At 39.2% G+C, this 57,671-nt stretch carries 56 protein-coding genes and 1 tRNA gene (1 of these 57 running past the window's edge); 38 read left to right on the forward strand and 19 right to left on the reverse strand.

The window, feature by feature from the left end:
• Positions 1 to 16: 16 nt before the first annotated feature.
• The gene (locus tag P20429_RS04655; RefSeq protein WP_007585469.1) at positions 17 to 1,882 is read right to left on the reverse strand and encodes a DEAD/DEAH box helicase; all 1,866 of its coding nucleotides are present in this window, start codon (positions 1,880 to 1,882) and stop codon (positions 17 to 19) included.
• Between the two features lie 160 nt (positions 1,883 to 2,042).
• Positions 2,043 to 2,306, reverse strand: coding sequence for a GrxA family glutaredoxin (locus tag P20429_RS04650; protein WP_007585470.1), 264 nt, complete (start codon positions 2,304 to 2,306; stop codon positions 2,043 to 2,045).
• 257 nt (positions 2,307 to 2,563) lie between these two features.
• On the opposite strand from P20429_RS04650, the gene P20429_RS04645 reads away from it, so the two are divergent.
• From P20429_RS04645 to P20429_RS04605, 9 genes are all read left to right on the forward strand, one after another.
• A complete protein-coding gene (locus P20429_RS04645; RefSeq protein ID WP_010554674.1) occupies positions 2,564 to 3,601 on the forward strand; it encodes a response regulator in 1,038 nt (345 codons plus the stop codon).
• Positions 3,602 to 3,623: 22 nt separating this feature from the next.
• The gene (locus P20429_RS04640; RefSeq protein ID WP_007585472.1) at positions 3,624 to 4,232 is read left to right on the forward strand and encodes a cysteine hydrolase family protein; all 609 of its coding nucleotides are present in this window, start codon (positions 3,624 to 3,626) and stop codon (positions 4,230 to 4,232) included.
• Positions 4,225 to 7,035, forward strand: coding sequence for a PAS domain-containing hybrid sensor histidine kinase/response regulator (locus P20429_RS04635; protein WP_007585473.1), 2,811 nt, complete (start codon positions 4,225 to 4,227; stop codon positions 7,033 to 7,035). Before P20429_RS04640 ends, P20429_RS04635 begins: the two co-directional genes overlap by 8 nt.
• 602 nt (positions 7,036 to 7,637) lie before the next feature.
• The gene (locus tag P20429_RS04630) at positions 7,638 to 7,928 is read left to right on the forward strand and encodes a hypothetical protein (RefSeq protein WP_007585474.1); all 291 of its coding nucleotides are present in this window, start codon (positions 7,638 to 7,640) and stop codon (positions 7,926 to 7,928) included.
• Between the two features lie 426 nt (positions 7,929 to 8,354).
• Positions 8,355 to 9,167: a bifunctional diguanylate cyclase/phosphodiesterase gene (locus P20429_RS04625; RefSeq protein ID WP_139016253.1), complete on the forward strand. Its 813-nt coding sequence runs from the start codon at positions 8,355 to 8,357 to the stop codon at positions 9,165 to 9,167.
• Positions 9,168 to 9,275: 108 nt separating this feature from the next.
• Entirely contained in the window at positions 9,276 to 9,650 is a 375-nt protein-coding gene (locus P20429_RS04620) for an Hpt domain-containing protein (RefSeq protein WP_007585490.1), read from the forward strand.
• Positions 9,651 to 9,659: 9 nt separating this feature from the next.
• Entirely contained in the window at positions 9,660 to 11,057 is a 1,398-nt protein-coding gene (locus tag P20429_RS04615) for a sigma-54 dependent transcriptional regulator (protein WP_007585492.1), read from the forward strand.
• A 112-nt stretch (positions 11,058 to 11,169) separates the two neighbouring features.
• On the forward strand, positions 11,170 to 11,700 hold the full coding sequence (locus P20429_RS04610) for a peroxiredoxin-like family protein (protein WP_007585494.1): 531 nt from the start codon (positions 11,170 to 11,172) through the stop codon (positions 11,698 to 11,700).
• A 229-nt stretch (positions 11,701 to 11,929) separates the two neighbouring features.
• On the forward strand, positions 11,930 to 12,376 hold the full coding sequence (locus P20429_RS04605; protein ID WP_007585496.1) for an Hsp20 family protein: 447 nt from the start codon (positions 11,930 to 11,932) through the stop codon (positions 12,374 to 12,376).
• 60 nt (positions 12,377 to 12,436) lie between these two features.
• Here the strand turns inward: P20429_RS04605 and P20429_RS04600 are convergent, their stop codons facing one another.
• Together P20429_RS04600 and P20429_RS04595 are read right to left on the reverse strand one after the other, a co-directional pair.
• Complete coding sequence (locus P20429_RS04600; RefSeq protein WP_007585497.1) at positions 12,437 to 13,993, reverse strand: cryptochrome/photolyase family protein; 1,557 nt, start codon at positions 13,991 to 13,993, stop codon at positions 12,437 to 12,439.
• A 191-nt stretch (positions 13,994 to 14,184) separates the two neighbouring features.
• The gene (locus tag P20429_RS04595) at positions 14,185 to 14,646 is read right to left on the reverse strand and encodes a globin domain-containing protein (protein WP_007585499.1); all 462 of its coding nucleotides are present in this window, start codon (positions 14,644 to 14,646) and stop codon (positions 14,185 to 14,187) included.
• Between the two features lie 430 nt (positions 14,647 to 15,076).
• Here P20429_RS04595 and P20429_RS04590 point away from each other — a divergent pair.
• The 25 genes from P20429_RS04590 to P20429_RS04470 all read left to right on the forward strand — a co-directional run bounded on the left by P20429_RS04590 (position 15,077) and on the right by P20429_RS04470 (position 39,959).
• Positions 15,077 to 15,153, forward strand: a tRNA-Met gene (locus tag P20429_RS04590).
• 281 nt (positions 15,154 to 15,434) lie between these two features.
• Positions 15,435 to 15,890 carry a ribosome maturation factor RimP gene (gene rimP, locus P20429_RS04585; protein WP_002958482.1) on the forward strand — a complete coding sequence of 152 codons (456 nt, stop codon included), beginning with the start codon at positions 15,435 to 15,437 and terminating at the stop codon, positions 15,888 to 15,890.
• Positions 15,891 to 15,929: 39 nt separating this feature from the next.
• Positions 15,930 to 17,429, forward strand: a complete 1,500-nt coding sequence (gene nusA / locus P20429_RS04580) for a transcription termination factor NusA (protein ID WP_007585502.1) — start codon at positions 15,930 to 15,932, stop codon at positions 17,427 to 17,429.
• Between the two features lie 25 nt (positions 17,430 to 17,454).
• Complete coding sequence (gene infB, locus P20429_RS04575; protein WP_007585504.1) at positions 17,455 to 20,115, forward strand: translation initiation factor IF-2; 2,661 nt, start codon at positions 17,455 to 17,457, stop codon at positions 20,113 to 20,115.
• 156 nt (positions 20,116 to 20,271) lie between these two features.
• A complete protein-coding gene (gene rbfA / locus P20429_RS04570; protein ID WP_007585506.1) occupies positions 20,272 to 20,757 on the forward strand; it encodes a 30S ribosome-binding factor RbfA in 486 nt (161 codons plus the stop codon).
• A complete protein-coding gene (gene truB / locus P20429_RS04565) occupies positions 20,741 to 21,700 on the forward strand; it encodes a tRNA pseudouridine(55) synthase TruB (RefSeq protein WP_007585508.1) in 960 nt (319 codons plus the stop codon). The genes rbfA and truB overlap by 17 nt, the downstream gene beginning before the upstream one ends.
• A gap of 153 nt (positions 21,701 to 21,853) precedes the next feature.
• Positions 21,854 to 22,123, forward strand: a complete 270-nt coding sequence (gene rpsO / locus P20429_RS04560; protein WP_007585509.1) for a 30S ribosomal protein S15 — start codon at positions 21,854 to 21,856, stop codon at positions 22,121 to 22,123.
• A 354-nt stretch (positions 22,124 to 22,477) separates the two neighbouring features.
• Positions 22,478 to 24,604 carry a polyribonucleotide nucleotidyltransferase gene (gene pnp, locus P20429_RS04555; RefSeq protein ID WP_007585511.1) on the forward strand — a complete coding sequence of 709 codons (2,127 nt, stop codon included), beginning with the start codon at positions 22,478 to 22,480 and terminating at the stop codon, positions 24,602 to 24,604.
• A gap of 141 nt (positions 24,605 to 24,745) precedes the next feature.
• The gene (gene nlpI, locus P20429_RS04550; RefSeq protein ID WP_007585513.1) at positions 24,746 to 25,624 is read left to right on the forward strand and encodes a lipoprotein NlpI; all 879 of its coding nucleotides are present in this window, start codon (positions 24,746 to 24,748) and stop codon (positions 25,622 to 25,624) included.
• A complete protein-coding gene (locus P20429_RS04545; RefSeq protein ID WP_007585515.1) occupies positions 25,611 to 26,786 on the forward strand; it encodes a hypothetical protein in 1,176 nt (391 codons plus the stop codon). Before nlpI ends, P20429_RS04545 begins: the two co-directional genes overlap by 14 nt.
• A 215-nt stretch (positions 26,787 to 27,001) precedes the next feature.
• On the forward strand, positions 27,002 to 29,794 hold the full coding sequence (locus tag P20429_RS04540; RefSeq protein WP_033027043.1) for a monovalent cation/H+ antiporter subunit A: 2,793 nt from the start codon (positions 27,002 to 27,004) through the stop codon (positions 29,792 to 29,794).
• Positions 29,794 to 30,147 (forward strand): Na+/H+ antiporter subunit C, encoded by a 354-nt coding sequence (locus P20429_RS04535; protein ID WP_010554685.1) that lies wholly within the window; start codon positions 29,794 to 29,796, stop codon positions 30,145 to 30,147. The genes P20429_RS04540 and P20429_RS04535 overlap by 1 nt, the downstream gene beginning before the upstream one ends.
• Positions 30,144 to 31,661, forward strand: a complete 1,518-nt coding sequence (locus tag P20429_RS04530; protein WP_007585521.1) for a monovalent cation/H+ antiporter subunit D — start codon at positions 30,144 to 30,146, stop codon at positions 31,659 to 31,661. Before P20429_RS04535 ends, P20429_RS04530 begins: the two co-directional genes overlap by 4 nt.
• Positions 31,661 to 32,197 (forward strand): Na+/H+ antiporter subunit E, encoded by a 537-nt coding sequence (locus tag P20429_RS04525; RefSeq protein ID WP_007585523.1) that lies wholly within the window; start codon positions 31,661 to 31,663, stop codon positions 32,195 to 32,197. The genes P20429_RS04530 and P20429_RS04525 overlap by 1 nt, the downstream gene beginning before the upstream one ends.
• Positions 32,191 to 32,460, forward strand: a complete 270-nt coding sequence (locus P20429_RS04520; RefSeq protein ID WP_007378493.1) for a K+/H+ antiporter subunit F — start codon at positions 32,191 to 32,193, stop codon at positions 32,458 to 32,460. The genes P20429_RS04525 and P20429_RS04520 overlap by 7 nt, the downstream gene beginning before the upstream one ends.
• 9 nt (positions 32,461 to 32,469) lie before the next feature.
• Positions 32,470 to 32,802: a Na+/H+ antiporter subunit G gene (locus P20429_RS04515; protein ID WP_007585525.1), complete on the forward strand. Its 333-nt coding sequence runs from the start codon at positions 32,470 to 32,472 to the stop codon at positions 32,800 to 32,802.
• A 130-nt stretch (positions 32,803 to 32,932) separates the two neighbouring features.
• On the forward strand, positions 32,933 to 33,430 hold the full coding sequence (locus P20429_RS04510) for a DUF2059 domain-containing protein (protein ID WP_007585526.1): 498 nt from the start codon (positions 32,933 to 32,935) through the stop codon (positions 33,428 to 33,430).
• 508 nt (positions 33,431 to 33,938) lie between these two features.
• Positions 33,939 to 34,382: a MerR family transcriptional regulator gene (locus tag P20429_RS04505; RefSeq protein ID WP_002958503.1), complete on the forward strand. Its 444-nt coding sequence runs from the start codon at positions 33,939 to 33,941 to the stop codon at positions 34,380 to 34,382.
• Complete coding sequence (locus P20429_RS04500) at positions 34,372 to 36,618, forward strand: heavy metal translocating P-type ATPase (protein ID WP_007585528.1); 2,247 nt, start codon at positions 34,372 to 34,374, stop codon at positions 36,616 to 36,618. Before P20429_RS04505 ends, P20429_RS04500 begins: the two co-directional genes overlap by 11 nt.
• 20 nt (positions 36,619 to 36,638) lie before the next feature.
• Positions 36,639 to 36,992 (forward strand): cupredoxin domain-containing protein, encoded by a 354-nt coding sequence (locus P20429_RS04495; RefSeq protein WP_007585530.1) that lies wholly within the window; start codon positions 36,639 to 36,641, stop codon positions 36,990 to 36,992.
• A gap of 70 nt (positions 36,993 to 37,062) precedes the next feature.
• Positions 37,063 to 37,278, forward strand: a complete 216-nt coding sequence (locus P20429_RS04490) for a TIGR02450 family Trp-rich protein (RefSeq protein ID WP_007585532.1) — start codon at positions 37,063 to 37,065, stop codon at positions 37,276 to 37,278.
• 615 nt (positions 37,279 to 37,893) lie between these two features.
• Positions 37,894 to 38,106 carry a calmodulin gene (locus P20429_RS04485; RefSeq protein WP_007585535.1) on the forward strand — a complete coding sequence of 71 codons (213 nt, stop codon included), beginning with the start codon at positions 37,894 to 37,896 and terminating at the stop codon, positions 38,104 to 38,106.
• Positions 38,107 to 38,275: 169 nt separating this feature from the next.
• Positions 38,276 to 38,482, forward strand: a complete 207-nt coding sequence (locus P20429_RS04480; RefSeq protein ID WP_007585537.1) for a hypothetical protein — start codon at positions 38,276 to 38,278, stop codon at positions 38,480 to 38,482.
• Between the two features lie 80 nt (positions 38,483 to 38,562).
• Entirely contained in the window at positions 38,563 to 38,778 is a 216-nt protein-coding gene (locus P20429_RS04475) for an EF-hand domain-containing protein (protein ID WP_007585539.1), read from the forward strand.
• Between the two features lie 233 nt (positions 38,779 to 39,011).
• Positions 39,012 to 39,959, forward strand: coding sequence for a PDC sensor domain-containing protein (locus tag P20429_RS04470; RefSeq protein WP_024591129.1), 948 nt, complete (start codon positions 39,012 to 39,014; stop codon positions 39,957 to 39,959).
• Positions 39,960 to 39,994: 35 nt separating this feature from the next.
• Here P20429_RS04470 and P20429_RS04465 read toward each other — a convergent pair whose 3' ends face one another.
• Positions 39,995 to 41,614 (reverse strand): M28 family metallopeptidase, encoded by a 1,620-nt coding sequence (locus tag P20429_RS04465; protein WP_007585543.1) that lies wholly within the window; start codon positions 41,612 to 41,614, stop codon positions 39,995 to 39,997.
• A 142-nt stretch (positions 41,615 to 41,756) separates the two neighbouring features.
• On the opposite strand from P20429_RS04465, the gene P20429_RS20730 reads away from it, so the two are divergent.
• Positions 41,757 to 41,906 carry a hypothetical protein gene (locus P20429_RS20730; RefSeq protein WP_007585545.1) on the forward strand — a complete coding sequence of 50 codons (150 nt, stop codon included), beginning with the start codon at positions 41,757 to 41,759 and terminating at the stop codon, positions 41,904 to 41,906.
• A 106-nt stretch (positions 41,907 to 42,012) separates the two neighbouring features.
• Here the strand turns inward: P20429_RS20730 and P20429_RS04460 are convergent, their stop codons facing one another.
• Positions 42,013 to 42,252: an RNA-binding protein gene (locus P20429_RS04460; protein ID WP_007585551.1), complete on the reverse strand. Its 240-nt coding sequence runs from the start codon at positions 42,250 to 42,252 to the stop codon at positions 42,013 to 42,015.
• A 256-nt stretch (positions 42,253 to 42,508) separates the two neighbouring features.
• Between P20429_RS04460 and P20429_RS04455 the strand changes: the two genes are divergently transcribed.
• Complete coding sequence (locus P20429_RS04455; RefSeq protein ID WP_007585553.1) at positions 42,509 to 43,795, forward strand: VCBS domain-containing protein; 1,287 nt, start codon at positions 42,509 to 42,511, stop codon at positions 43,793 to 43,795.
• A gap of 80 nt (positions 43,796 to 43,875) precedes the next feature.
• Here P20429_RS04455 and lipA read toward each other — a convergent pair whose 3' ends face one another.
• From lipA to leuS, 13 genes are all read right to left on the reverse strand, one after another.
• Complete coding sequence (gene lipA / locus P20429_RS04450; protein WP_002958515.1) at positions 43,876 to 44,841, reverse strand: lipoyl synthase; 966 nt, start codon at positions 44,839 to 44,841, stop codon at positions 43,876 to 43,878.
• Positions 44,838 to 45,491, reverse strand: coding sequence for a lipoyl(octanoyl) transferase LipB (gene lipB / locus P20429_RS04445; protein ID WP_010554695.1), 654 nt, complete (start codon positions 45,489 to 45,491; stop codon positions 44,838 to 44,840). Before lipB ends, lipA begins: the two co-directional genes overlap by 4 nt.
• Before the next feature lie 19 nt (positions 45,492 to 45,510).
• On the reverse strand, positions 45,511 to 45,789 hold the full coding sequence (gene ybeD, locus P20429_RS04440; protein ID WP_002958517.1) for a DUF493 family protein YbeD: 279 nt from the start codon (positions 45,787 to 45,789) through the stop codon (positions 45,511 to 45,513).
• A 174-nt stretch (positions 45,790 to 45,963) separates the two neighbouring features.
• A complete protein-coding gene (locus P20429_RS04435) occupies positions 45,964 to 47,127 on the reverse strand; it encodes a serine hydrolase (protein WP_002958518.1) in 1,164 nt (387 codons plus the stop codon).
• 99 nt (positions 47,128 to 47,226) lie between these two features.
• Positions 47,227 to 47,991: a septal ring lytic transglycosylase RlpA family protein gene (locus P20429_RS04430; protein WP_007585556.1), complete on the reverse strand. Its 765-nt coding sequence runs from the start codon at positions 47,989 to 47,991 to the stop codon at positions 47,227 to 47,229.
• Positions 47,991 to 49,097, reverse strand: coding sequence for a rod shape-determining protein RodA (rodA, locus tag P20429_RS04425; RefSeq protein WP_007585558.1), 1,107 nt, complete (start codon positions 49,095 to 49,097; stop codon positions 47,991 to 47,993). Before rodA ends, P20429_RS04430 begins: the two co-directional genes overlap by 1 nt.
• Positions 49,094 to 50,962 carry a penicillin-binding protein 2 gene (gene mrdA, locus P20429_RS04420; protein ID WP_033027044.1) on the reverse strand — a complete coding sequence of 623 codons (1,869 nt, stop codon included), beginning with the start codon at positions 50,960 to 50,962 and terminating at the stop codon, positions 49,094 to 49,096. The genes rodA and mrdA overlap by 4 nt, the downstream gene beginning before the upstream one ends.
• A gap of 9 nt (positions 50,963 to 50,971) precedes the next feature.
• Positions 50,972 to 51,442 carry a 23S rRNA (pseudouridine(1915)-N(3))-methyltransferase RlmH gene (gene rlmH, locus P20429_RS04415; RefSeq protein WP_007585562.1) on the reverse strand — a complete coding sequence of 157 codons (471 nt, stop codon included), beginning with the start codon at positions 51,440 to 51,442 and terminating at the stop codon, positions 50,972 to 50,974.
• Between the two features lie 37 nt (positions 51,443 to 51,479).
• Positions 51,480 to 51,797, reverse strand: coding sequence for a ribosome silencing factor (rsfS, locus tag P20429_RS04410; RefSeq protein WP_007585564.1), 318 nt, complete (start codon positions 51,795 to 51,797; stop codon positions 51,480 to 51,482).
• 55 nt (positions 51,798 to 51,852) lie between these two features.
• A complete protein-coding gene (nadD, locus tag P20429_RS04405) occupies positions 51,853 to 52,488 on the reverse strand; it encodes a nicotinate-nucleotide adenylyltransferase (RefSeq protein ID WP_007585565.1) in 636 nt (211 codons plus the stop codon).
• A 21-nt stretch (positions 52,489 to 52,509) separates the two neighbouring features.
• Complete coding sequence (gene holA / locus P20429_RS04400; RefSeq protein ID WP_007585569.1) at positions 52,510 to 53,547, reverse strand: DNA polymerase III subunit delta; 1,038 nt, start codon at positions 53,545 to 53,547, stop codon at positions 52,510 to 52,512.
• Positions 53,547 to 54,038: an LPS assembly lipoprotein LptE gene (gene lptE, locus P20429_RS04395; protein ID WP_007585571.1), complete on the reverse strand. Its 492-nt coding sequence runs from the start codon at positions 54,036 to 54,038 to the stop codon at positions 53,547 to 53,549. Before lptE ends, holA begins: the two co-directional genes overlap by 1 nt.
• 1 nt (position 54,039) lies before the next feature.
• Positions 54,040 to 56,628, reverse strand: coding sequence for a leucine--tRNA ligase (gene leuS / locus P20429_RS04390; protein WP_007585573.1), 2,589 nt, complete (start codon positions 56,626 to 56,628; stop codon positions 54,040 to 54,042).
• 196 nt (positions 56,629 to 56,824) lie between these two features.
• Here leuS and P20429_RS04385 point away from each other — a divergent pair, with 196 nt between their 5' ends.
• Complete coding sequence (locus P20429_RS04385) at positions 56,825 to 57,283, forward strand: zinc ribbon-containing protein (RefSeq protein WP_007585575.1); 459 nt, start codon at positions 56,825 to 56,827, stop codon at positions 57,281 to 57,283.
• A 77-nt stretch (positions 57,284 to 57,360) separates the two neighbouring features.
• A protein-coding gene (locus P20429_RS04380; RefSeq protein ID WP_024591122.1) for a Lon protease family protein crosses the window boundary here: on the forward strand, positions 57,361 to 57,671 show its 5' portion. The gene runs 2,110 nt beyond the window's last position; 311 of the gene's 2,421 nt are visible here — the first part of the coding sequence; the start codon lies at positions 57,361 to 57,363; its stop codon lies beyond the right edge, outside the window.

Here is a 57,671-nt window from a genome sequence, read left to right on the forward strand (position 1 = left end):
ATTAAAGAGTCGTTGCTTATTTAGCTGTGAAGCTTACTGGGCGACGTTCTTTACGAGGGCCAGTACGCTTATCACCGCGTTGGCTATCGTCTTTATCTTTACTAAAGGTGCGCTTTTTGTCACCAGCTGGACGCTCAGAGCGTTCTGCACGTGGCTCAGCAGGGCCTTGATCTTGTGTAATTGTTAAGCCCATAGGACGTTTACAAATAAACACTTTTTGGAAATGATCAAGTACATCTTTAGGCATGTTTTGCGGTAATTGAACCGTACTGTGATTGTCGTGTAAACGAATATCACCAATAAACTTGCTTGAGATGTCAGCTTCGTTAGCGATAGCACCAACAATGTTCTTAACCTGAACACCGTGTTCACGACCTACTTCGATACGGTAAGTATCCATAGGGCCTGCATCACGACTGTTACGTTCGCGAGGTTTACGCTCAGCGCGTTCACCACCACGTTCGCCGCCACGTTCGTTACGACGTCCACGGTCACCACCGCGATCATTGCGGTCGTTACTACGTGGGTTGCGATCGTTACGCTCGTTACGTTCACGAGGTTGAATCTTAACTTCTTCAACTTTAATTGGAGACTGTTGCTGTGCTAAACACAGTAACGCACCCGCTAAGCTTTCAAGAGGAAGTTCAAGTTTTTCAGCCATGTTAGTAGCTATCTCGTTAAAGAATGTAATATCTTTGTTTTCAAGCGCAATAGTTAATTTTGCTTGTAACGCTTCAATACGTTTTTCTTCAACGATTTTTGCAGTTGGTAATTCAACTTGTGCAATTTCAGACTTCGTATGACGAATGATATTTTTAAGTAAATAACGTTCGTTATGTTTTACGAATAAAATTGCTTTACCAGTACGACCAGCACGACCTGTACGGCCGATACGGTGAACGTAGGCTTCAGAATCTTGTGGTATATCGTAGTTGATAACTAAGCTTAAGCGGTCAACATCTAGACCACGGGCAGCAACGTCTGTTGCAATAACAACATTTAGCATGCCGCTTTTTAAGCGTTCTACAGTGCGTTCACGTGCTTGCTGGTTCATATCACCATTAAGTGGAGCAGCAGAGAAACCTTCGCGCTCTAATAACTCAGCAAGTTGTACTGTATCGTTACGCGTACGTACGAAAACAATAGCACCTTCATACTGTTCAGCTTCTAAGAAGCGAACAATAGCTTTATTTTTATGTACGCTTGCATTCCAAAACACTTGCTCAACAGATGATACTGTAGAGTTACGCGCAGAAATATGAACCTGTTCAGGATTGTTCATATACTTGCTGCTTATGTTTTGAATTTGCTTAGGCATAGTCGCAGAGAAAAGACATGTTTGCTTTTCGCGCGGTGTTTTTTCCATGATGCTTTCTACATCATCGATAAAGCCCATACGTAACATTTCATCGGCTTCATCAAGTACAAGTGCTTGTAGAGCATCAAACTTGATAGTGCCACGGTTAATGTGATCGATTAAACGACCTGGAGTTGCAACAATAACCTGAGCGCCACGACGAAGTGCGCTTAATTGGATACTGTAGCTTTGGCCACCATATAGTGCCAATACTTCAATACCACGAACATGTTTAGCATATTGTTCGAATGCCTCAGCAACTTGGATCGCAAGCTCACGTGTTGGTGTGAGTACAAGGATCTGTGGCTGTTTCACAGACGGGTCAATATTATTTAGTAATGGCAGTGCAAATGCTGCGGTTTTACCTGTACCCGTTTGAGCTAGTCCCAGTACGTCCTTTCTTTCTAGCAATAACGGTATACATTGAGCTTGGATTTCAGATGGTGTCTTGTAACCCAACTCTTCAACTGCCTTCAAAATTGCAGGAGAAAGATTTAGAGATTCAAACGTGACTGGTTCTGACATTAATACGCCTCAACGAATTTAAAGAGGCGCGCATTATATAGGATTCGCGAGGCAAATGCTTGTATAAATTGAAACTAATTTGTATGTGTTTGATGTTGGTCGAAATTTAACCAGTTCAATGTAGGGTTTATTAAACTGGTTAACATATTTAATACAAAGCTTATTTATACAAGCCTAGGTTTTCTTTTGCGTAAGCTTCAAATTCTGTAAATCCACCAATGTGATTTTGGTCTACAAAAATTTGTGGAACAGTAGGGCAAGGCTTACCCGCTGACTTTTCAAGGTCGGCTTTACTAATGCCTTCTTTAATTATGTCGATGTAACGAAATTTAAAGTCATCACGTTCATTTGATAATTGCTCAGCAACATCTTTCGCACGAACACAAAATGGACAGCCTTCACGGCCAAAAATTACGGTTAACATAGCTTTCTCCTCAATTTGGTTAATATCAGTTTAAATGAATGGAAAATTATTTAAAGAGAAAAAAATCGATTGCACCATTCTAATAAAAGCATAAATCATATTATGCATAGCAATATGATTTGCAAAATGCGAATGAAAAACCAGAGCCCTGTTTGTCTAATACTTAAGTCTATGAATGCAAGTGTGTTTACAAGAATTAATTTATGGCACATAACTTGATGATGTAGAGCTATACATTGGGTTAACGAGAATGCTTTATGAATATTAATAGTCACGTTTTAGAAATTATCCAAGGGGTAATAGGTAAATATTGTGAAACCCAAAGTCAAAAATTCTCTATTACCTTAATCAATAAGTTGCAATGTAACTACGTCTGTTTGCAAATTCCGCCAGAGCAAATGATTGCACAATGCGAGGCGTTTCTTACTCCGGCGCTAGCAGCAGTAAAGCAGTGCTTTTTACTTAACCTCGAAGCAAATATTCAGGGAGTTAGTATTCACTATCAGATTGATGATTCTGAACAAGTAAACACGTTGGATTTTCACGGGCTCTTAGCAACTAAAGAGTCTGTTAGTTTAGCGCTTGATGTTAGACAAAATGTAGACGTTTTAACTGATTGCGAAGCGTTACTCAAAAGCTGTTTGAAAATGTCAGCTAATACTCACGATCGTTTTGGTTTAAATTTTAAATTATTTAATAGCACGCTTAGAGAGTCTGCACAGCTAGAGGATTTACGCCATCTTAGTGGTAACGCATTAATTGATAAATTAAATAGTGACAGCTTAAATACACACATAAAGTTGTGCTCTATTAACGACATTTACGAGCTGAGCCAAGCTCATAAACTATCTAAAAAAATATTAGGCTGGCCATTTTTTGATACCGACTTAATTACTATTTTAACAACATTTCACACACAAACACGTTTATCGGTATTAGTAGCAGACGACAGCTTACCGAGCCAAATTGCTACAAAAGTAATGCTTGAAATGCTGGGCTGCTTAGTAACGTGTGCAGAAAATGGTGCCAGTGCATTAACACTTGCTCAAAATGAACCATTTGACTTGCTACTTTTAGATGAGCGTATGCCAGGAATGTTTGGTAGCGATGTGGCGCAGCAATTAGTTAGGCAAAATACACCTAATAACAATACTCCTAAAGTTATTTTAACGGGGTTAACAGGCGATGAGCAAATAGCTGAGTTGTTTGATAAAGGAATTACTCACTATTTACAGAAGCCAGTGACAAAAGCGGTACTTGAGAAATTTATTAAACCTTGGCAGTTAGCCTCTTAAATTGATTAATAAGGAGAGAGTTATGGATGATTTCTCTAAGACAGCATCTATTTTAATTAGTTTTCAAAATAATTACTTTTTGCCAAAAGGCATTTTGTATGACGAGGTTGAAGAGTCATCAAAAATTACTGGCGTGGGGGAAAATACACTCTATTTATTGACCTTCTGCGCAGAGCAATTTGCTTTAGTTATTAATACACCCATTCACTTTACGCAAAACTATAGCGAGCTTAAAAATCCGATTGGTATATTAAAAGTCATTGCGGTGGGGGCATTTAAAGCAGGTTCGTACGGTGCTCAAACCATTAAGCAGCTAGACCTTTTTAGTAATATTATAGAGGTGGTATTTGGGAAAAGAAGTTTAAATGCTTTTACACATATAGGTTTAGCCGAAAACATCAAAAAACATGCGACCACTAATATAATTTTAGCGGGTACTGTGTCTTCTATCTGTATTGATTCAACTGTGCGCACTGCTGTTGCACTTGGTTCTAATGCCACTATTTTAAGTGACTGCACACCGAGACGCACTCCTTTTGAACAAGCATTCTACTGTGAAAAGGTTTCCCTTCTTTATGCACGAGTTTGTCAGAGTAATACTTTTATAAAGTATTGGAGAGATCATGAATAATAATGATGAGCTACAAGTTCAAATCCAATATGCACTAGTTGAAAAACTTTCCAATAGTAATCGACGTCAAGCAAAGCTATTAGCTATTTTAGATGAGTGTATTTTTGAGTGTGATAAACATTTGAATTTTACTTATATTAATGAAGCTTGGGAGAAGAAGTTAGGTTACTCAACCGATTCATTAATTGGCTCCAATATTACTAAGTTAATGAATTGCGATGATATTATGCATTTTGTCGCATACAGCTGTTGTTTACTAGAAGGGAAGCAGGCTCCCAGTGTAGAAATACAAATTAAAAGCAGCATCGGGCTCATGAACTGGTTTGAGTTAAGGTTAGTTTATGATGAAAAAAGCGGCTTTATAGGCTCGTTCTATGACATTCAACGTCATAAAGATTCTCAATTTTTGCTAACGCAACAGCAAAAATATGTTAAACGCTTATCGCTTGTTGCGAGCCATACAAATAACTTAGTGATTATTACAGATAAGTTTGGTGTGATTGAGTGGGTTAACAATAGTTTTGAAGTACTTACAGGTTACACCTGTGATGAGGTTATAGGCACTAGCCCAGGTCAATTGCTACAAGGGCCAAAAACATGTGAAAAAAGTCGTAAGGTTATGTCTCACGCTGTAAAAAATGGGCTTCCTTTTCAAGTTGAAACCACAAATTATGATAAGAATGGTAACGTTTATTGGGTTGCTATTGATGCAAACCCAGTGCGAGATGATGAAGGTAAAGTAAAGCATTTTATCGCTATAGAAACTAATATTACGCAGCGAGTTAAAGCTGAACAAGCAATGGCAGAGATAGAATATAACTACCACTCTGTCGTCGATAATATTCCTGATATTGTTCTACGCCTTGATACATTTGGCAATTTATTATTTATAAATCAAGCATGGCAACGCGTCTTACACAGCAATGTAGATGAGAGTCTTGGCTTACCTATAATTAAGTTTATAGCAAAAGAAGATGTCGAAAAAATTAGTAGCACTTTGCTTGATTATAAACAAGGTAAGCGTGATATACGTCGCTTTGATATACGTTTGATTAATGCACAAGGCATAAATAATTGGGTTGAAATGACACTTACTCCCATTGTGGGTGGCTACGAAAGCGATTTGTTATCTATTGCCGCAACACTTGTTGATATACAAGAACGTATTGAAAGCGAGCAAATATTGCTTGAAGCTAAACATCAGGCAGAAACATTAGCTGAGTCTAAAAGCCGATTTATGGCAAATATTAGCCATGAAATTCGCACGCCATTAAATGCCGTTATTGGCTCTGCAGATATTTTGCATCATACCGGTTTAACTTCTGAGCAAATGCGTTACACACAAATGATTAAAACAAGCTCTGATGCATTACTGAGTGTATTGGACGATGTATTAACGTATTCGCGTTTTGAAGCACAAGCTATAACACTCGATAATCAGCCATTTAGTATTGATACGTGTATTGAAGAAGCAATAGATATTATTACCCAAAGTGCTTTGCAAAAAGGGCTTGAGGTTGTTTTTGATTTTTATCCTGATGTCCCCGCTCAAGTAATTGGTGATCATGCACGTATAAGGCAAATAGCCATTAATTTATTAGCCAATGCGATTAAGTTTACTCAGCAAGGCGTAATAACGGTGACCGTTAGATGTACTTACATTGGAGCCAATAATTTAAATCTTCATTTATCAGTAAAAGACACTGGAATGGGAATCGCAAAAAATAAAATAGAAAGTATGTTTATGCCTTTTATTCAATCAGATAATTCAATTACCCGAAAACATGGTGGTAGTGGCTTAGGCCTTGCGATATGTAAGCAAATTTGTGATGTAGTAGGGGGAGATATTTCGGTTAACTCTGAGCTCAATAAAGGGAGTGAGTTTATCGTTAATTACCCGTTAAAAATAGACACAACCGACTCAATATTGAGAGAAGGGTTTGCAGCACGAAGTAAAAAGCCAAGAGTATGGATTGTAGGACATAACCAAATTTTAAAAACCGCGTTGGAGCACACACTCACTCGGTTTTCTATCGCTTTTGAGCACTATGAAATATGCCCAGATATCCCTGAGTATGATAGTTTTCCTGATGCAATTGTATTAACTGATCCTCTAATGCTAGCCCAAACACGCGAGTGTATAAATACATATAACTCCCTTAATTCACCATGTTTACTTATCTTAGACTTACTAGGTGAAAGCTTATTACCGCAAAATCTTAACGACAGAGAGCTTAGGTTAAATGGCCCTTTTAAAGTATCGCATGTACCGCGAGCAATTAGTTTATTGGAAGAGCAGTTATTTCATTTAGATATTATATTTACTAATCGTGAACAAAAAGAAGCCTTAGAAAGCTCTTCAGGGTTAACTCAGTTGAATGGGACCAATGTATTGGTTGCTGAAGATAATACTAATAATCAAATAGTAATAAGACAGTTTTTAGAGCAAAAAGGTTGTCGGGTATATATTGCTAGCGATGGGCAAGAGGCAATAACCAAGGCTAAAAACAATAAAATTGATATTATTTTTATGGATATCCAAATGCCAATACTAGATGGGATCTCTGCAACCAAAGCAATCAGAAAGTTAGGTATAGCCACTCCTATAATAGCGCTCACAGCAAATGCAATTCATGGTGATAAAGAGCGATTTATTGAAGCGGGGATGAATGATTATTTAGCTAAACCAATTGTAAGTGAAACACTTTATTTATTGCTTGATAAATATGCACCAAAGCAGGCTATTGAATCTAAGCATTTAAAGCTTACTCGTTTAGTGCAAGTGTGGGAAAAGCTGGGTTGAGCAATGAAGGTCAGGGTCTGTTGAACTTTCAGGGTTAAATTTGCAGCAGTCTGTTTGGTATTTAGGCCAGGCAGAGCCTATGCAGTGTGGTTATTCCCCATAAATGGGCGATAACGTAGCATTAATGCCAAACAGGCGCTGCCCAAAGGGTTCTTCCTAGGGGCTATTTACTCTTTGTTGCTCGGTTTTTACTTAGCCCGCTAGGTTACAAACCTCGCGCCGCGATTAAACCGCCTCTAGTTTGAACAAATTTTAATCCGCAAAGATCAACAGACCCTAATATAAAAAGTGGGTTTGTGTTGCATAAAACTTGATAAACGAAGAAATTAACCTAGTATTTTAGGAGTAAGTTAAATTTATTTTTTAGTATTTAATGAGTGTTTTTATTATAGTTTTTCAATTTGATTCGCAAATTGCAATTCAAAATAAAAATACAACGTTACGAATTATTTTTGGATTCTAAATTACATTTTTAATTTTTTTAATACTTTGATTTTGTTGTTTATTTTATCTTTCGTTTGTTTTTGTTTAGTTGGCACGGCTTTCGCAACATATTAAATATCAAATCAAGACAATTTAGTTAAATTTTTAAGAGGTGCAATATGCAAACAAATACAAAAGCCAAACAACAACCTAAAAGTAATAATTGGGTACTTACACCTGAAATCATGGTTTTGTCTATTTTGCTTGTAGCTACCTTAGTAATAGGTATTACAGTTCTGCGCGGTAGCGATTCTGTAGAGCCGTTAACGGACATACAGCCGATTACTTTTACACAAGCTGATGTTGAAAATGCACAGTCGATGAGTAATACGTTTGACTCGCAAAATACTAACTATGCACAACATGTAACAGCCCCTAAAAACGAAAATAACGACACTCTTTCAAACTAGAGACTTTTGCGCAGGTAACTATTTATTGTTGCCTGCGTTTTTTTATGTTTCCTGCCACCGTTTTAACTTTTTCTCCCTAGCTTTAAAATTACGTGTACGCTTTTTAATTCAAGCTGTGCGTAACTAAATTAGTTTTATCCAGCCTTTCTTTATACTCATCTTCAATTACTAATCCTTACTTTTAGCCAACAATTACTAACTGGTTTCTCTGTGCTGTTTGGGCTTGAGTAAGCTCTTATTTATTAATTTAGGTGCATTGCAAATTGAATTGCAAAATGCAAATAAAATAGAAAAATTTAAATACTCAAATAACTAAACTTAACCTTTTGAATTTGCTGTTTTTATTTTTGTTTTATTCACTTTCTAAATGGTCTGTAACTTGCTCTTGATTACATAAGTCACTAAGAGTGAAAATCGGAGCAAAACATGAATGCATTTAAGTACCTAGAAGCAGAAAGCCCAGTCAATCTCGCAAGATGGCATGAGTTAGAGAGAATCATGTCGGATGCAATGCAAAATAATTATTTTAAAATGGTTTATCAACCGCTTGTATCATTAGGAACGGGAAAGTTGGTCGGCTTTGAATCGCTAGTAAGGTGCCAATCACCCCGCTTTGGTATTGTAGGCCCTGATGAGTTTATCCCTCATGTAGAGCAATCGGGAATGATTTTAGAATTAGGTGACTGGATTTTTGAGCAATGTTTGTCTGATTTAAAACAGATGCGACATTTTGGTATGACAGATATTGCTGTTTCTTTAAATATTTCACCGGTACAAATTTTAGATGGTGATGTGTTTTCAAAAGTAATGGCTTTGCTAGAAAAGCACCAAATACCACCACAAGCCATTAAAGTTGAATTAACGGAAACAGCGCTAATTCATAGTCCTGATAAAATAGCTAAGGCGTTTGAAAACTTCCATAAAGAAGGCGTAAAGGTGTGGATTGATGATTTTGGCACTGGGTACGCGTCTTTAGGTCTACTTCGTCAATTTGATATCGATGGTTTAAAAATTGATCGCAGTTTTGTAAGTGGTATTGCAACTAATAACGAAGACTTTACGTTATGTAGCGCAATTATTGCGATGGCTCAACGATTGGGCTTACAAACTGTAGCAGAAGGCATTGAAGAGAATGAGCAATTACAAATATTAGAACAACTTGGTTGTGATATTGCTCAGGGGTACTTGCTCGATAAGCCGCAAACATTAACAAAAAGTATTGATACCTGGGCTCTGTAATTGTTTATATTCATTTTGATTTGCAAAATGCAAAAAACAAATTACTCTTAAACTACAATTCTTACATTTTATTAGTGTACGAAGCTTTAACTTACACAAAGGTTATCTATGCCTATATCAGAGCAGTTTATCGATAAAAGTATTACGGAGCTAAATGTTTTAATTCAACTTGAAAAGGATGTTGGAATAAGCGTTTTAGCTCGATTAGTAAACTTATTTATCGATGAATTAGTTACTATGGCTAACCAATTAGATACGGCAATTAATAATGCAGATATTATAAAAATTAGAGAAATAATGCATGTTTTGAAAAACTCGGCTGCCTTATATGGAGCCGCTCCTTTAGCTGCATTGGCAACACAGTTACACGATTCACCACCACCAACCACAGAAGAAAATTTGCACGCAGCGCTTGTTATTAAGCATAACGTGGATAAAACCAGAGATGCATATCAAATAATGAGTAAGAGTATAGCTATCTAGGAGAAAGCCGTGTCAGATATAATGGGTAAAGGCCTTGTTTATATTGTTGAAGATAGCATCGCAAGTGGTGCTTTGTACGCCAGTCAGCTAGAGCAAGTAGGTTTTGAATGTAAGCATTTCGCAGATGGATATTCTGCTTTGGTCGGTATTAAAGAAAAAATGCCTGCGGTGATAGTACAAGATGTATGCTTGCCTGATATAAGTGGGCTTGAAGTTTTACAATTTGTAAATAAACAAAAAAATCCTGCTAATGTAGTCATGATCACCTCAAATAGTTCTATTGATATTGCAGTGGAAGCTATGCGTTTAGGTGGCTTCGATTTTTTAGAAAAACCCTTCACAAGTCAGCGACTTATTAGCTCAGTAGAAAGTGCGTTAACACCCAAAGAGCAAGCTAAAGTACAACCTTTGGTTCAAAGCAGTGATAAAAGCCAAGATTTTGTTGGTGAATCTCTCGCAATGAAAACCGTTTTTAGATTGCTAGATAGCGCAGCTAGAAGCAAAGCATGCGTATTTATTACAGGTGAAAGTGGAACCGGTAAAGAAGTATGCGCACAAACCCTTCATGATTCGAGCCCTCGCAGCCAAGGCCCTTTTATTGCTATAAACTGTGCTGCGATCCCTGCTGAGTTATTTGAATCAGAATTTTTTGGGCATGTTAAAGGGGCATTTAGTGGCGCTTTAAGCGATCGTAAGGGCGCAGTTGAAGTGGCAAACGGCGGTACGTTATTTCTAGATGAACTATGTGAAATGGAGCTTAACTTACAAGCTAAGTTATTGCGCTTTTTACAAACTGGCATATTTAGCAAGGTTGGTAGCAGCGAGGTATTACACAGCGATGTTCGCTTGGTATGTGCAACCAACAGAAATCCAATAATAGAGGTAGCAGAGGGGCGCTTTAGAGAAGATTTATATTATCGTTTAAATGTTATCCCCGTAAAGCTCCCGCCTTTAAGGGAGCGCGGAAACGATATTTTGCTGCTCGCTGAGTATATTTTAAAACAAAAAAGCGATAGCAACGCTAAACATTTTATTGGCTTTTCTGATGAAGTTAAGGCGCTTTTTTGTAATTACGATTGGCCAGGTAATATACGCGAACTGCAAAATGTAATTGAAAATACAGTCGTTATTAATGATGGCGATGTAATAGAAAGAGATATGCTACCAAATTCATTTGGTCTAGGCGCTGTAAAACACTCAAGCTCAACTAAGTCAATTCACAATACAAACGATCAGAGTGTTCAATTATCTCCTATGTCGGTTCACGATATAGAACCATTATGGCAAGTTGAAAAAAGGGCTATTGAAAACGCAATCAAAAGCTGCGAAGACAACATTCCTCTTGCTGCTGCTTATTTAGGGGTAAGTGCATCTACCATTTATAGAAAAATAAAGGGATGGTCTTAAAGCTTTAATAGATTTTAATTGCAATTTTAGGTTGAATTAATAAAAGTTACCCTAAACTCTATGTGTAAGAGCAAAATTAATTTTTAATCTGAAATAGTAAAAGGAGATCGCAATGAGTAACACTAGTTTAAAACCTGCGGATATTATGCCATCACTAGTAGTGAGTGATGTTGATGAGAAAAAGGTAGATTTAGTTGACAGAATAAGTGACTCTCCGTGGAAAATGATTGTTGTTTATCGAGGCCAGCACTGCCCTAAATGTACTGCGCAACTCAACGAGCTTGCTAAAGTTCATAAAGACTTTAAAGAGGCTGGAGTTGAAGTGGTTGCAGTAAGTGGTGATAGCCATGAGCAGCTTAATAAACATCTTGAAAAAATAGATATTAACTTCCCAATTTACTATGGTTTAACAATCGAACAAATGACTGATCTAGGGCTACATATTAGCGAGCCTCGCAGTGGTGCAGAAACAGATCATCCATTTGCTGAACCAGGAATTTATGTGCTTAATGAAAAAAATCAGCTTCAAATGGTAGATATATCAAACAGCCCGTTTGTTCGTCCTGATTTAGAGCAACTGCTAGGTGGGATTAAGTTTTCAAGAGAAAACGACTATCCAATCCGGGGCACATTTATTAAATAGTATTCATTTTAAATGGTTTCAAAAAAGGCACTCTTCAGTGCCTTTTTTATTTATTTTTAATAAATTTACTTGAAAACAATTTTACCGTCCATATATAGTTAAGTAGGACGCCTGATGGGTCCTAAATTAAACTTAAACAATTGAAATTTATATTATTAATTAAACTTTGCTTGAGCTTGTTCAATAGAAAAGCACATGCAAAATATCGCTTAAATATGAGGATATTATTATGCGTACAGTAGACTTATCACCACTTTATCGTTCATTTATCGGCTTCGAACATTTAGCATCACTTATGGATGCGGCAGCTAATACAGACAAGCAGCCGAGTTTTCCTCCTTACAATATAGAAGCACTCGATAAAGACAAATACAGAATCACTATGGCCGTTGCCGGTTTTAGTGATAGTGAATTAACCATTGAGTCAGAAAACAACACATTAAAAGTTGCAGGTATTAAAGCTAATAAAGATGAAAATAATGAACGTAAGTTTATTCATCAAGGTATAGCAGAGCGTAACTTTGAACGTAAATTTCAGCTTGGAGACCATGTAAAAGTACTTGGTGCCGATTTAGCTAACGGCTTATTGAGCATAGAGTTACAGCGTGAAATTCCTGAAGCACTTAAACCACGTAAAATAGAAATTGGTAATAGTAATCTAATAGAAGGTAAATAGTCTTCTAAAGTACATATTCCCCTGATTATTTAGCCGCCTCATTTGAGGCGGTTTTTTTACTTAAAGCGCTTCTAAATTATTAAGGTAGTAGGTTGCTTGTTGCAGCGTTTGTTCTTGAAGTGTTTTATCTTGTTTATCCCAGTTTTTATATACCATACCAATACGTGGGTTCTTCTCTAGCCTGTCTCTGTGTCTATTCATGAAATGCCAATACAAGCTATTTAGCGGGCAGGCCTTATCTCCTACTTTTTGTTTAACATCGTACTGACAGCTTTTGCAGTAATCGCTCATTTTATTAATGTAGTTACCGCTTGCAGCATAAGGCTTTGTTGCAATTATTCCATCATCGGCAAACTGGCTCATGCCTCGGGTGTTGGGCATTTCTACCCATTCTATGGCATCTATATAAACGCCTAAGTACCAGTTGTCTACGTCATCAGGGTTAATAGCTGTAAGCATGCAAAAGTTCCCAATAACCATTAGGCGCTGAATATGATGGGCATAAGCGGTTTCAAGGCTTTGTTTGAGTGAGTGGCTTAGACAATTCATTTTTGTAGAGCTGTTCCAAAAATAAGATGGCAGTTTATTTTTGGCTTGTAATTGATTTTTAACTGCGTAGTCGGGCATGTTAATCCAATAAATGGCACGTACATACTCTCTCCAGCCTAATATTTGTCTAGTAAAGCCCTCTACTTGCGAGAGGGATATTTCATTGGGTCTTTGTTCGTATTCGCTTATTACACGTTTGATTACATACAACGGGTGGAGTATTTTTGCGTTTAGGGCAAACGATAAACGGCTATGGTACAGGCTGGTATTGTTTTTACTTTGATCTGTCATCGCATCTTGAAAGTGACCAAAGCGACTAAGTAAGTGCTCACAAAAGTATTCAAGAGATTCAATCGCTTGTTTACGCGTTGTTGGCCACTCCAGTGAATGTTCATTTATTTCACCCAAATAAGCGACGTTGTGTTTATTTAAACGAGAAATAATGCTGCTAACATCAGTATTGAATAACTTAGGCTCTGGGATGTCGGCTAAGTCTTTTTTGGAAAATTTATTACGATTATTACTATCAAAATTCCATTTGCCACCAGTTGGCTTTGCATCATCAATTAATATATTAAATTGCTTACGCATAGCACGATAAAAGTGCTCCATTGTTACATGCTTGTTTTTTGTAAAGCGTGTTTTTATATCGGTGAACGGTAATAAAAAGTGTTCAGTATCTGTAGCAATTACATTTAATGAGCTATCACTTTTAAACTTAGCTAATTGAGATTTTAGCCTAAACTCGTCAGGGTATTGATATTCAATAGAGTCGCATTGGTATTTATCGGCAACTCGCTTGAGTAATTCAATCAAGTCCTTGTCGTCATCGGTATCATCAAGTGTTAAATGTAAAACATTAAAACCTGCCGTGTTTAATGCAGTTGCAAAGTTTTCCATAGCATTAAAAAAAGCACACAGTTTTTGAATGTGATGTTTAACGTAGTCAGTTTCTTGTTTTAGTTCTGCGATGAGGTAAAGCGTGTCGTCGTCTTTTTGCTTGTACCATGAATGAGATGGGTTTAGCTGATCGCCTAGTATTAGTCTGAGTGTTTTGTGATGGGTCATAGTAAAGCCAAATTTTTTTATACGGACGTATTTAATTAAAGGATCGTTTTACTATTTAACTACGAGTGAATAGGGCAAAAAGGCTTAACCGATTATCAGGGCAATAAAGGCGTGTTGGATCATGGTGTGCAAATGAGTTTAATTAATGGGGAGGTTAAGTAAGTTAAATTGCCACCCTAAAAATTGTATATTTAAATTTTATTACTTTGCTTTTGCTGCATTTTTTGTTGTAACGAAACCACATTAGATACATTAAATAGAATATTGCTGGCAAAGTTTTCAAAATATTTAAGGGCTTTTTTCCAAGCGAGCTGGCTCTCAGGAGTAAAGTGTTTACCAAGGTGCTCTTTAAGGGTTTCGTAAAACGCATCAGATAATAGTGCAATGTCACTTTGCGAAACACTGCTTTTTTTTAGGTACATTAAATGATGTGCTAAAAAAGGAGCTACCGATGCTGGCTTATCTAAATGTTTAACAATTCGTTCTAACACACAAAAAAGGGTAAAACTCTTTTCGTTAAATTGTAAGGCTGTTGGGTAATTCATTTCAATGCTAGATTCAGCCAATTTACTGTGAAATCGAGCCGTGAATGCATGAAAATTTGGCTTAATAATTGTTAAGTTATTTAACAATGCTGATTGTTGTTGGTTCATTTTTATCTCGCTGCAGTGAGTAATAACTATTATTATTAAGTGGCATAAAATTGATTATAGCGGGCAGATAAAATTCTGCACGTTTTTTTAGTGTTAAAGTATGGGTTTTAGTTATATCAATTTATTTTCTAGTAAATTGTAAGCATCTAGAAGGTACTAAGGTAGCTCAAATTTAGTTTGTTTGATTTTCACTCAAAAATAATAAGCTGTAATATTTAATAATTTAGAGACAGCATTTTATAAAATTGATTGATTACTTATGTTACTTATATATACATTAAATTAGCATCTTGACGAATTGGAAATTTTACAAACTAATTGCGTATTATAGTTGCTAATCATCCCGTACATCCTTATAATAGCGGCCATTGTTTAGCATGTTGTAAAACAGCTAACAGCGATATTAAATTTAAAGTTTGATATCTATTGGCGCGGGATGGAGCAGTCTGGTAGCTCGTCGGGCTCATAACCCGAAGGTCGTCGGTTCAAATCCGGCTCCCGCAACCAATTCTACTAGTAGGTATTACCTTACTAATTTATATCGCGCATTCTAAGTAATGCGCGTTTTGCGTTTTAGACTATGTAGTTTAATTAGGTCAGTTTACTGACTCGCAACCAAGCTTGGCCCTAGGCCACACAGTTTTATGCTTTATTGGTGTGACGCCCCGCTTGGTTCGGGGCGTTGTTGTATCTGCACCTTGCGATTTGTGGCAATTGTCATCAAATTAAAACTTAAACTCAGTATTTTAGGGCTATAAGCCCTTTTTTTGTTTGTATGGAGGATTTTCGTGACAAAACTTGAACAAGATTTAGTAACCATGTTAACGCCTGCGGTAGAAATGTTAGGCTTTGAATTGCATGGTCTTGAATTTGTGCAAGCGGGTCGCCATTCTACCTTAAGAGTATATATTGCTCATGAGGATGGGATCTCAGTTGATAACTGTGCGGATGCAAGTCGCCAAATTAGTGCGATTTTAGACGTCGAAGACCCAATTACAAATGAATATGATTTGGAAGTATCGTCTCCTGGTGTTGATCGTCTATTATTCAAACAAGATCACTACGAGCAGGCGCAAGGAGAGGAAGTACGCGTGCGTACTAAACTTCCACAGGATGGTCGTCGTAATTTTAAAGGCGACTTAGTAGCAGTTAGCAGCGATATGATCACACTATCTAGCGATGGTGCAGAGCATCTGATCATGCTTAGTAACATCGAACGTGCGAATTTAATCGCGAAGTTTTAAATTCGAGTGCGAAGGAATAGGGCAAGCGAGGCATTACCCATGGCAAAAGAGATATTATTGGTTGCTGAAGCCGTTTCCAATGAGAAAGCGGTTCCAAAAGAAAAGATTTTTGAAGCTCTAGAGTTCGCTTTAGCGACAGCTACAAAGAAAAAACACGATGGCGAAATTGAAGTACGCGTAGCAATTGACCGTAAAACCGGTGATTACGATACGTTCCGTCGTTGGCAGATTGCCGCTGTATTAGAAGATGGTTCTTTAGAGAACCCATACAGCGAAATCACTCTAGAAGCAGCACAGGTTGAAGAACCTGATTTGCAAATGGGTGATTATGTTGAAGAGCAAATCGACTCAATCAAATTTGACCGTATTACAACACAAATGGCTAAGCAAGTTATCGTACAAAAAGTACGTGAAGCTGAGCGCGCTTTAGTTGTTGAAGCATACAAAGATCAAGAAGGCGAGCTGGTAACGGGTGTTGTTAAAAAAGCAACTCGCGATGCAATCGTGCTTGATTTAGGTAACAACGCAGAAGCGGTAATTTACCGTGATGACATGTTACCACGTGAAAACTTCCGCCCGGGTGACCGTATCCGTGGTCTTTTATATGAAGTTAAGCCTGAAGCACGCGGTGCACAATTATTTGTAACGCGCTCTAAACCTGAAATGCTAATGGAATTATTCCGCATTGAGGTGCCAGAAATTGGCGAAGAGATGATTGAATTACGTGCAGCAGCACGTGATCCAGGTTCACGCGCTAAAATTGCTGTTAAATCTAACGACAAACGCATAGACCCAATTGGTGCATGTGTTGGTATGCGTGGGGCACGAGTTCAGGCTGTATCGTCAGAACTTGGCGGTGAGCGTGTTGATATCGTACTTTACGATGACAACCCGGCACAATTTGTTATCAATGCAATGGCGCCAGCAGAAGTTGCTTCAATCGTAATGGATGAAGACACTCACTCAATGGATATCGCTGTAGAAGCAGATAACCTAGCGCAAGCAATTGGTCGTAATGGTCAAAACGTTCGTTTAGCAAGTCAGTTAACTGGCTGGGAACTAAACGTAATGACTGTTGAAGACATGCGTACTAAAAATGAAGCTGAATCTGATAAGTTACTTAACTTATTCACTGAAAATTTAGAAATTGATGATGAGTTTGCATCATTACTTATCAACGAAGGTTTCTCGACACTTGAAGAAGTGGCGTATGTACCAGCGTCTGAATTTTTAGAAATTGATGGTCTTGATGAAGAGACTGTAGATTTACTGCGCTCACGCGCAAAAGATGCATTGACAACTAAAGCACTTAAAACGGAAGAAAGCTTAGATGGCGCAGAGCCAGCTGAAGACTTACTTGCGCTTGAAGGCTTAGAGCGTCACTTAGCATTTGTTATGGCAAGCAAGGGTGTTGTTACACTTGAAGACTTGGCAGAGCAAGGTATTGACGAATTAGTTGATATCACAGAACTTTCATCTGAAAAAGCGGGTGAACTGATTATGGCTGCACGAAACATTTGTTGGTTTGCAGACGAGTAATTTATTAACGGAGGTATTACACACTATGGCAGAAGTAAATGTTGAAAAACTAGCCGGCGATATAGGTACGACTGTTGATAAATTGCTACAGCAGTTTTCACAAGCAGGTATCACTAAGCAAGCAACTGATAACGTAACAGAAGCTGAAAAAGCAACGTTACTTGATCATTTAAGCAAGCATCATGGCGGTACAGGTTCAGATGGCCCAGCGCGTATGACTTTACAACGTAAGAGCAAAAGCACTTTAAGTGTTACGGGCTCTACTGGTAAAGCAAAAGATGTTCAAGTTGAAGTTCGCAAAACACGTACTTACGTGAAGAAAAGCGCAATGGAACAAGAGCAAGAGCAAGCTCGCTTAGCTGCTGAAGAAAAAGTGCGTCTTGAAGAGCAGCAAAAAGCTGACCAAGAAGCCGCAGAATTAAAAGCGAAACAAGAGGCAGAACGCAAAGCGAAAGAAGAAGCCGACCGTAAAGCCAAAGAAGAAGCTAAACGCAAAGCTGATGCAGAGCGTAAAGCGAAACAAAAGCAGATGACCCCAGAGCAAAGTGCTAAGTCTGAGAAAGATCGCATAGAAGCTGAGCGTCTGCAAAAAGAAGCAGAAGAGGCCGCATTGAAGAAAGCTGAAGAAGAAGCGAAACGTCAAGCAGAAGAAGCAAGAAAGCTAGCTGAAGAAAACTCGGCACGCTGGAAGAAAGAAGAAGAAGAACGTAAGAAACGCGAAGAAACAGCGGATCACCATCTTACGACTTCTACTTATGCACGTGAAGCAGAAGATGTTGCCGATGCTCGTGATGAGCAAGGTACACGCCGTGCTAAGAAAAAGAAAAAAGCGCCAGCAAAAGATAAATTTGCAGCGTCAAGAGGCCGTAACAAGTCTAAGTTAAAAGCACCTGCATCATTACAACATGGTTTCCAAAAACCAACTGTTGATGTTAAAAACGAAGTGCGTATTAGCGAAACAATTACAGTAGCTGAGCTTGCATCACGCATGGCCGTTAAAGGCGCTGAAGTTGTTAAAACAATGATGAAAATGGGTGACATGGTTACTATTAACCAAGTGATTGACCAAGAAGCTGCACAATTAGTTGCAGAAGAAATGGGTCACAAGGTTATCATTGTTAAAGAAAACGAATTAGAGCAAACAGTACTTAATGACCGCCACGAAGATGGTAAGTCAGAGCCACGTGCTCCAGTAGTAACTGTAATGGGTCACGTTGACCATGGTAAAACATCAACTCTTGATTACATTCGTTCTGCGAAGGTTGCTTCTGGCGAAGCCGGTGGTATTACACAGCATATTGGTGCATACCATGTTGATGTAAACGGTCACATGATCACCTTCTTAGATACACCAGGACATGCTGCATTTACTTCAATGCGTGCTCGTGGTGCTAAAGCGACTGATATCGTAATCCTAGTAGTTGCAGCAGATGATGGCGTTATGCCACAAACTAAAGAAGCGGTACAGCATGCTCGTGCAGCTGGCGTTCCTTTAATCATCGCAGTAAACAAAATGGATAAAGAAGGCGCAGATCCAGATCGTGTTAAAAACGAACTTGCTGTACTAGACGTTATTCCAGAAGAATGGGGCGGCGATACGCAGTACGTTCATATCTCAGCTAAAACTGGCTTAGGTATTGACGACCTTCTTGAAGCAGTATTGAACCAATCTGAACTTTTAGAGCTTTCTGCACCTACTGAAGGTATGGCGGCTGGTGTTGTTATTGAATCTCGTCTTGATAAAGGCCGTGGTCCAGTAGCATCAGTACTTGTTCAATCTGGTACGCTTAACCAAGGTGACATTGTATTATGTGGTCTTGAGTATGGCCGTGTTCGTGCAATGCGCGATGAAAACGGTAAAGACATTAAGTCAGCTGGTCCATCTATCCCAGTTGAGATTTTAGGTCTTTCTGGTATTCCTGCTGCAGGCGACGAAGCGACTGTAGTTAAAGATGAGCGTAAAGCGCGTGAAGTTGCTTTATACCGTCAAGGTAAGTTCCGCGATGTTAAACTAGCACGTCAGCAAAAAGCTAAGCTTGAAAACATGTTTACTAACATGACTGAAGGCGATGTTTCTGAAGTTAACGTGGTACTTAAAGCAGACGTTCAAGGTTCTATCGAAGCAATCTCTGATTCACTAACTAAACTTTCTACTGATGAAGTGAAAGTGAAGATTGTTGGTTCAGGTGTTGGTGGTATTACCGAAACTGATGCAACACTAGCTGCAGCGTCTAACGCAATTGTAGTTGGCTTTAACGTTCGTGCTGATGCTTCAGCTCGTAAAGTTATCGAGACTGAAAACTTAGACCTACGTTACTACAGCGTAATCTACAGCTTGATTGACGAAGTTAAACAAGCAATGTCAGGTATGCTAGCGCCAGAGTTTAAACAAGAAATCATTGGTCTTGCTCAAGTTCGTGACGTATTCAAGTCTCCAAAAATTGGCGCAATCGCTGGTTGTATGGTTACTGAAGGTGTTATTAAACGTAGCGCTCCAATCCGTGTACTACGTGAAAACGTTGTTATCTATGAAGGTGAACTTGAGTCACTTCGTCGCTTTAAAGACGATGTTGCTGATGTTCGTAACGGCATGGAATGTGGTATCGGCGTTAAGAACTACAATGACGTACGTGTTGGTGACCAAATCGAAGTATTTGAAACAGTTGAAGTACAACGTACTCTATAATTGTTACTAGGGAGTATCGAACGCTCAGGTTAACGCCGGACGTTCTACACACCCTACGCTAAGATTTTAAATGGGGGCTTAGCCCCCATTTGCATATCCATTATTTAGTTAACTTATTATTTAATTTCAATAAGTTATTATTTTAGGACAAGTATAATGAGAGAATTTTCTCGCACTGATCGTGTTGCACAGCAAATCCAAAAAGAGATTGCTGTAATTTTACAACGCGAAATTAAAGATCCACGCTTAGGTATGGTGACAGTGTCAGCGGTAGAAGTATCGCGCGATTTATCTTATGCCAAAATTTTCATTACTGTGTTTAACACACAAGATGAAGACGCAGCAAAGCAAAGCGCAAAAGTACTTAATGAAGCAACGGGCTATATTCGCTCGTTACTTGGTAAGCGTATCCGTGCACGTATAATGCCTGAGTTAAAGTTTGTAGTTGATAACTCATTAATGGAAGGTATGCGTATTTCTAACTTAGTGGATTCTATTATCCGCGAAGATAACGCAAAGCATGTAGATGAAGACGTAGAAAGTGTTGATGCTGCTGATGTTTCAGATAGCGAAGAAGGTACTGATCACGTAGACGATACAGATAGCGAAGAAGGCACTGATACAGATGGCAAAGCGCAGTAAAGGCCGTGCAGTTGACGGTATTTTGTTGTTAAACAAACCTGAAGGCATTTCATCAAATAAAGCATTACAGCAAGCAAAAAGTGTTTATTTTGCGCAAAAAGCTGGGCACACAGGTGCTTTAGATCCACTTGCCACAGGTATGCTGCCAATTTGTTTTGGTGAAGCGACTAAGTTTACGCAGTTTTTACTCGATACAGATAAAACCTATATCGTTCGTGCACAACTGGGTGAGCGTACAACAACATCAGATTCTGATGGCGAAATTGTTAGCACTAAAGATGTGAACGTTACACGTGAACAGCTAACAAAAGAAATAGCTGCTTTTGTTGGTGAGTCTGAACAATATCCGTCAATGTACTCAGCTCTTAAGTACCAAGGTAGACCGTTATATAAGTACGCGCGCGAAGGTATTGAAGTTCCTCGTAAATGCAGAAAAATAAACGTGTTTAGCTTATCGTTTGACGAATTTGATGAACAAAGCAACGTATTACAAATGACGGCCCATGTATCTAAAGGGACCTACATTCGTACAATCGTTGATGATTTAGGCGAAAACCTAGGCTGTGGCGCACACGTTATTATGCTCCACAGAACCGCTGTTGGTCAGTATCCGGCAGATAAAATGGTCTCGCTTGATGAGATTGAAGCGTTGCTTGCTAAAGCGAAAGAAGAAGAGCTTGCGCCTTCAACTTATTTAGACTCGCTATTGCTACCAATTGATACTGCTTTAACTGATTTACCCGTTGTTGAAATTACAAAAGAACAAGGGGGAATTTTTAGTCACGGGCAAGCTGTAGAATTATCAATCGCTTTACCTGATGGTGCAATTAAAGTTGTTGCGGATAATATATTTATTGGTACTGGTGAGCGTAACTCAAACGGTCATTTAAAGGTTAAACGTGGTCTTGCTAGTCAGCAAGACGATTACGTGAAGCCTGAATAAGCAACTAATGTGCCTAACGGTGGCTTATTAGTTGTAGTTGGGGATAATTAGCTTGTAGTTATTCCTACAGTTGGTAGAATACGCCCGCTTAATCGTTTTGGCTGAATTAGTGATCGGCTAAGACACCTTTTAAATTTAATTTTTGGAGTTACTATGTCACTAAGCAATCAAGAAAAAATCGATATCATTGCTAAATTTGCACGTGCAGAAGGCGATACAGGTTCATCAGAAGTACAAGTAGCATTACTTACTTTTGACATCAACAAGCTTCAAGGTCACTTTGCTGATCACAAGCATGACTTCCACTCACGTCGTGGTCTGCTTCGTAAAGTAAGCACTCGCCGTAAACTACTTGATTACCTTAAAGGTAAAGACATCACTAGTTATACTGCGTTAATCAAAGAACTTGGCCTACGTCGCTAAGAACTAGATTATAGAAAAAGGAGCTTTTTAGCTCCTTTTTTTGTGCCTAAAATTTGTGTTTGAAAATAAAACAAATATATAAACCTATTGAATTATATTGTAAAACTCCTATTTCATAGCCTACCAATAGCTGTTGTATTTACCCGCTAATTAGCCCAGTTTAAATCTAGTAGCTAGACTCGCATTTTGAAGCAGCTTTGGTATATACTATGCGCGTAGGTAAAAAGGTTTATCTACGCTTATTCACATCATTGCCAATTGTAGTACTTAATTGATTTCCAACTGAATACAATTATGTACTGTAATTGGTACTTTGATGACAACTTATTAGAATACATTTAAGGAATATTTTAAGTGCAAGCAATTATTAAAGAATTCAAACTAGGTCAACATACAGTGACTCTAGAAACTGGTGCAATCGCTCGTCAAGCAGACGGCGCTGTACTTGCAAGCATTGGCGACACTTCAGTTTTAGTAACTGTTGTTGGTAAGCGTGAAGCACAACCTGGCCAAGACTTTTTCCCACTAACAGTTAACTACCAAGAGCGTATGTACGCTGCTGGTCGTATCCCAGGTGGTTTCTTAAAGCGTGAAGGTCGTCCTAACGATGGCGAAACACTTATTGCACGTCTTATTGACCGTCCAATTCGTCCACTTTTCCCAAGCGGTTTTGTAAACGAAGTACAAGTTATTGCTACTGTTGTTTCTGTTAACCCTGAAATCCAACCTGATATGGTTGCGATGATTGGTACTTCAGCAGCACTTGCTATCTCTGGTATCCCGTTCAGTGGTCCAATTGGTGCATCTCGCGTTGGTTACATCAACGGCGAATATGTACTTAACCCTACATTAAAAGAGCTTGAAGAAAGCCAACTTGATTTAGTGGTAGCCGGTACTGATAAAGCGGTACTTATGGTTGAATCAGAAGCTAACGTACTTGCAGAAGACGTAATGCTTGGCGCTGTTGTATATGGTCATGAGCAATCTCAAGCGATCATCACTGCAATCGAAGAATTTAAAGCAGAAGCAGGCAAGCCTACTTGGGATTGGACTGCACCAGCTAAAAACGTTGCACTAGAAGATAAAGTTGCAGCAATTGCTGCTGATAAAGTAGGCGCAGCTTACTTAATCACTGATAAAGTAGCGCGTAAAGAAGCACTTGGCGTAGCTAAAGATGAAGTTGTTGCAGTGTTAACAGCTGAACTTGCTGAAGGCGAGTCTTTAGATAAGCAAGAAATTGGTAAAATCTTCGGTTCACTTGAGAAGAAAATCGTTCGTGGCCGTATCGCTTCTGGCGAAAAACGTATCGATGGTCGTGAACCAGATATGATTCGTGCACTAGATGTAATGACTGGCGTATTACCGCGTACTCACGGTTCTGCTATCTTTACTCGTGGCGAAACTCAAGCGTTAGTAACAGCTACACTTGGTACAGAACGTGATTCACAGTTAATCGACGATTTAACTGGTACTCATAAAAACCACTTTATGCTTAACTACAACTTCCCTCCATTCTGTGTAGGTGAAACTGGTTTTGTTGGTTCTCCTAAGCGTCGTGAAATCGGCCATGGTAACCTTGCTAAGCGTGGTATTGCTGCTGTAATGCCAACATTGACTGAATTTCCATATTCAATCCGTGTAGTATCTGAAATCACTGAATCAAACGGTTCATCTTCAATGGCTTCTGTATGTGGTACTTCACTTGCACTTATGAATGCCGGTGTACCAATTAAAGCGTCTGTTGCCGGTATTGCGATGGGTCTAGTTAAAGAAGACGATAAATTCGTTGTTCTTTCTGACATCTTAGGTGATGAAGATCACTTAGGTGACATGGACTTTAAAGTTGCTGGTACAGCTGCAGGTATCACTGCACTTCAAATGGATATCAAAATCGAAGGTATCACTCAAGAAATCATGCAAATTGCGCTTAAACAAGCAAAAGCTGCACGTTTACATATCTTAGAAGTGATGGACGAAGCAATTTCTGCTCCTTCTGAAGAGCTATCAATGTTTGCTCCTCGCATATACACAATGAAAATCCCACAGAAGAAAATCGCTGAAGTTATCGGTAAAGGTGGCGCAACTATTCGTCAGCTTACTGAAGAAACTGGTACAACGATTGAAATCGGTGACGACGGTACAATTAAAATTGCCGCTACTGATGGCGAAAGTGCAGCTAATGCAATTAGCCGTATTGAGCAATTAACAGCTGAACTTGAAGTAGGTACTATCTACGAAGGTAAAGTTGTACGTATTGTTGATTTCGGTGCGTTTGTAAACATTCTTCCTGGTAAAGATGGTCTAGTACATATTTCTCAAATTAGTACTGAGCGCGTTAATAACGTGGCTGATCACCTTTCTGAAGGTCAAGAAGTTAAAGTTAAAGTACTAGAAGTAGATCGCCAAGGCCGTGTACGTCTAAGTATTAAAGAAGCAATGGAATCAGCAGCACCTGCAGCTGACGCGCCAACTGACGCGTAATTGTTAACTTATTAATCTAGTTATATTAGCTAGATGATAAAAAAGGGGCTGTTTAGCCCCTTTTTTTATGCTTTAATGAAACCTTATTGGACAAGGTCTGTCTTATATTAATCGCGATATATCTTGGTATTAAGGATTTTAATGATACTCAAACATTTAGCTTTGGCATCTTTTGCTATTTTGTCTTTAAGCGCTTGCCAAACTACAACAGATTCAGAACCAACCCCGATTGTTAATGTGCCATTTACTGCACCTTTAGCCTCTGACTTTAGAAGTGAAATTGCTATTGCACGCTACTCAGAGTTATTGAATAGGGCTGACTTAAGCGAAGAGCAACAAGCTAAGCTTTATTACGACCGTGGTGTACTTTTCGATAGTCTAGGTATGACCACTCTTTCGCGTATTGATTTTAACCGCGCAGTAAAACTTAAGCCTGATTTAGCTGAAGTGTATAATTTTTTAGGTATTCAACATACGCTTATGCAGCAGTACGAAAAAGCCTATGAGTTTTTCGATTCAGCTCTAGAACTTGACGAAGAGCATGAATATGCCTATTTGAATCGAGGAATTGCACTGTATTACGGCGATAGAGCTGGCCTTGCTAAAAATGACTTTAACGAGTTTTTAGCCCGTTCTCCTAACGATCCGTACCGTGTTTTATGGGTTTATTTAGCCCAGGCACAAGAGGATAAAGTAATCGCACTTGATGCCCTTAAACAAAATGCGACTGCGCTTGATGAATCGCAATGGGCGTATCAGTTAATTTCTCTTTATACGGGCGATATGAGTGAACATGCATTTTTATCAGGCATTAGTGATGGTGTTAGAACTGAGCAAGAATATGCGCAGCGTTTATGTGAAGCTTATTTTTACTTAGCCAAAATGCATCAAGCAGCGGGTGAGCTGTATTTAGCATCAGACTATTTTAGGCTTGCGCTAGCAACTAATGTACATGAGTTTATTGAGTACAAATATGCGCGTTTAGAACTTGAGTTGATGGAAGGTGTTGACGCAAGTTAAGCGTTTTAAATTAATAGGTGTATTACTATGTTGTTTGTTAATTACAGGCTCGAGTAATCACCTTGGCGCTATTGGCTTTTGGCATGTTTTAAATACAAAAGCCAATGTTCTACAAAGTTATTGGAATTCACCAGCTTATTTTTCTGATCACCTAGAGCAGTTACCAAAGACCTCTTTAGCTATACTTGCTCGCAGTAAAATTTCCTCAGCACAATATATGTATTCTCTTAAGCTTATTAAAAGCAGTCAGAGTGATACTGCAAAACAATTTTGGCTCTCAGCTATAAATGACTTAACAATCCCAGAGCGTAAAATATTAGCAACAAAGTTACTTGAGCAATCACGTTGGAGCGATTTAGAGTTACTCGCTAGTAAAAACAAATTACCAGCAGGAGATGTACTAAATCATCTAAAACTTCAGTTAAAAATACCACAGAGTAAAATATCTACCGCGTTTATCCACGATCTCGGTTTTTCATCTTTAAGAAATATAAGCAAACCTAATAAGCAATGTATGTTTAACGTGCTGACTATGAGCGATCATCGCAGTGGCTTATATAAACTTACAGAGTTTATTAATGCTTATAATAAACAACCAGAGCCCCGTGAAAATATTTTTTGCTTTTCAAAACCCGTTTACGTTGCGGGTATGCTTGAGTGTAAAAGTAGTACTAGTCAAATAGCAAAGTGTGACTGGCAATCATCTAAACTTAATAGCCAGCTTCCTAACAATTTTGATTTTATAGTGATGATGCCTAAAGATGGAACGGCTAATGTCACGAAGGGAACAATGCTAATAAACTCAAAAGCAAAATACAGTATATTTTTGCATGAGCTGATGCATTTTAACGGTTTTGAAGATGAATACGCTTTGCCTAAAACTAAGCAAGCATGGTTGTGTGCAAAAACGGGTTTTGTTGCACCTAATTTATTTATTTCTCATGGTGAGTCGCCGCCAACAGGTTGGCATAAAGCAAAGAGTTGCCAGGTAGGGGGTATTGCTTATAAACCTAGTGAAAATTGGTCTATTATGCAATATCAGCAGTTAGGGCTCTCAGCGCAGTATAGACAACTTTGGTTGAAACATTTAGATATGACCAATGGTAACTTTCATCGTCACCCTGGCGCGCTTACATTTGCAAATAAGGCCATATTAAATTAACAATTATCAGTATTAATTAATTGTTTTTTTAGGCTTAATAAATTGTTAGTTCTTGTTTAAAAAACACCCATACAGAACCGCTTTTTATAGACAAAATCAGTGTTTTTCAGTATAACTATAGTCATTAATGTCGTTTAAAAACAGGCAGTAAAAGCATCACTTAGTATTAAAAAGAGATGCCCTGATAAACTTATGATAATAAAAGGCCCTACATTATGACTTTGCTCTGGATACCCTTGTTATCCTTAATTGGCAGTGTTATTTCTGCATGCACAGGTAAGTTATCCCGCAATTTAAGCACTAGTTTAACGGCTCTTGCGCCTTTGACGGCTTTGGGGATTACTCTATACCATGCACCTGCCGTTTTAGCGGGCGAAACCATTCGTTATTCTTTAGCTTGGATCCCGTCAATAGGACTCGATTTGTCTCTGCGGTTAGACGGCCTCAGTTTATTGTTTATGTTTATGATTTTAGGCATAGGCTTGCTCGTTATCCTCTACACCCGTTACTACCTAAGCGCTAATGACTCAATGGCTAAGCTATATAGTTACTTAATGCTATTTATGACTGCAATGCTTGGTATTGTTATGTCTAACAACGTCATTCAACTGTGGTTGTTTTGGGAATTAACGAGCATCAGCTCATTTTTATTAATTAGTTTTTGGTGGCATAAATCAGAAGCGCGAAAAGGCGCACGTATGGCGCTTGCTGTAACAGGCGCGGGCGGCTTAGCGTTACTTGCTGGATTGATGCTATTAGGTGATATTGTTGGTAGTTACGACCTAGATGTTATTCTAGCGAGTAAAGCAATAATTCAATCTCATGATTTATACGAAGTAGCATTGGTATTGGTGCTACTGGGTGCGTTTACTAAATCGGCACAATTTCCATTTCACTTTTGGCTTCCTCATGCAATGGCAGCGCCTACGCCAGTAAGCGCGTATTTACATTCTGCGACGATGGTAAAAGCCGGTATATTTTTGTTAGCACGTTTTCATCCTGCTTTGGCAGGCACCGATACTTGGTTCTTGCTCGTTGGGTTAACGGGTTTAGCTACGCTGTTGTTTGGCGCTTATATAGCACTATTCAAACACGACTTAAAAGGCTTGTTAGCCTATTCAACAATAAGCCATTTGGGTTTAATAACGCTATTACTCGGACTTGATACTGAGCTTGCGACTGTTGCTGCTATTTTTCACATAATTAACCATGCAACGTTTAAAGCGTCGTTATTTATGGCCGTTGGTATTATTGATCACGAAACGGGCACGCGCGATATGCGTAAATTAAATGGTATGTGGCGATACTTACCATACACTGCAACGCTTGCGATGGTCGCGGCGGCTGCAATGGCAGGAGTTCCTTTACTAAATGGCTTCTTGTCTAAAGAAATGTTTTTTGCAGAAACGCTACACCAGCAAGTGCTTGGTTCTATGTCGTGGTTAATTCCAGTACTGGCAACTGTTGCAGGTGCATTAGCTGTTGCGTACTCAGCACGCTTTATTCATGACGTGTTTTTTAATGGTGAACCAATTGATTTACCTCGTACGCCGCATGAGCCACCGCGCTATATGCGTGTACCAATAGAAATACTCGTTGTGATTTGTTTGTTAGTGGGTATGTTCCCGCACTTTACAATTGATGGCATTTTATCTGCGGCGTCTTTAGCTGTACTTGGAAAAGAAATGCCGGTGTACGAATTGGCTATCTGGCATGGGTTTAACTTGCCTCTACTAATGAGTGCGATGGCGATTGCTGGCGGCTTATTTATTTATATTAATCGTAAATATCTATTTCAATTTCAAGCATCGTTACCACCTCTAAACGCTAAAAAAACGTTTGAACGTGTGATATTAAGCGTTATTGCTTGGTGTCAGTCAAAGGTAAGCAGTACAGAAAATGGATCACTACAGCGCTACCTTGTAATTATGCTAGCAGTAGTATTACTGTGTGCGGGTTGGCCATTATTTGAAATGCAACAACTTGCCGGTAGCATGCCACTTACACCTGTTGATGTGCACAATGCAATTGGTGCAGGCTTATTGATTATTGGTGCTCTTGCTACCGTTATTTGGCATCGCTCTCGAATGGTATCGCTATTAATGCTCTCAATTGTAGGATTAATGGTGTCGGTTGTATTTACACGCTTTTCTGCTCCAGATTTAGCGCTTACGCAGCTAACTGTTGAGGTTGTTACTATTATTTTACTTATGCTGGCATTGTTTTTCTTGCCTCAGCATACGCCAAAAGAGTCAAGTTCATTACGCGTACTTCGAGACTTAGCAATAGCCTCTACGTTAGGTGTAGTGATAGCGAGTATTTGTTATGCATTACTTACACGTCCATTAGATTCAATCTCAGACTTCTTTATTGCTAACGCTAAAATTGGTGGCGGTGGTACTAACGTAGTTAACGTTATTCTAGTCGACTTTAGGGGCTTTGATACGCTTGGTGAAATTACCGTATTAGGCATTGCCGCATTAGGTATATTTAAAGTACTTTCTCGAATCCCATTATTTATGCCAGCGAGCGACAGCGAAGGGCGCCCATGGGCACGAGAGCGCCATCCAATATTACTGGCGAGTATTTCACAAAGTTTATTACCGCTTGCGTTATTGGTTTCTGCATATATTTTCTTACGCGGGCATAACTTACCTGGTGGTGGCTTTATTGCTGGGTTAGTAACATCAATCGCGTTTATTTTGCAATACATGGCGCATGGTACAGCATGGATAAACGAACGCTTTGATGTTAATTATCGCAAAATTATAGCCTCAGGCATTGGTATTTCTTTGTTTACAGGTGTGGGTAGTTGGTTCTTCGATAAGCCATTTTTAACAACTTGGTTTGACTACTTTGATATTCCGTTTGTCGGTAAAACAGAGCTTGCCAGCGCGATTGCATTTGACCTAGGTGTTTACTTAACTGTTGTAGGCGCTACGTTAATGATTTTAGCAAGCTTAGGTAATATGACAGCAGATACCCAGAAAAAAGAGGTAAATATTTAATGGAATTATTGTACGCATCTTGCGTTGGAGTATTGGTCAGTTGCGGTGTGTTTTTACTGCTAAGAGCTCGTACGTTCCCTGTAGTACTTGGGCTTACTATGATTTCATACGCTGTTAACTTATTTTTGTTTTCAGCAGGTCGCCTTACTATTAATAAAGCGGTAGTACTTGGTACTGGCACAGAATACGCCGATCCTCTACCTCAAGCATTAGTACTAACTGCAATAGTGATTGGTTTTGCGATGACCGCATTTGTGGTTATTTTGGCAATACGTGGGCGCGCCGATTTAGGTAGTGACCATGTTGATGGTTATGTGCCTAACACCTCTGCAGATAATAAGGAGCAAAAATGATCCAACATTTAGCTTCGCTACCTATTTTATTACCTATGTTGACGGCAGTTATTTTATTGCTGCCGCCATGTGGTAAAAGCGTCAAAATTCGCCGCTTAGTTTCAATTGTAATGGCAATAGCTACTTTTGCCATTAGTGTGCTTTTACTTGTACATATTAATAATACAGGTATTAATGTTTACGCTATTGGTAGTTGGTCTGCACCATTTGGGATAGTCTTAGTCGCTGACATGTTATCTACCTTATTGGTTACGTTAACTTCACTTTTAGGTTTGGGCGCTATTTTATATGGTAGTGCTGGCGATGATGAAAAGGGCAGCTTTTATCATCCACTTGTCCACTTTTTAATATTGGGTGTAAATGGCGCGTTTTTAACTGGCGATTTATTTAACCTATTTGTTTTTTTTGAAGTGTTACTGATTGCATCATATGCACTGTTAATGCACGCAGGTGATAAACAAAACACTCGTGCGGCACTGCAATATGTAATATTAAATTTAGTTGGCTCAAGCGTATTTTTAATCGGTTTGGGTATTTTGTACGGTGTACTTGGTACGCTTAATATTGCAGATATGGCGCAAAAAGTATCACAGCTTTCGGGCGATGATGTATACCTAGCAAAAGCAGGTGGTTTATTACTATTAATTGTATTTGCTTTAAAGGCCGCACTATTACCTCTGCATTTATGGCTTCCAAATACGTATTCAAGCGCTAAACCTGTAGTTGCAGCATTGTTTGCGATTATGACCAAAGTAGGCGTTTACGCCATGCTTCGTGTTTACACGGTGATATTTGGCGAACAAGCAGGAGCGCTTGAACATATGGCGCAGCCTTGGCTTTGGGGCTTAGCAATTGCCACCATTATAGTGGGTGCCATTGGCGTTATGGCAGCGCAAGACTTACGTAAACTCACCTCTAACTTAGTATTAGTATCGGTAGGTACGTTGGTTGCGCTAATTGCATTGCAAAATGTAAATGCCACTGCTGCACTTTTATATTATTTAGTGCATTCAACAGTTGTTAGTGCCGCACTGTTTTTACTAGCAGACCTTGTTTCTACGCAGCGCGGTAAAGTTGGTGATAGGCTAGTAGCGGGTCGCTCTGTTAAACAACCATTTTTATTAGGTGTGTGCTTTATTGTTGCAGCTTTAACTGTAGTTGGTATGCCGCCACTATCAGGCTTTGTAGGCAAAATTTGGATACTTAAAGCCACATTAAATAGTGAGCAAGCTTTACTATTTTGGCCTGTATATTTAGTAACAAGCTTTGCGTTGTTGGTAGCGCTTTCGCGTGCTGGCACGACCTTGTTTTGGGAGCATAAAAGTAAAAATAGCGAAAACGCAGATTGTGCAAATGCACACCCGTTGCAGGTAATTGTAATTATAGGTTTACTTGCGTGTTCGCCATTGCTCGTTATTTTTGGCGGACCAATAAGTGAATACATGCTAGGTGCTGCTACTCAGTTACATGATATAAGCGGCGGTATTAATGCTGTACTTAAAGGAGGCATGTGATGAGATTACAAGCCCGTTTTCGTTGGTTACCAACGCCATTTCGTAGCTTATTTTTGTTTATGGTTTGGCTATTGTTAAATAATAGCGTGTCGGTAGGGCACTTAGTATTAGCGACTATTTTTGCAATACTTATCCCGATATTAAGTTTTTCGCTTCGCGAGCCTCAGCCACTAATTTTAAAGCCGGGCTTGGCTCTTAAGCAGTTGCTTATTGTGCTGTACGATATTGTCGTAGCAAATTTACAAGTGGCTTTACTTATACTTGGGCCATCTAAAAATTTGCGTCCGGCATTTATAAAAGTACCGATAGATTTAACTCATGATATGCCAATTACCATATTGGCCAGTAGTGTATCGCTTACACCCGGTACAGTGAGTGCAGAGGTTTACCCAATTGCTGAATCGTTACCTGAGGGTGAAGAGCCAACACAACGCTACTTATTAATACATGTGCTTGACCTTAAAGATGAAGAAGCACTTATCAAACAAATAAAACAACGCTACGAAGCTCCACTAAAGGAGATATTTCAATGTTAGACACCGTATTACTCATTGTTTTTTCGATGATTGGCTTATCATTATTGCTTAATTTATGGCGATTGATCATTGGCCCATCAGTGCCTGATCGTGTTTTAGCGCTCGATACAATGTACATTAACGTCATTGCACTGATTATTTTATATAGCATTAGTATGGATACAGGGCTTTATTTTGAAGCTGCACTGCTTATTGCCATGCTAGGTTTCATAAGTACAGTTGCAGTGTGTAAGTATTTACTACGTGGCGATATAATTGAATAAGGTGAAAACATGATCAGCGAATGGGTTGTATCAATATTATTGTTATTTGGTGGTACGTTTATTTTAATTGGCTCAATAGGCTTAGTTAAACTACCTGACTTTTTTATGCGTTTGCATGGGCCAACTAAAGCAACAACGTTGGGCATGGCAAGTATGCTAATTGCAGCTATGGTTTATTTTGCAAATTCAGGGCATGGCCTAAGTGTTAAAGAAATACTCATTACTATATTTTTACTAATTACGGCACCGATTAGTGGTTACATGCTAATAAAGTCAGCTATTCATCATAAGCTAAAAGCCAAAGAAGGCACTAAAGGCCTAGATAATGTAGAAGACGATTAACATAAAAATATATTTATAAAAGGCCGAATAAATTCATTTTATTCGGCCTTTTTAGTGACTGCTTGTACCCTTTACAAGACTAATTAATAATGTAACTATAAAACGATTATTTATATGAAAGGATATTATTATGGGTAAGGTACTACTTTTATCATTACTGATTTTTTCTAGTAGTTTGTATGCTGAACAAAATACTAAGCAGCAAAAAATAGATGAACTTATTAGTGTAATGAATTTAGATTCAATGGTTGATTCTATGTACGGCCAGGTTGAAGGCATGATGAAAGGCATGTCAGACCAAATGGGCGTTAAGCCTTCTGAACAGGCAATTTTTGATAAATACTACAGCGACATGACGACGGTATTAAAAACCGAAATGAGCTGGGCCAAAATGCAGCCGATGATGATTAGCGTGTACGACAAACATTTTAGTGAGCAAGAAATTGCCAATATGTTAGCGTTTTATAAAACAGATACAGGGCAAAAAATACTTGAAAAAATGCCTGTTGTAATGCAAGAGTCTATGCAAATGTCACAAAGCTTAATGAAAGATGCTATGCCTAAAATACAAACTTTAGCGCAGCAACTAAGCGACGAATTAGAGCAAAGCCGTAGCGAATCAAACTAGGGCTGCGCATGTTTGGTATTTATGCTGCGTTATCGCCTATTTATGGGGAATAACCACACTACATAGGCTCTGCCTTGCCTAAAGACCAAACAGTCTGCTGTAAATTAAACCACCAATGATCAACACGCCCTTAGATTAATACGCGCCTTACTTAGGCGCTTCTCTCCTAAATTACCCCCCTCCAGATAATACACGGCCGATATCAGCTTAAGTTAATTATGTTTGTGTCACTATACCAATAACCAACAATACTTAATCAATTTGAGGGATTAAATTCGGCGTTAACTGCGTTAAACATTTTGATATACGACTGCATGGATGCAGAGGCAATTAGTGATAACAACTAAATAACGAAACCTTTGCCTTGTTATCAACACTATTTTCTTGTCTTAAATAGGTTACTTAATTAAGCGAATTGGTATTATTTTATTAGTTTTAAAATAGTCATTGACCTATGTGTTGCACCTAGGTTTATTATGAAGCTACTGAAACACGACGGAGCTAAATTATGTATGTTAAACAACTCGCCAAGTTAATGGGCGTGACTGCCGATACTGTTCGTCATTACACACGTATTGGGTTACTTAACCCAATACGCAGTGAAGAAAATGGCTATCAAGAGTATACAAAGCAAGACCAGCAGCGTTTAAAGTTTATTATTAGCTCTCGTCAACTTGGTTTTTCACTCAAAGATATTCAACACATTATAGGCGAGTCAGAGCAGGGGAATTGTCCTTGTCCGTTAACGCGTAAACTCATTACTAAACGCCTAGAAGAAACCGAAGCACTATTTCAAGAAACATTAAAATTACGAAACAGAATGCATGCAGCTCTGGCGCAATGGGATACATCAGCCGATGGTGCAAATGCCAGTGACGTGTGTAGTTTAATAGAATCATTTGTTGATCCTATAAACGATTCTGCAAATAAGGAGCAGCGTAATGACGACTAATACAAAAGACACCGCGCAAAACTTTATTATTGAAGGTGCTAATTGCGGCAGTTGTGTGGCTAAAATTGAAAAAGCCCTTAATAGCGTGCAAGGTGCGCAAAATGTAGAAATGAACTTTGCTGAGCGTACAGTACGTGTAGAAGGTAAAGCTTGCGAAAGCACGCTTATTAAAGCAGTCGAAAACATTGGTTATTCAGCTAAGCCAATGAGTAACGAGTCTGATCAAGATGCACTTGATGAAAAAGCAAAGTCGGACGAGGCACATTACAAAAAGCTAATGCGTAATATGATATTAGCGTTAGGGGTCGGTGCACCGTTAATGATATACGGGCTTATTTTTGACATGAGTGTGACCACCGACACACAACGAATAGCATGGTTTTTAGTGGGTATAGTCACGCTTGTGGTTATGGCTATATCAGGTAAACAATTTTACAACGGTGCATGGCAGGCATTCAAAAACCATGCTGCCAATATGGATACATTAATAGCGCTTGGTACAGGTACTGCGTGGTTGTATTCAATGTTTGTGGTAATAGCACCAAACTTATTACCACAAGTCGCAAGACACGTATATTTTGAAGCATCATCGATGATCATCGGTTTAATTAGTTTAGGGCTCGCTTTTGAAGTAAAAGCACGTGGGCGCACCTCACAAGCAATTAAACGCTTAATTGGCCTGCAACCAAAAACTGCACGCGTAATTCGCGATGGGCAAGAGCAAGACATCGACATTAGTGATGTGGTAAAAAATGATGAAGTACGCGTACGCCCGGGTGAAAAAATCCCTGTGGATGGCGATGTTATTGAAGGCAGCAGTACGGTTGATGAGTCAATGCTTACTGGTGAGCCAATGGCTGTAAGCAAAAAAACGGGCGACAAAGTCGTTGCCGGAAGTATTAATAAAAGTGGCACTTTATTATTTAAAGCCACGCACATTGGTAGCGAAACCACACTGGCTAATATTATCAATATGGTAAAACGTGCACAAAACTCTAAGCCATCAATAGGGCGCTTAGCTGATGTTATATCAGGAATATTTGTACCAACAGTCATGATTATTGCAGTACTTGCGGGTCTTGCATGGTTAAACTTTGGACCTGAGCCATCAATTGCTTATGCCGTTGTTGCAATAACCACTGTACTTATTATTGCGTGTCCTTGTGCGCTAGGACTCGCAACCCCTATGTCGGTTATGGTGGGTATTGGTAAAGCTGCAGAGTCAGGAATATTAATTCGAAATGGTGAGTCGCTGCAAACAACATCTAAAATCACCACCATGATTTTAGATAAAACAGGCACTATTACTCAAGGTACACCGCAAGTTACCGATGTAGTTACGTTTAATAACAGTGATGAAAATACAGTAATGCAACGTGTTGCAAGCCTTGAAAGTAGCTCAGAGCATCCACTGGCAGAAGCAATTACGGCACACGCTAAAAAGCAGGGCTTAGCTTTAAGTAAAGTAGCCGACTTTAACGCAATTACAGGTAAAGGTGTAACTGGCAGTGTTGACGGGCAAACATTGTTGTTTGGTAATAAAGCGCTAATGGATAAATACGATGTAGCCGTTGATGATGCAACCGAGCAAGCTCAAACACTTGCCAGTGATGCTAAAACGCCCATGTATTTTGCAAGTAATAATAAGCTCCAAGCTATTATTGCAGTAGCAGATCCTATTAAAAAGGATTCAGTTGAAGCTATTAAACGCCTGCAAGATAAAGGTATCCACCTAGTTATGCTAACAGGTGACAACAAAGCCACTGCACAAGCCGTTGCTAAGCAAGTTGGTATTGATGACTTTATTGCAGAAGTAATGCCCGATGACAAAGTAAGCGAAGTAACAAAGCGTCAAGCAAACGGTGAAATAGTGGGTATGACAGGTGATGGTATTAACGATGCCCCCGCACTTGCGCAAGCCGATGTAGGGTTTGCAATTGGCACAGGTACCGATGTTGCAATAGAAAGTGCAGACATTACCTTAATGCGTGGTTCGTTACATGGCCTTGCTGATGCAATTGCAGTGAGTAATGCAACTATTTCAAATATTAAACAGAACCTATTTGGTGCCTTTATTTATAACGTGGCGGGTATTCCGATTGCAGCCGGCGTGTTGTATCCATTTTTTGGAATACTACTTAACCCTGTTGTTGCAGGTGCAGCTATGGCACTTTCATCGCTTACAGTGGTAAGTAACGCTAATCGCTTACGTTTTTTCAAACCAAATAAATCGTAATTTAAGCTAAGGAGTACATTATGTTGATGATTAATATAGGTGGTGCACTGTTAATAGCCGCAATTATTTATTGGTTTTGGCTATACAAACCAGAGCAAACACAAAGTGATGACAACAAAGTAACGATAGTCGTTGATAACGGTGTTTATAAGCCAGGACACATTAAAGTGGCAGCCAACAAAGAGGTTGTACTTACCTTTGATAGAAAAGACAGCGCGCCGTGCGCCGAAACCGTGGTATTTCCACAGCTTGATATAAGTAAAACTCTGGCAATGGGTGATGGCAACACAGTTAAACTACCCGTGCTTGAAGCCGGTGAGTATGATTTTCATTGCCAAATGCAAATGTATAAGGGCAAGCTAGTTGCTCAGTAACCTGAACTAAGTAGGTGTTGGGGTCGTATAGTTGCCTTATAAAAGTTATGAGTAGGAGTGGTTACATTAAATGAATAAATTAAACCCTAAAAAATTATTGAATAGTAAATGGACCGCAACACCTTCTATAAATAAAGAAAAACACTTCATTATTGTTGAGGTGGAATTTGATGAAGATGGTAATGTAATTGAGTGTATTACCGAGGCTGTTATGTCAAAAAATCAATATCCAATTAGTTGGCGAGATTTAAAAGATAACCAAAAGTGGCTACAAGGGTGGAAGTAGTTTAAATCTACATAATTTACCTCACTCCAATAGCGGCACATTTGCAGATAGCTGGCACACGATGTAGGTTTGCTTAACTCAAGCGAACCTATATTTTACGGCGCATTAAGTTATGAACTCAATGCTATAACTTAGCTCATATATCACATTCTTTCTGAGTAATTCGCCATTTGGCAACAAAACAGTTAATTTCAAAATATCCTTCCAAAATTTTTATAATAAATCTCAAAAACAATGTAACTTACTGATTATGAATAAATTAATTATTTAATAGTCGCGAATAAATCCTATGTTACTTCCATGTTCATATTCAGTTTATTTTGAAGACTAACCCAAACGCCCCCCTTATTGGCTTTTTAACAAAAGTGTGTCTTTTTAATTAAACTTAACTAATTGATTTATATCGATTTATTGTTTTTAGTTAAATGACTGTTGCTAAATAGCAACAATAACACCTCCCCAAATTAAGCTTCTCTCGTTTTATATCGTTTAACTCATTGTTTTTAAATAATAAATAAAAAGTGGCACCGAAGTTGTAATACCTAGAGTGTATTAAGCAAAACGTGATGAAAGCCAAAGGCCTTAATCGCAACAACCCAATGAAGGAATACTATTATGAAAACATTTCAATCAACACTAGTACTAATGGCGCTAGCTTCTTCATCAGCGGCTTTTGCAGCAACAGATTTTGATACGCTAGACGTAGATGGTAATGGCGCAATCAGCCAAGCCGAAGCATCAGTGGATGCTGAGCTTTTAAGCAAATTTGAAGAACTCGATACAAACCAAGATGGTGAGCTATCTGAAGATGAGTTTTCTAAGGCCTAAAATTAAAGCTTTAAACAGTTAATGCTCTGTAATGTTATCTAAATTCTGAGTTGCCAAAGACAACCTAAGTAGGCAAGGGAGCCTACTAAAAAGAATAACCAGGAAGTGACTAGAGAACACTATAGAGCAAATTTATTTAGGACACCGTATACTTTTGAAGGATTAAATTATGAAAAAGCTACAATCAACATTTGTACTTATGGCTATTGTTTCTTCGTCAGTCGTATTTGCAAACACAGACTTTGAAACACGCGATGCAGACGACAACGCTTCAATTAGTCGCTCTGAAGAATCGGTGCAAGTGATAGAGCAATTTGACGAGCTGAATGTTCAAAGTAGCGGTGGTCCGACAGAAAATGATTTTTTTGAATATTAATTTATAAACACTTTACTCCTAAAGGATCTTTGAAAAGGACTTCTTACCCCTAATCAGGCTCAAAGCCTAAGGAAACGATTATGAAAACATTACACAAAACTCTAGCACTTGTAGCCCTTTCTTCTTCTTCAGCGGCGTTTGCTGCGGTAGATTTTGATTCTTTTGATACTGATGGCGACGGCGTAATTAGTAAAACAGAAGCCCAAGTAAACTCGCAACTAGTACAGCTTTTTGATCAATTAGATGCAGATGGAAATGGCGAATTATCTAAAGAAGAGTTTTCGAAGGTTCAGTAACAGGCTCTATATTTAAGTTAGTCGTAAAGCCTTACCAGTCATACTCACAAAGCAGCTAAGTAATTAATACTTAGCTGCTTTTTTGTGCATTTAACTTAATATATTACTGTTTAGTCACCAAAATAGTGCAAAACTCGAGTTTTAATTTAATTAAGTTGCTGATTGTTAAGTTATTTTATTATTGGTTTTAAACTTGCAAATCTATTTATAACTTAGGTTAATGAGTATTTAAAATGGCGCGAATGAGTTATATCAGTAGTGTTGAGCGCTACCATGAATATGAGCATGTGATACACAGTTTACTTGAATCTATTTTGATGAGTATTGAGGATGGGTTAACTAAGGAGCGTGATACCCGCTACCTGATTAAGCAGTACCCATTTTTAGAATTACAATATTGTTTAAATGCAGAAGGTTTGCAGCAGGGTAATAATGTCTGCTTTAAACGGGCATATAGCAAAAAACTAGGTGAAAGTGGTAATCAACAAGATTTAAGCGAGCGACCCTATTTTTTGAACGCTAAAACAAGTGATAGAGTGTGCTTTACTGATCCCTACATTTCTATAGCGACTAACCATTTATGTATATCGGCGATTAAAGAACTAAAAAAACCAATTAATAATCAACATTACTTGGTCGTTGATGTGAGCTTAACGCAGCTTATTGAGTTTGTAATGGGTGATACTGCGCGCGCTAATATGTCGCCTTACTTTAAAGCGGGTTACGGTATTATTGTTGCGTGCTTATTTTGCTTAGTATTATTTTTACTGAATATCGTTTTTAATGATATATACGCGCTATTAACCCATGTAGATACCTCATCAGACCCACTTGAACCCTTTAGTATCATTATTTATATCACCCTAGCATTAGCAGTATTCGATTTAGGTAAAACAATACTCGAAGAAGAAATCCTTATGCATAAGGATATTTTTAGGCACTCATCTACGCGGCGCACTATTACACGGTTTATATCTACCGTGTTAATTGCTATATCAATTGAGGCGTTGTTAACTATGTTTAAAGCGGCGTTGGGGCAATCGGAGTATTTAATGCCTGCAATAGCGATGATGCTTGCAGTAGTGGGGCTTTTAATTGCACTAGCTATTTATGTTTATTTAGGAGCAAAGGCCGAAACGCTATTAATGCGGGCTCGTTTAAAACAAAAATCCTCCAAGTAGGAGGATTTTTATATTACATAACTATTAATAGTTATTTATTGTTTATCTTGCGCGCGTTTGGCTTTAAAGTCAGACTCGCTCGTCCACTTTGGCCAATCGCCATTGTTTGCAAGTTGAGTGGCTATATCAACAATAAGATCTATATCTTGCTTAACACCACCTAACGACCAATCAGCAGAGTAGTCGTCTGCTTCTTTATGGTACTTATGCGTAATGTACTCAGGATCGGTATCGCCCAGGCTCATAAATAATAAACTAGGCACGCCTTGCTTAGAAAGTGAGAAATGATCAGATCTAAAAAATAAGCCATTTTGCGGACGAGGATCCATTTTAACAACACGGCCTTGTGATTTTGCAGCCTTTGCTAAATAGTTTTCCATTGTCGATAAATCTTTACCGTATTGTAAAATGTAGTCAGTACCATCAAGCACGTTCATGCCATCAATATTTAATAGACCGACCATTTTTTTTGTAGGTACAACCGCACCCGATGCAAATTCTTCAGAACCAATTAACCCCGTTTCTTCTGCTGTAAAGTTAGCAAAAATAATTGAGCGTTTAAATGGTTTTTGCTTATTCATTTTGCTCATGATGCGTGCTATTTCAAGCGTGGCTGCAGTGCCTGAAGCGTTATCTACTGCGCCGTTATAAATCTTAGGGCCAGTATCCGTTTGTTTAGTACCAAAGTGGTCCCAGTGAGCGCTAATAACAACGTATTCGTCAGGTGATTCGCTACCTGTAATTTGTGCAACTACGTTATGCGATTTTGCATGAGATACTTCGTTTTTAAAGGCAAGGTTTGCTTTTAAGTTAAGTGGCGTCGCTTTAAAGTCATCATTTAATGCTGCTTGTTTTAAATCTTGATAGTTAAGCTTTGCGGCGTTAAACATCTTCTCAGTCGCATCAAGTGTTAGCCAGCCCATAACCGGTAATTTAGACGCGTTTAAATTGTTATCCATTAACGTGTATTTAGTGCCGGTGTTTGAACTTTCAACTACGCCCCAAGGGTATGCCGCAGGTGCTGTTTCATGAACAATAAATACAGCCTTTGCACCTTGGCGAGCGGCTTCTTCATATTTATAAGTCCAGCGACCGTAGTAGGTCATTGCATTGCCAGTAAAAAGGGCATCGTTTTGAGTAGCAAAGCCTGGATCGTTAACGAGCACAACCACTGTTTTACCCGTTACATCAATATTTTTATAATCATTCCACTTATATTCTGGCGCATTAATACCATAGCCCGCAAATACAACGTCAGAGCTTCTTACATCAATTAATGGCTGAAGTTGCTCGGTACGTGCGGTAAAGTCTTTGCCTGATTCAAAGCTCAAATCACCTACCTTTAACTGCATGTCCTGATTAGCTGTCACCATTGCCATTTTTACAGGCTGTAAGTATTTACCTTTATAAGCACCGGTTAAACCCAGCGCTTTATATTGCTCGCTTAAGTAGCCTACTGTTTTCACTTCGCCATGAGTAAGCGGGCCTCGGCCTTGAAAGTCATCAGAGGCTAGCGTTTTAATATGCTGTTTAATATTGCTAAGGCTTACACCGGCTGTATTTTCTAATGGGGTTTGTTCGCTTGCAGGCTCTGAGCAGCCAAAGAGTGCAACTAGCAGGCTTAGGCTAGCGCTTTTTAAAAGAGTAGATGCCATAGTCTTCATATTGTTATTTAATTAGGCTTTCAATATAAAGGAAGCACCGCAGCGATGTCGAATTTTTATAGAGAACTTTTCATTCAATTGCAGATTGATTTTATAAGGTGTATAAATAACGAACAACCTAAAGGAGCACATAATGAGCCAATGTAAAAAAAGTGGGTATTTATTTATAGCGAGTGGCATTGCATTTTTTGCTGCTGCAATATTAGCTGAGCAGGAGACATTTTTTGTGCTGTCTGCTTCTTTTATAATATTGGGCACTATAAGTATAAAAAAAGCGGCTTAATAACCGCTTAGTTTTTTTAGCTAAATATAAAGCTTAAATACAATACTTGGTACTAAAAGCAAAAAACCAGCATTAGCTGGTTTTTTAGTATAAGTTGCAGTTAGCTTTATGCGTCTGCAAGCTTTACGCGGATCTTACTTTTATCAACAGTAGATTGGTTAAGTGCTTTAATGGCGCTTTTACTTTCTATGTCGTTTGGCATTTCTAAAAAGGCAAAGCCTTTAGATTGGCCAGTTTCTTTATCAAGTACCAAGTTGCAGGTAGTCACTTTACCGTGCTCTGCAAATAAAGTACGAAGCTCATGCTCAGTGGTAGCACGAGACAAGTTACGAACTAATAGTTTCATAATGAACCTAAATAATTATGTCAGTACTAATTATCTCAAGTAACTCAGCTTTAACCTAATTTTATTTTAAAACATATATAAATAAACGTTCTATAGGAATAATTGTTTGTATCACACTGAAAAAACATAGCTTTTATAATTTTAAATGGATTGCCATCAAATTGGTTATGTTAATTGGTAATTGAGTTGTGGTTATTTGCATAATTAATTGGTAAGTTTATGTTTTATTAACTTACTATTAACTATAAAGCTAACAATGCCAAAATATAATCTTAAACTGCGTAATGTAATTACAACCGCACTTCTATCTTGTTTAGTTGTTGGTTGTGGCAGCTCAGGCTCTGATTCTACGGTGCAAAATAATGAAGCGATTACTTTACAAACTCCTGCAATAATTGGTGGTAATAGCCGAGGCGAAGTTATTAGTAATAGTAATGATGCAATAACAGGCTCATTAACCATTACTGATCAACAATCCGGTGAGGCTGCTTTTATAGCACAAGAAAATAGCGCTACTAGCTATGGTTTTTTTAGCTTAAATGCTGGTGGAAATTGGTCATACACACTTGATGATTTAAACGCTTCAATAACATCTTTAAGTGAAGATGAAACACTGCAAGACACAATAACAGTAAACTCTTTAGATGGTACTGGCGCACAAATTATCATAACAATTGTTGGTGCACCAATAACTCAAGCTGATGGCTTTGAGAGCATCTTGCACGTGTTATTGCAATCAGATGGCGTAGATTCGGGACTTGACGCATACACACTTATTGAAAATGCATTCGGCGAAGGGTCAATTGAATCTCCAGATTTATACGCTGGCAATCATGAAAGTGTTGTCCATATTATCGAAGATACCGATACGATAATTGGTAGCCATTTTGTATTTTTAGCCCACCGGGATGATGACCAAGATAAAGACAAAGGTGCAAGTGACAGGCAACGCAACGAAATAAAAACCTACGATAAATCACCACAAGAAACACTGGCATTTGAGGGTGAGACATTTCAATATAGCTGGAAATTTAAAGTAAGCAGCGAGCTTGAGCTTACGAGTAAGTTTAGCCATTTTTTTCAAATAAAAGCCCGTAACGAAAGTAACGACAACACCAATGGTAATGACGATCAGCCTATTATCACTCTCTCAGGAGCGCAAAAAAACAGTACAGGCAATCAACTGCAAGTGCGGTATAGCGCAGGATTTGACGAAAACGGTAACAGCACGGGTCTTGATAAAAACTTAATTGAAACCGACTGGTCTTTAATTACAGATGAATGGGTCGAGGTATTTGTACAAGCTACATTTAGTGAAAGTGGTAAGCTTGATATGACATTAACGCGCTTAAGCGACAACGCAGAGATATTTAATATAAGCGAGCAAAACATAGATATGTGGCGCGGCTTTAATGATGATGATTTTGCTCGTCCTAAGTGGGGAATATACCGCTCAATTGTTGAAACCGACAGCCTTCGAGTTGATGAAGAACGTGTTAGGTTTGCTGATTTTTCTATCATAAGAGGTAAGTTAGCGCAGTAAGCTATTTTATCAATTAGCATGAAAAAGCCGTTAATAATTATGCATTATTAACGGCTTTTTTTATTCTTTGATAAAAGTGGTTATTTTACTTCTTTGCCCGCTGCTTGTTGATCAGCATGGTAGCTTGAGCGTACAAACGGACCTGAAGCCGCGTGAGTAAAGCCAATTTCGTCTGCATACGCTTTTAAGCCGTCAAACTCTACTGGTGGCACGTAGCGTTTAACCGGTAAGTGATGCTTAGAAGGTTGTAGATATTGGCCTACAGTTAGCATGTCAACGTTGTGTGCACGTAAATCGCGAAGTACTTCTTCAATTTCGCTAATTTCTTCACCTAAACCTACCATTAAGCCTGATTTAGTTTTAACTTCTGGGTGAGCTTCTTTAAAGCGACGAAGTAATTCTAATGACCATTTGTAGTCAGCACCTGGGCGAGCTAGTTTGTATAAACGTGGCGCAGTTTCAAGATTGTGGTTAAACACATCTGGTGGCGTCTCGATTAATATCTCTAATGCGCGGTCCATACGACCACGAAAATCAGGTACTAAAATTTCGATAGTAATAGTTGGATTATGTTTACGAATCTCACGAATACAATCGGCAAAATGCTGAGCACCGCCATCTCGTAAATCATCACGGTCAACTGAAGTGATTACAACGTAGCTTAGCTTCATATCTTTTATAGTAAGTGCTAGCTTTTCAGGTTCAGTGGCATCAGGTTTTAATGGACGACCGTGAGCAACATCACAAAATGGGCAACGACGAGTACAAATAGCACCTAAAATCATAAAGGTAGCTGTACCGTGGTTAAAGCATTCAGATAGGTTAGGGCACGAAGCCTCTTCACATACCGAGTGTAAGCCATGCTTACGTAGCGCTTTTTTAATGCCGTCAATGCGATCGGTTGATTTAGGTAAGCGAATTTTTAACCATTCTGGCTTACGCAACATTTCAGTTTTTTCTGTAGGTAAAACTTTTACTGGGATCAACGCCATTTTTTCTGCGTCGCGTAGTTTTACACCTGGTTCCATTTTGACTGGTTTATTCATTCGTTTTCAAACCCTTCAGTATGCTTAACCTGTGTTGCATTAAGCTTCTTGATCATGTGTTTCACCAATCCTTCACCTGCACTTTCTAGGTTTTGAGGACCATCTAATTCTTTAGTTTGCACCATATTCATGCCCGCATAACCACATGGGTTAATGCGTAAAAATGGACTTAGGTCCATGTTAACATTTAATGCTAAGCCATGAAACGAGCAACCACGACGAACCCTTAACCCAAGGGATGCAATTTTGCTGTCGTTAACGTAAACACCGGGTGCATCAGCTTTAGCATAAGCTTCAATACCATACTCGGCGAGTGATTCAATAATGCACTCTTCAAGCCATGTAACCAATTCACGTACACCAATCTTTAAACGACGTAGATTAAATAATACATACATCATTTGCTGGCCAGGGCCGTGATAAGTTACTTGTCCACCACGGTCAACTTTAATCACCTCAATGTCGCCAGGAGCTAGTAAGTGTTCGTCCTTACCAGCCTGACCTTGGGTGAATACACTCTCGTGCTCTACAAGCCAAATTTCATCTGGCGTATTTTCATCACGGGTGTCGGTAAAGTCCTGCATTTTTTGCCAAATTGGCATATAACGCTGACGACCCAGTTGGCGTACGATCAAAGTGTTTTCGTTCACAACAAATCTCAACTATGGCTTAAAGCATGTGGCGTACGTCATCAATATTGCTGATCACGTTGTAAATTTCTTCAATGTGTTTGCCACTAGTAACCGTTGCTACAAGGCTTACTGACTCGTAATTACCTTTGCTGCTTGGTTTTACTTTAGGGGCGTAATCGCCAGGTGCTATTGGTTGTAACTTAGCTAAAATTTGATCAGTTAAGTTTACATTAGCTAAACCCATTATTCTGAATGTAAATGGGCAAGGGTACTCTAGGTACTCATCAAATTTAGTATCTTTAACAGGTTGAACCACGACGGTGACTCCTCATACAAAAGTGTGGACTCTATGCAAGCTTGAAGCTTAATACAGATAGGCAATTAGCAGTCTTGCTTATATGGGGCGCATTCTAACATTTTTCAAGCAAAAAAAAACGCCTCACAGTGGAGACGTTTAAATTAGTTACCTAGTTAATAGGGGAGATATAAATTACTGCATGATCTGTAAGCGTAAGTAATCATAAATTTTGCTAAAGAAGCTGCCTTCTTCCACTTCTTCAAGTGTTACTAGTGGGTATTGAGCAATATCTTCGCCCTCTAGTTGTAAGAATAATGTACCTACTTTAGTACCTTTAGCAAGGGGTGCTTCAAGCGTGTTATCTAGCTCAAAGTTAGCTTTAAGGTTTTTATGCTGACCACGTGGGATAGTAATTGGTGTATCTTCTAAAATACCTAAAGATACGTTCTCTTTGTTACCCATCCAAATACGTTGTTCTGCAAAGCTATCGCCTGCTTTGTATGGAGTAATTGTTTCGTAAAAACGAAAACCGTAGTTAAGTAGCTTTTTACTTTCTACCTTACGAGCTCGTTCGCTTGAGGTACCCATAACAACAGCAATTAAACGCATATCGTTTTTAGTTGCTGAGGTAACTAGGCTGTAGCCAGCTTCTGATGTATGCCCCGTTTTAATGCCGTCAACATCTAAGCTTTCATCCCATAATAATGAGTTACGGTTATATTGCTTAATGCCGTTATAAGTAAACGATTTTTGCTTATAAAGTGCATATTCATCTGGCACATCACGAATAAGTGCAGCGCCTAGCGTTGCCATATCGCGTGGCGTTGTAAAGTGCTCGTCAGTATCAAGGCCGTGGCTGTTGATAAAGTGGCTGTTGCTCATACCTAATTTAGCAGCATGGGCATTCATTAAATCAGCAAATGCGCTTTCGCTTCCAGCAATATGCTCAGCCATTGCTACACATGCATCATTACCTGATTGGATAATAATACCGTGGTTAAGCTCATCAACACTAATTTGTTTACCTACTTCAATAAACATCTTTGAAGATTCTGGGAAGTTTTTAGCCCATGCTTTTTCGCTTACCGTTACCATATCGGTAGTGGCAATATTACCTGCTTTAATTTCAGTACCAATTACATAACTGGTCATCATTTTAGTTAAACTTGCAGGTGCTAGCTGTGTATCGGCTTCACCTTCAGCAATAACTTTACCTGTTGTAAAGTCGACTAAAAAATAACCTTTTGCATTAACTTGAGGTGGTGCCGGAATAATTTGGGCGCTGGCTGAAAATACGGCGGCTGTACAAACTAGGCCGCATACACCTTTGAGGATTTTATGTTTAATAGATTTCATCATACTCATTAATGGTTAAAGTTAAAGATTCGCGTTACGCCATTTTATACCCAAACCACCCCAAGATGCGAGCATCCTGGGGTAGTTTGGGTATTAGTCTTACTGAGTGTAAAGCAAGAACGCGTTTTGAAATTGATTTTGTTTTAATTTTTTTAATACTTCGTCTGCATGAGGAGTATCTTTTATTGGCCCTAAATGCAGTCTGTAAATGTCGTCTTTTTGAACGATATTTGTTGGTAATTTGTATTGCTCTCGCAATGTGCTGGCAAGCGCTTCAATATTAGCAAGTGTACTACCTGCAGCTACCTGAATATAGGTTTGACGCGCAGTTGCGCCCGCAAGCGTAACGGCTTCTAGCTTAACCTTTGCTGTACCATGGGTGTAATAGCCAAGCTTGTAAGCGGCTGCGTACGAAAGGTCAATTATTCTATCGTCATGAAACGGGCCCCGGTCGTTCACGCGTACGATTACCGATTTACCATTTGCAGTATTGGTTACTTTAACAAAGCTAGGTAGTGGCAGCGTTTTATGCGCTGCGGTCATGGCAAACATATCATACGTTTCACCATTTGAAGTGTGATAACCATGAAATTTACGACCATACCAAGAGGCAATACCTTCTTCACTAAAGCCTGTTTCATCAAGCATGGGTGAATAACTTTTACCAAGCACTGTATATGGGCGACTAGCGCTGGCACTTTTAGTTACTTCGGTAACTATAGCGTCTTGCATCTCAAGTGTAGTCGGGGCTCTAAGTGGTGCTGCATCGTGGCGCATGCTATAGCGACTACCAGAGCCACTGCTACAAGCACTTAAAAGTAAAATTAATAATGTAGTAAATATAAGCTGATTAGTGTGTCGCATTATTTTAAAAGCATCCTTTTATCTGTTGCGATTGACATAATAATGCCAAATCCTGCCATTAACGTTACCATCGATGTGCCACCATAACTAATCAGTGGTAAAGGTACGCCTACAACAGGTAATAAACCCGATACCATGCCTATGTTTACAAATACGTACACAAAAAAGGTGAGGGTGAGTGCGCCTGCGAGCAATTTACCAAATGCATCTTGTGCATTAACAGCAATGTATAAACCACGGCCAATAATAAATAAATAGAGACTAAGTAAAACACATACGCCAAATAAACCAAATTCTTCGCTTAAAACCGAAAATATAAAGTCGGTGTGGCGCTCTGGCAAAAATTCTAATTGCGATTGCGTACCAAGCAGCCAGCCTTTACCTTCTATACCGCCTGAGCCAATAGCAATTTTAGATTGAATAATATGATAACCCGAACCGAGCGGATCGCTCTCAGGGTCTAAAAAGGTGAGTACACGCTGCTTTTGATAATCATGCATACCGTAGTGCCAAAATGGCCATGCGGCAAGCGCTACTATAGAGCTTAAAAAGCCGATTAAACGCCAACTTAATCCAGACAAAAACAAAACAAATATACCTGAACTTGCAATAAGTATAGCGGTACCTAAATCGGGTTGTTCTTTAATTAATAATGTAGGGAGCATTACAATCATAAAGCCAATAATTAAGTGCATTGGCCGAGGAGGTAAGTGGTTACGCCCTATATACCAAGCTACCATCATCGGGACTGCCAACTTCATTAATTCTGCAGGTTGAAACCGTGTCACCCCTAAATCGAGCCATCGCTGTGCGCCTTTTGAGCTTACGCCAAATAAAAGTACACCCACTAGCATTAATAAACCAACGCAATAAAGTGGGATCACTAAACGCTTTAATGTGGCTGGCGAAAATTGGGCCAAAACAACCATAGCAACAACCGCACCGCCCATACGAGTCATGTGCCTAATCATCATTGAAGAGTCTTGGCCGCTTGCGCTGTAAACAACCATTATGCTACCAGCCATCATTATGAGTAATGCAATAAGCAGTGGTAGGTCTAGATGCATACGCATCCAAATAGAGCGTTTATCGTGCAAAGCGGTCATGGTGTATCGTTCCTTGCAAGATTAACTGGATTGGCTGCAAAGTAGTAATCCATAAGTTGGCGAGCAATTTGAATACCGCCGTGGTTGTTTTCTAATACAACAGAAACCACAATTTTAGGATCGTTGTAAGGTGCAAACCCTACGTAAATTGTGTTGTCACGCTGGCGCTCTTTAAGCGATTCTGCATCGTAGCGTTCACCTTGGGCAATACTAACTACCTGTGCAGTACCCGTTTTACCAGCCGAGTCGTAGTTAGTGCCTTTAAATGCTTTGTGCGCTGTGCCTGATATTTTTTGAACTGTATTATGCATTGCATCTAACGATACTTGCCAATGGCGTGGATCTTTTAAAATAACAGGGGGTTTTTCTTCGTTGTTAATTTGCGTTATGTCGCTATCTTTTTTTATTACTTGCACCAAATGAGGTGGATGATTAATACCACGATTAACTAATATGTTAGTCGCATTTGCAATTTGAATTGGTGTAGCAGTCCAGTAACCTTGACCAATACCTACCGAAATAGTATCACCACGCCACCAAGACTCTTTAAAGCGTCCTTCTTTCCATTCTTTTGAAGGTAGAATAGCAGTAGTTTCTTCATGAATATCAATACCTGACAAATCGCCGTAGCCAAAACGGGCCATAAAATCACTGATTTTAGTAATGCCTAACCGATAAGCCGCATCGTAAAAATAGGTATCGCACGACTCTTCAATCGCCTTGTATACATCCACATGACCATGGCCCCAACGTTTCCAATCTCGCCATTTGTGTTCAACATTTGGAATTTGAAAAAAACCAGGATCCCACATTGATGTTGATTCATTTACTATATTTTCTTCAAGTGCTAATACAGCCATTAAGGGTTTTACCGTAGAGGCAGGCGCATAACGACCCTGCGTAGTACGGTTTATTAACGGACGGTCTTGGTTAAGTAACGCTTTATAATTTTTGCTGCTAATGCCGTGTACAAATAAATTTGGGTCGTAACTTGGGTTTGAATAAAGTGCCAGCACGCCACCATCTTTTGCATCCATAACTACAACAGCGCCACGCATATCTTTAAGCCCATGCTGTGCAATTTGTTGCAAGCCAATGTCTAAGGTAAGTACTAAATCGCTACCAGGTTGTGGCTGGGTCATGCTTAGAGTGCGAATTACACGGCCACGGTTATTAACTTCTACCCGTTGTGAGCCCACTTTACCGTGCAATGTTTCTTCATAGTATTTTTCTAATCCGAGCTTGCCAATATCATATGTAGCACGGTAATTGGTTGCACGATCTTCTTGTTCTAATTGGTTTAGCTCTTTTCTATTAAGCTTGGCAACATATCCAAGCGCATGCGTTAGCGTGTCACCAAATGGGTAGTAGCGAGCCAGACGTGCCTCAATACTAAAACCAGGGAATTTATGTTGATTAACCGAAAATTTCGCCACTTCTGTTTCGTCTAAGCGGGCTTTTAATACTTGTGATTTAAAACGACGGGTGTGTTTTATATCTTTTAAAAAGTCTTGTTTGTTTTGCTCTGTAATCGCAATTATTTTACTTATTTGATCAAGCGATTCGTCAAGGTCATCTACCTCTTCGGGGATGACTTCAAGATTGTAAACAGGTTTGTTTTCAGCAAGTAGCACACCGTTACGGTCGTAAATTAAACCACGGTTGGGTGCAATAGGAATAACTTTAATGCGGTTATCGTTGGAGCGGGTTTGGTAGTCTTGGTGATCTTCTACCTGAATAGTATAAAGATTAGAAAGTAATACAGCGACTAATCCTAATACAAAAACAAAACCCACGAATGCTCGCCTAGCAAATAAGTTTGCTTCTGCGGAGTGGTCACGAATAGTGGGTCTATGTTTTAGCATGGCAAGGGGTTACTCGCGATGATAAGGATGGTTGTTATTTAAGCTCCAGCCTCGGTAAAGGCTCTCTGCAACAATTATACGCACCAAAGGGTGCGGCAATGTTAAATTAGATAACGACCATTTTTGCTCAGAAGCTGCAATGCACTCTGGAGCAAGTCCTTCAGGTCCGCCAATAAGTAAACTTACATCGCGGCCATCGAGTTGCCATTTTTCCATATTTTTAGCAAGTTGGTGAGTATCCAGCGCTTTCCCTGTTACCTCTAACGTTACAATACGATTGCCTTTTGGAATAGCCGCTAATGTTTTTTCACCTTCAATGTGTAAAATACGTTTTATATCTGCATTTTTACCACGTTTTCCGGCTTGAATTTCAATTAACTCTAGGGCCATATCTTTAGGGAAACGTCGCTGATATTCTGCAAATCCCGTTTCTACCCATGCTGGCATTTTAGTACCAACAGCAATCATTTGTATTTTCACGTATAACTTCCAAGCATTGTCTAAAATGAGTGAGCGTTTAGCCCCACAGTTTTTCTAGATCGTAATAGCTACGTGCTTCGTTTTGCATCACGTGTACAACCACATCACCTAAATCAACCAGTGCCCATTCGCCGTCGCCTTCACCTTCATAACCTAATGGCTCTGAATCTGCATGACGCGCTTCTTTTGCTAAGTGATCGGCAATTGACTGTACGTGGCGTTTAGAAGTACCAGAACAAATTACCATGTAATCTGTGATATCTGATGTTCCAGTAACGTCAATATGAACGATGTCACGCGCTTTCATATCGTCAATTTTGTCCATAGCAAAGGCGAGTAGTTGTTTTGAATCCAAGGTTTTGTCTCAATTTAAAAATTTAATGGCGCGCATTTTAACACGCTAGGAGTTTTTAAGCATCAATTTGATAGAGCTGATGCACTTCTATGTAATGACTCACTGCATCGGGCAATAGTTCATTCTTTTTATTACTTTTTTTCAGTTGTTCGCGAATGGTGCTTGAGGCCGCATCGAGCATTTCGCCCGGTAAAAAATAAAGTTTACCTGCAAGTGAGTGTTTAAGAGCCGCTACTTCGTCGGCATTTGCGCGTTGCATATAGCTTTTGAGCTCACCTGTTACAGTGCAATGTTGAGCAGGGCGCTGGTACACCACAATATGGCAAAGCTGCGTTATTGCCTTCCACTCAAACCACTTATCTAGGTTGTTAAATGAGTCCATACCAATTAAAAATAAAATAGGTGTAGTGGGGTGTTCTTTACGAAGTTCTTGTAAGCTCAGCAACGAATACGATGGACCGGTTCGATTAAGTTCTCTTAAATCGAGTTCAAAATGAGGATAAGGAGCAATAGCTGCGTTGAGCATATTAATTCGGTGCTCTGCACTAATACCCGGAGCTGCTTTATGTGCAGGTAATGCACAGGGCATAAAATAAAGCGTATCTAAATTAAACGCATTTACGCATTGCTGCGCCATATTTAGATGGCCTAAATGGACTGGGTCGAAAGTGCCACCAAAAATTGCGATCATTTAACACCCATTAGCTATTTATTAATTAACCGCGTGGCACGGCATAGGAATGTTGAGCGGCTGGCAAAATTTAATACAAATATGAGCAAGCGCTTGGTAAGGTGCAATTAAATTACCTTGCTTGTAACTGGCATCAAACAACGCAACATCACTGTTTATTTGTTCTAGTGTGTGCATGTTTAAACGGTTAATAGCATTTTGAACTGGACCTTGTTGGTTTTTCCAAATTGCTTTTTGTTTAAATAAATTAGCGATAGGTTCGCCATTTAATAAACCAAGTTGCACACTTATAAGTGTATTAAGCTCTTTGGTTATAGCCCACAAAATACTCACCACTTCGGTGTTATCGCTGGCAAGTTTGTTTAATACTTTTATAGCTTGTTTAGCGTGGCCATTTAATAGTGCATCGCTTAAATCAAAAATATCAAACTTGGCTTGGTTTAACAGACCTTGCATTACTAATTGCTGAGTAATTAATGCATTGCCGTGCAGTAGCGAGAGCTTTTCAAGCTCCTGAAAACAGGCTAACAAGTTGCCTTCGGTGGCATTTATTAAGCTTACTTTGGCGTCGCTTTGCATATTAAGTGATAAACGTTGGCATTGCTCATCAAGCCATCGTTTTACGTGAGAGCCCGTAAGCGGGTAGCAAGGTACAAATACGCCTTGCTTATCAAGGGCTTTAAACCATGCCCCACGTTGTACTTCTTGGCTGGCTTTAGCGCCTTTAACAATTAAAATAGTATCGGGATTAACCAGTTCAACTACTTTTTTAAAGGTGTTGCTGCCAATAACGCCTGGCTTTTGTTGGTTTAAATCAAGCTCAATAATAGTGCGGGCGCTAAACAGCGACATACTTTGGTACTGGGCTATAATTTCTTGCCAATCGAATCCTTGCATTAAAGTAAACTTAATTACTTCATCAAAACCTTGTTGCTTAGCACTGTCGCGAATTTGTTGTACGCACTGCGCTTCTTGAAAAGGCTCTTCTCCAAATACTAAATAAAAGGGCTTTAGCCCTTTATTTAATTCACTCAGTAGTTGATTAGCATAGCAGCGCATTATAGTTGCGACAGCTCTCTAACAATACGACGACTGGCTTGCTCACGAATTTCGCTAATAAGTAGCTCAAGCTCTTTTGCTTTTGCTAATGCATGATCCGGATCGTCTTGGTAATTACGGTAAAGCTCAAAACGTTTTTCTATCGCTTTTTCACCTGGGCGTTTAACTACATACGATACGCCATAAGCGAGCTCATATTCAGCAACTTGGCCGTTTTGGAACAGCGAGAGTGTTTGGCGTTCAATGCTTTCTTTGCGTAAATACAATTGAGCTTTATCTTTAGCTGACGATACTAACTCTACGTTACTCGCTTTAAGCTCTTTTTTAAGCTCAGTGAATAAAGTCGATTTTTCGTCATCGCCTACAAGTGTTAGCTGTTTTAAGTTATCAGGCAGGCTAGAGACTTTTTTTAAATGAAAGCCACAGCTTGATAACAAAAAACAGACTAGCACTAAGGCTAGTCCATTTTTAATGGCGTTAAATGCAGCCATATTAGTTAGCTACCACGTTAAGTAGCTTGCCTGGTACGTAAATGATTTTACGAATGGTTGAGCCATCAGTAAATTTAGTTACGTTAGATTCTGCAAACGCAAGGGCTTCTACTTGCTCTTGAGTTGCACCAGCTGCCACTGTTAACTTAGCGCGAAGCTTGCCGTTTACTTGTACGATGATTAGTTTTTCATCTTCAACAAGTGCAGACTCGTCAACTTTTGGCCATGCAGCATCTAAAATCTCGCCTTTTTTACCAAGCTCTTTCCAAAGCTCATGCGATAAATGCGGAGTAATAGGTGCAAGCATAATAACTAATGCTTCAAGTGCTTCGTTAGCAATCGCTACATCTTGTTTGTCGCTCAGTGGTGCTTTTAATAACTTATTAGAAAGCTCCATAATGGCTGCAATAGCAGTGTTAAAGGTTTGACGACGTTCAACATCATCAGTCACTTTAGCAATTGCTTTGTGTAAGTCTCGACGTAGTACTTTTTGCGGATTAGTTAGCGCTGATTTATCAAGTGCTTGGTAACCTACTGTTTTAACGTCTACCGCGTATTTCCATACACGTTTTAAGAAACGATGTGCGCCTTCAACGCCTGAGTCTGACCATTCAAGCGTTTGCTCTGGTGGTGCTGTAAACATCATGAATAAACGCACTGTATCTGCACCATACTGGGCAATTACATGTTGTGGGTCTATACCATTGTTTTTAGACTTAGACATTTTGCTCATGCCTGATGAGAATACCGGCTCACCGTCTTCCTTGTGCCATGCTTTAGTAACGCGGCCTTTTTCGTCGGTTTCGGTGTTTACATCAGTTGGCGAAATCCAAATATCGCCGCCTTTTTCATCTTTACGATAAAATGTTTCAGCAAGTACCATACCTTGACAAAGTAAGCGGTCAAACGGCTCGTCTGAATTAACTAAACCAAAGTCACGTAATAATTTATGGAAAAAGCGTGAGTACAATAAATGTAAAATTGCATGCTCAATACCACCAATGTATTGGTTTACTGGTAACCAGTAGTTAGCAGCAGCTGGATCTAGCATGCCTTCGTCGTAGCGTGGGCTACAGTAGCGTGCGTAGTACCAAGACGATTCCATAAAGGTGTCAAACGTATCAGTTTCGTGAAACGCCGGTGCGCCATTTACTGTTGTTTTAGCCCACTCTGGGTCTGCTTTAAGTGGTGAAGTTACACCGTTCATTACCACATCTTCTGGTAAGCGAACTGGTAGCATATCTTCTGTTGCGGCAAGTTCTTTACCATCTTCATCGCTAAGCATTGGAATTGGAGAACCCCAATAGCGCTGACGGCTCACACCCCAGTCACGCAGGCGGAAGTTTACTTTACGCTCACCAACACCGAGTGCTTCTAATTTATCGGCAATCGCTTTAAAACCAGCTTCAAAATCAAGGCCGTTAAATTCACCCGAATTTACAAGTACGCCTTTATCGGTAAATGCTGATTCTTTTAGGTTTACTTCAAGATCTGAACCTTCAGCAGGCGCAATGACTTGTTTTATATCTAGGCCGTACGCTGTTGCAAACTCAAAGTCGCGTTGATCGTGTGCAGGTACTGCCATTACAGCGCCTGAGCCGTAATGCATTAATACAAAGTTAGCAACCCAAATTGGTACTTGCTCGCCCGTTAATGGGTGAGTTGCGTAAAAGCCTGTTGCTATGCCTTTTTTCTCCATTGTTGCCATGTCTGCTTCGGCAACTTTGGTGTTTTTGCATTCTTCAACAAACATTGCAATAGCATCGCTATTTTTAGCGGCTTCTTGCGCAATAGGGTGACCACCAGCAACAGCAACATACGTAACACCCATAAAGGTATCTGGACGTGTTGTGTATACGCTAAATGTTTCGTCGTTATCGGTGCGTTTAAATTCAATATCACACCCTTCAGAGCGGCCAATCCAGTTGCGCTGCATTGTTTTAACTTGCTCTGGCCAATCTTCTAACTTGTCTAAATCGTCAAGTAGCTCTTGTGCGTAGTCGGTAATTTTAATAAACCACTGTGGAATTTCTTTTTGCTCAACCACAGCGCCTGAACGCCAACCGCGACCGTCAATAACTTGCTCGTTAGCGAGTACTGTTTGATCTACTGGATCCCAGTTAACTGTCGACATTTTTTTATACACTAGGCCTTTTTCGTAAAGCTTAGTGAAAAACCACTGCTCCCACTTGTAGTATTCTGGATGACATGTCGCAATTTCGCGATCCCAGTCATAACCAAAACCTAATTGCTTAAGTTGAGTACGCATGTAATCAATATTTTCGTATGTCCACTTAGCTGGTGCTGTTTTGTTTTTAATAGCAGCGTTTTCTGCAGGTAAACCAAACGCATCCCAACCCATAGGTTGCATTACGTTTTTGCCTTGCAGGCGCTGGAAACGAGAAACAACATCACCAATGGTGTAGTTACGCACATGACCCATATGCAGTCGACCACTCGGATAAGGGAACATAGAAAGGCAGTAATACTTTTCTTTGCTCTCATCTTCAGTGACTTTAAATACCTGGTTTTCTTCCCAGTAGCTTTGTACTTTTGACTCTATATCTTGCGGGTTATATTGCTCTTGCATCTATGGTTCCAGACTTCTTGCAAACTAATAAAAAATTGCCGTTAGGATACCCCAAATAAAACACTATTCACAGCGTCAAAAACATGCTTTTATTAAATTGTAACTTTCAGTGCAGGTTAACCTGCCTTTTTATAGTGTGGTTAGCTAAAGACATAAGTTACAGACTGATTTAACAGCAATTTTGAAGGAGTAAAAAATGACTGATTACAAAACATGGCTTAGCAGTTTTACCCATTGGATAAAAGATGTGAAAGAGCATGGTTTAAAAGATGTGGTTTCTGGGTTTGTTGAATCTGAGCAGGCGCTTAAAGATTTAAGTCAAGAAAGATATGAGCTCTACAAAAGTTATTTAAAGAATGATATTGAACATATAGTAGAGAACGAATCACACTATAATTCGCTTGCATGGCAAGAGCTTAAAGAGTCTCTTTGGTTTGAACTTTCGCACATAGAAGATAAAACTCAACTTGAGTGGCAATCTCTTAGCCAAGATTTTAAGCACAATGGTGTGTATCACGCAGGCGAATGGATAGCCATGGGCACATTAGTATGTAAGAATTGCACCCATAGTTACGATGTTTATCACGCTACACAAATTACACCGTGTATTGAATGTGATGGAATCTATTTTAGTCGTAAGGCACTGCACCCTTAAATATAAGTATTAAGTGGCTGCGGGCCACTTAATACGCCCAAAGGCCAGCGAATATGCTGGTAAAAAAAGAAGTTAGAATGACGAAAAAATTGCTGCCACTATCTGTTTCAAAGCTCGCACCGAGTATTTCTACTAATCACGTAAACACGTGTATGAACAATCCATACCCAGAGCAACTTACGTTTATAGGCCAACAACGCGCCCAAAGTGCTTTAGATTTTTCATTAGGGATGGAACTGCCGGGTTACAACGTTTATGTAATGGGCGAGGCCGCTCACGGGCGCTTTACGCTTGTTAAAGATAAACTTAAACAACACGCAAAAGACCGCTCAACGCCAAACGAATGGTTATACGTAAACAATTACGATGACCACAGAGAACCTATTGC

Source organism: Pseudoalteromonas sp. BSi20429, assembly GCF_000238895.1.
Classification (GTDB): domain Bacteria; phylum Pseudomonadota; class Gammaproteobacteria; order Enterobacterales; family Alteromonadaceae; genus Pseudoalteromonas; species Pseudoalteromonas arctica.

Excerpts from the sequence above, each read along its gene's own strand:
- P20429_RS04650 (WP_007585470.1), bottom strand. The coding sequence starts at position 2,306 with ATGTTAACCGTAATTTTTGGCCGTGAAGGCTGTCCATTTTGTGTTCGT.
- P20429_RS04535 (WP_010554685.1), top strand. The coding sequence starts at position 29,794 with ATGGAATTATTGTACGCATCTTGCGTTGGAGTATTGGTCAGTTGCGGT.
- P20429_RS04490 (WP_007585532.1), top strand. The coding sequence starts at position 37,063 with ATGAATAAATTAAACCCTAAAAAATTATTGAATAGTAAATGGACCGCA.
- P20429_RS20730 (WP_007585545.1), top strand. The coding sequence starts at position 41,757 with ATGAGCCAATGTAAAAAAAGTGGGTATTTATTTATAGCGAGTGGCATT.
- P20429_RS04510 (WP_007585526.1), top strand. The coding sequence starts at position 32,933 with ATGGGTAAGGTACTACTTTTATCATTACTGATTTTTTCTAGTAGTTTG.
- P20429_RS04620 (WP_007585490.1), top strand. The coding sequence starts at position 9,276 with ATGCCTATATCAGAGCAGTTTATCGATAAAAGTATTACGGAGCTAAAT.
- P20429_RS04435 (WP_002958518.1), bottom strand. The coding sequence starts at position 47,127 with ATGAAATCTATTAAACATAAAATCCTCAAAGGTGTATGCGGCCTAGTT.
- nadD (WP_007585565.1), bottom strand. The coding sequence starts at position 52,488 with ATGATCGCAATTTTTGGTGGCACTTTCGACCCAGTCCATTTAGGCCAT.
- nusA (WP_007585502.1), top strand. The coding sequence starts at position 15,930 with ATGGCAAAAGAGATATTATTGGTTGCTGAAGCCGTTTCCAATGAGAAA.
- P20429_RS04460 (WP_007585551.1), bottom strand. The coding sequence starts at position 42,252 with ATGAAACTATTAGTTCGTAACTTGTCTCGTGCTACCACTGAGCATGAG.
- P20429_RS04630 (WP_007585474.1), top strand. The coding sequence starts at position 7,638 with ATGCAAACAAATACAAAAGCCAAACAACAACCTAAAAGTAATAATTGG.
- P20429_RS04475 (WP_007585539.1), top strand. The coding sequence starts at position 38,563 with ATGAAAACATTACACAAAACTCTAGCACTTGTAGCCCTTTCTTCTTCT.
- leuS (WP_007585573.1), bottom strand. The coding sequence starts at position 56,628 with ATGCAAGAGCAATATAACCCGCAAGATATAGAGTCAAAAGTACAAAGC.
- rpsO (WP_007585509.1), top strand. The coding sequence starts at position 21,854 with ATGTCACTAAGCAATCAAGAAAAAATCGATATCATTGCTAAATTTGCA.
- nlpI (WP_007585513.1), top strand. The coding sequence starts at position 24,746 with ATGATACTCAAACATTTAGCTTTGGCATCTTTTGCTATTTTGTCTTTA.
- P20429_RS04465 (WP_007585543.1), bottom strand. The coding sequence starts at position 41,614 with ATGGCATCTACTCTTTTAAAAAGCGCTAGCCTAAGCCTGCTAGTTGCA.
- P20429_RS04515 (WP_007585525.1), top strand. The coding sequence starts at position 32,470 with ATGATCAGCGAATGGGTTGTATCAATATTATTGTTATTTGGTGGTACG.
- truB (WP_007585508.1), top strand. The coding sequence starts at position 20,741 with ATGGCAAAGCGCAGTAAAGGCCGTGCAGTTGACGGTATTTTGTTGTTA.
- P20429_RS04540 (WP_033027043.1), top strand. The coding sequence starts at position 27,002 with ATGACTTTGCTCTGGATACCCTTGTTATCCTTAATTGGCAGTGTTATT.
- P20429_RS04455 (WP_007585553.1), top strand. The coding sequence starts at position 42,509 with ATGCCAAAATATAATCTTAAACTGCGTAATGTAATTACAACCGCACTT.
- P20429_RS04525 (WP_007585523.1), top strand. The coding sequence starts at position 31,661 with ATGAGATTACAAGCCCGTTTTCGTTGGTTACCAACGCCATTTCGTAGC.
- P20429_RS04500 (WP_007585528.1), top strand. The coding sequence starts at position 34,372 with ATGACGACTAATACAAAAGACACCGCGCAAAACTTTATTATTGAAGGT.
- P20429_RS04480 (WP_007585537.1), top strand. The coding sequence starts at position 38,276 with ATGAAAAAGCTACAATCAACATTTGTACTTATGGCTATTGTTTCTTCG.
- rbfA (WP_007585506.1), top strand. The coding sequence starts at position 20,272 with ATGAGAGAATTTTCTCGCACTGATCGTGTTGCACAGCAAATCCAAAAA.
- P20429_RS04655 (WP_007585469.1), bottom strand. The coding sequence starts at position 1,882 with ATGTCAGAACCAGTCACGTTTGAATCTCTAAATCTTTCTCCTGCAATT.
- P20429_RS04485 (WP_007585535.1), top strand. The coding sequence starts at position 37,894 with ATGAAAACATTTCAATCAACACTAGTACTAATGGCGCTAGCTTCTTCA.
- P20429_RS04640 (WP_007585472.1), top strand. The coding sequence starts at position 3,624 with ATGGATGATTTCTCTAAGACAGCATCTATTTTAATTAGTTTTCAAAAT.
- P20429_RS04385 (WP_007585575.1), top strand. The coding sequence starts at position 56,825 with ATGACTGATTACAAAACATGGCTTAGCAGTTTTACCCATTGGATAAAA.
- P20429_RS04495 (WP_007585530.1), top strand. The coding sequence starts at position 36,639 with ATGTTGATGATTAATATAGGTGGTGCACTGTTAATAGCCGCAATTATT.
- P20429_RS04430 (WP_007585556.1), bottom strand. The coding sequence starts at position 47,991 with ATGCGACACACTAATCAGCTTATATTTACTACATTATTAATTTTACTT.
- P20429_RS04530 (WP_007585521.1), top strand. The coding sequence starts at position 30,144 with ATGATCCAACATTTAGCTTCGCTACCTATTTTATTACCTATGTTGACG.
- P20429_RS04600 (WP_007585497.1), bottom strand. The coding sequence starts at position 13,993 with ATGACCCATCACAAAACACTCAGACTAATACTAGGCGATCAGCTAAAC.
- P20429_RS04605 (WP_007585496.1), top strand. The coding sequence starts at position 11,930 with ATGCGTACAGTAGACTTATCACCACTTTATCGTTCATTTATCGGCTTC.
- P20429_RS04645 (WP_010554674.1), top strand. The coding sequence starts at position 2,564 with ATGAATATTAATAGTCACGTTTTAGAAATTATCCAAGGGGTAATAGGT.
- P20429_RS04520 (WP_007378493.1), top strand. The coding sequence starts at position 32,191 with ATGTTAGACACCGTATTACTCATTGTTTTTTCGATGATTGGCTTATCA.
- lipA (WP_002958515.1), bottom strand. The coding sequence starts at position 44,841 with ATGAATAAACCAGTCAAAATGGAACCAGGTGTAAAACTACGCGACGCA.
- P20429_RS04635 (WP_007585473.1), top strand. The coding sequence starts at position 4,225 with ATGAATAATAATGATGAGCTACAAGTTCAAATCCAATATGCACTAGTT.
- rodA (WP_007585558.1), bottom strand. The coding sequence starts at position 49,097 with ATGACCGCTTTGCACGATAAACGCTCTATTTGGATGCGTATGCATCTA.
- lptE (WP_007585571.1), bottom strand. The coding sequence starts at position 54,038 with ATGGCTGCATTTAACGCCATTAAAAATGGACTAGCCTTAGTGCTAGTC.
- P20429_RS04625 (WP_139016253.1), top strand. The coding sequence starts at position 8,355 with ATGAATGCATTTAAGTACCTAGAAGCAGAAAGCCCAGTCAATCTCGCA.
- P20429_RS04505 (WP_002958503.1), top strand. The coding sequence starts at position 33,939 with ATGTATGTTAAACAACTCGCCAAGTTAATGGGCGTGACTGCCGATACT.
- P20429_RS04470 (WP_024591129.1), top strand. The coding sequence starts at position 39,012 with ATGGCGCGAATGAGTTATATCAGTAGTGTTGAGCGCTACCATGAATAT.
- holA (WP_007585569.1), bottom strand. The coding sequence starts at position 53,547 with ATGCGCTGCTATGCTAATCAACTACTGAGTGAATTAAATAAAGGGCTA.
- mrdA (WP_033027044.1), bottom strand. The coding sequence starts at position 50,962 with ATGCTAAAACATAGACCCACTATTCGTGACCACTCCGCAGAAGCAAAC.
- P20429_RS04595 (WP_007585499.1), bottom strand. The coding sequence starts at position 14,646 with ATGAACCAACAACAATCAGCATTGTTAAATAACTTAACAATTATTAAG.
- infB (WP_007585504.1), top strand. The coding sequence starts at position 17,455 with ATGGCAGAAGTAAATGTTGAAAAACTAGCCGGCGATATAGGTACGACT.
- P20429_RS04610 (WP_007585494.1), top strand. The coding sequence starts at position 11,170 with ATGAGTAACACTAGTTTAAAACCTGCGGATATTATGCCATCACTAGTA.